Here is a 55,662-nt window from a genome sequence, read left to right as displayed (position 1 = left end):
CCGGGGTCGGCTACGCAGCCTCCTGCTGGACTCCCTCCAGCCGGGGACGGTGCGGTGGGGCCACGCCCTCACCGCGATCAGCGGGCCGGCCGGCGGCCCCCGGCTGCTGCACTTCGCCGACGGCGGCACCGTCGAGACGGACCTGGTCATCGGGGCCGACGGCGCCTTCTCCCGGGTCCGCCCCGCCGTGTCACCCGCCGTCCCCCGGTACAGCGGGGTGAGCTTCCTGGAGGCGTGGTTCTCCGACGTCGACGACCGCCACCCCGGCATCTCCGACCTCGTCGGCCAGGGCGGCGCCGCCGCGGCCGACGGCGAACGCGGCCTGTTCGCCCAGCGCAACAGCGGCGGCCACATCCGCGTCTACATCATCCGGCGCGCCCCCGCCGACTGGATCGACCGGAACGGGCTGACCACCGGCGACACCGAGGCCATCCGCGCCCTGCTCCTCCAGGAGTACGCGCACTGGTCCCCCGGCCTGCGCCGCCTGATCACCGACAACGACGGACCCTACGTCGACCGCCCCATCTACGCCCTGCCCGCGCCCCACACCTGGGCCCACGACCCGGGTGTCACCCTCCTCGGCGACGCCGCCCACCTCATGCCCCCGCTCGGCGTCGGCGTCAACCTCGCCATGCTCGACGCGAGCGAACTCGCCCTCGCCCTCGCCGGCGCCCCCACCGTCGGCGACGCCCTCCGCGCCTACGAGCGGACCATGCTCCCCCGCTCCACCGAGACGGCCAAGCTCCTGGAAGGCGCCGCCGAGCACCTGCTGTCCACCGAGCTCCCCGACTTCGCCCGCGACGACACCCCCCAGCCCTGACACCTCCCGGAGGTGGAAGCGGGATCAGCACACCGCGAGGTGATCATGCCGCCCAAGCCGCGCCGCCGCGCGAAGCCTTCGTGGCGGCCGTCGCGCGGGGTCGGCCCGCCACGGGCGGCCGCGTCGGTGGAGACCGGCGCGGCCGGGGCGGCTCCGGGTCAGTGCCGGCCGAGGACGCAGAACTCGTTGCCCTCCGGGTCGGCGAGGACGATCCAGGGGACGTCGCCCTGGCCGACGTCGGCGGGGGTCGCGCCGAGGGTCTTCAAGCGGGCCACCTGCGCGGCCTGCTCGTCGAAGGGCTCCGGCAGCAGGTCGAGGTGGACTCGGGTGCGGATGGGCTTCGCGCCGGGCGCCGGGCGGTGGAACTCCAGGTGCGGCCCCGTGCCCTTGGGCGAACGCAGCGCGACCCGGTCGTCGGTCTCCTCGTACGCGGCCCAGCCGATCGCCTCGCCCCAGAACCGGGCCAAGGCCCGCGGGTCCTCGCTCTCGACCACGATCCTGGCGATGGGCCCGGCGTCCCGGTAGACCTCCGAGGGCTCCAGCACGCCGAACACGTTGCCCTCCGGGTCGGCCAGGGGCGTCCACGGCACGTCGCCCCGGCCCGCGTCGGCGGGAGTCGCGCCGAGCTCCGTCAGGCGCGCGACCAGCTCCGCGTGATGGGCGGCGGAGGTGGTGGCGAGGTCGACGCGCACCCGGTACTGAACCGTCTCGGGGTCCGGGACGATGACGAAATCGATGTAGAAGGCGGCCGGGTCAGGCCAGGAGAACCCCTTGGGTTCGAGGTTGGTCACACCGGGCGCCTCGCTGGAGACATCCCAGCCGAGCGCCTCCGCCCAGAACCGGCCGAGGGCCGAGTCGTCCCCGGCCTTGACATTCACCTGAACAGGTCGCAATGACATGCCGCATACCTTAAGCCCATCGGACGAACCGGCATGAACCGCGCGCCGGACGCCCGGCCGCAGGCCGTATCGGCCGGTCAGCGCCCCCGCGACCTCCGTTCCGCCCCGGCCCGGCACGCCCCCGCCCGCCCCGGCCCGGGCCGTCCCAGCCCTGCCCGGCCCAGGCCGGCCCGTCCCGCCCCTGCCCCACCCGGCCTGTCGTGACCGTGGTGATCGCCGCCGCACGCGGGCAGGAGCCGTACGACGAGGCCGGCCGAGCGGCGTCGCCCGGAGACCGAAGATGCATGCGCTTGCATCTAGTACGCGCGAGTGCTTATAGTTGGTTTTGTCCAACCAACCTTTCGGGAGTGGTGTGAGGATGGAAGAGGTGCCGGACGGCGAGGACGGACCGCCTCGCCAGCATCGTGCGGCCGTCGACGACGTGGCGGCGGCGTTGGCCACGGTGGGCAACTGGATGTTCGCCCCGGCCACGCGGCGCAAGATCATGGCGTCCTCGGGGCTGGAGCTCTCCCTGGGGGACTACACCCTGCTGGCCCAGGTGTCGCTGCACGCGCCGGTGCGGCTGTCGGTCCTGGCGGAGCTGATGGAGGTGGACAAGTCCACCCTGTCGCCGCCGGCCAAACGCCTGGAAGCGCGCGGCTTCATCGAACGCCGGCCCGATCCGGCCGACGCCCGGGCCCAGTTGGTCAGCGTCACCCGGGACGGGAAGCTGGCCATCAGGAAGCTCTGGAAGGCGCGCGCGGCCGCCGTCGCCGCCCTGATGGCCGACTGGGAGACGGCCGACATCGAGCGGCTGGCCACGAGCCTCGGCGCGCTCAGCGAATCGATCAAGAAAGGACGATGAGGCGCTCCCTGTTCCAACATCCGTCCGCGCCGGGGCATAGCACCCCGGCCGCCTAGGACTCCGCCGCTCCGCACCACCCCCGGCCCGCGGCGTGCCCCGGCGCGCCGCCCGCCATCCCCGAACACGCCGCCGCGCCTCCATCCGCGGCGCCGATCCCCCGGCACAGGCCCGGGCTGCCGTAGCCCCGCCGAGCCCGTTTCCCGCGCGCCCTGACGCGGCGCCGCCGTCCGCGCGTCCGCATCGTCCCGTCCGCGTCGTCGCGCGCGTCCAAACCCTGTTTCTCCGTCTGGAGTGATGTCATATGCGTGCCGTACTGCTGCACGAGTTCGGGCCACCGGCCCACCTGCGCGTCGAGGACGTGCCCGCGCCGAGACCGGCGGTCGGCGAGGTCGCCGTACGGGTGGCCGCGGCCGGCGTCCAGTTCCTGGAGACGCAGATCCGCGCGGGGACGATGCGCGGGGCGCTCGGCGGCGCGCCTCTGCCGGTGATCCTCGGCAAGGAGGTCGCCGGAGTCGTCACCGAGGTCGGTCCCGGCGGCGACGCCTCCCTGATCGGCACGCGGGTCCTGGGCAGCACCACCGGCCTGGGCGGGTACGCCGAGACCGCCGTGGTCCCCGCCGGAGCCCTCCTCCCGGTCGCCGACGGGATGGGCCTGCCCGAGGCCGTCGCCCTCCACCGGTACGGCGCCACCGCCCAGGGCCTGGTCAGGGCGGCCCGCGTGACGGCGGGTGAGCGGGTGCTGGTGATGGCGGCCGCGGGCGCCGTCGGCACGATCCTGGTGCAGTTGCTCAAGCGGGCCGGGGCGACGGTCGTCGCGGCGGCGCGCGGGGAGCACAAGCTCGCCCTGCTCTCCGAGCTGGGGGCCGACCACGTGGTGGACTACTCGCTCGCCCGCTGGACCGGCCGCGCCCGGGACGCCGCGGGCGGGCCGATGGACGTGGTCTTCGACCATGTCGGCGGCGCGCTCGGACGCGAGGCCCTGGAGCTGCTCACCCCGGGCGCCGGACGCCAGATCGTGTTCGGGTTCTCCAGCGGCACGCCGCTGGAGGTGCGGCCGATGGAACTGCTCGGCCGGGGCCTGACCCTGACCGGGTTCAGCGCCGGTCACATCTGGAGCAGGCCCGCCCTCGCCCGCGAGCTGGTGACCGAGGTCCTGGACCTGGCCGCCGCCGGGCTGATCACACCGGTGATCGGCCAGCGCTTCCCACTGGAGCGGGCCGCCGACGCGCACGCCGCCATCGAGGCGCGCGGCACCGTCGGCAAGACCCTGCTCATCCCCTGACCGATTCCCGAGCGAAATCCCCGAACGGGCTCCCCGAACGGGCTCCCCGAACGGGCTCTCCGAACCAATCCCTGAACGCCCCCGCCGGCTCCATCAGCGCGGGGTGAACGTCGAACAAGTCACCAAGGAGTAAGACACCATGTCCTCTTCCCCCAAGGTCTTCGTGGCCGGCGCCACCGGGCTGCTCGGCGGCCAGATCGTCCGGGCCCTCCTCGACCAGGGCGCCCACGTGCGGGCCCTGGTCCGGCCCGGCGCCCCCGAGGAGAAGAAGAACGCCCTGACCGGCCTGCGGGCCGACGGCCTGGAACTGGTCGAGGGCGACATCACCGACCCGGCCGAGCGGCTGGCCGAGGCCGTCGGCGACGCCACGACCGTGATCTCGGCCGTCCAGGGCGGCCCCGAGGTCATCGTGGAGGGGCAGGTCAACCTCGTGCGCGCCGCGGAGAAGGCGGGCGCGAAGCGGTTCATCCCCTCCGACTTCGCCTTCGACCTGACCAAGCTGGACGACGGCGACAACTTCATGATCGACTGGCGCCGCCAGGCGGCCGCCGCGCTGACCGGCGCGGGCGTCGAGGTGGTCTCCGTGCTCAACGGGGCCTTCTACGAGGTGATGATCGGCTTCATGGGGCTCGTCGACTGGGAGCAGGGCACCCTGTCCCACTGGGGCGACCCCGACCAGCCGCTCGACATGACCTCGGTGCCCGACACCGCCGCCTTCGCCGCCGCCGTCGCCCTCGACCCGGCCGCCACCGGCACGCTGCGCTTCGCCGGTGAGGTCATGTCGATGCGCGAGTTCCACGACGCGGTCCAGCGCGGCTCCGGCCGTACCCTGCGACTGCGGCACCTCGGCACCGCCGACGACCTGCGCGCGGAGATCGAGCGCCGGGCGGCGGCCTCCCAGAACCCGTTCGAGTACGTGGCGCTGCAGTACCAGTGGTGCATGGTGACCGGCAAGGCCAAGTTCGACAGCCTGGACAACGCCAGGTACCCGCAGGTCACGCCCCAGCCGCTGGCCGACTTCGTCCGCGCCGGCGCGCCCGCCGCCTGACAGGCGGGCCGGCAGCCGGGGCCGGGGCGCGGCCACGACCGGACCGTGCCCCGGCCCCGGCTCACCCGGCCACTTCGCCCTGGTGCGCGCCATCGAGGCCGAGGCGGCCCACATCCCGCCGCCGATCCTCAAGGCGTGGGCCGCCGCCGGTCGTCCTCGCCGCCGGGCCCGGCCCCGCGCCGTGCTCACCGCGAGGCCCCGGCCGTACGGCTGCCGCCCCCGGCCGGGGCCTCCTCGTCGAAACGTCATCGCCTGCGGCGCGCTCCGCGGTGATTCGTGGGTGATCGCCGGGTTGTGCTTGAATCACGGTCGGCCGACTGGAGGGGGGCGCGGTGGCGGTCGAGGCCGAGGGGCTGTTCGAGTTGCCCGATGCTCCGCCGTCCGCGACCCCGTCGTCCGGCTCCCGGGCGTCCGGCTCCAAGTCGTCCGGCTCCAAGTCGTCCGGCTCCGCGGCATCGGGCTCCAAGTCGTCCGGCTCCGCAGCGTCCGGTTCCCGGGCGCCGGGTGCCGCGGCGTCCGGTGCCTCGCCGGCGGAGCGGGCGGGGGCCGGGGCGCCGCTGGCGGTGCGGATGCGGCCGCGCACGCTCGACGAGGTCGTCGGCCAGGACCACCTGCTGCGTCCCGGCGCGCCGCTGCGGCGGCTGGTCGAGGGCGGGGCCGCGGCGTCGGTGCTGCTGTACGGCCCGCCGGGCACCGGTAAGACCACGATCGCGCGCCTGCTCGCCACCGCGGGCACCCGGCACTTCGCCGCCCTGTCGGCGCTGACCAGCGGGGTGCGGGAACTACGCGAGGTGATCGGCGACGCGCGCCGCCGCGCCCGGCCGACCGTGCTGTTCATCGACGAGGTGCACCGCTTCTCCAAGACCCAGCAGGACGCGCTGCTCGGGGCCGTCGAGGACCGCGTCGTGGTGCTCGTGGCGGCCACCACGGAGAACCCGTCGTTCTCGGTGGTGTCGCCGCTGCTGTCGCGGCTGCTCGTGCTGCAGCTCCGGTCGCTGACCGAGGACGACGTGCGCGAACTGCTGCGCCGCGCGGTGAAGGACCCGCGCGGCCTCGGCGGCTCGGTCTCGCTGACGGCCGAGGCCGAGGAAGCCCTGGCGCGCCTCGCCGCGGGCGACGCCCGCAGCGCGCTGACCGCGCTGGAGGCGTGCGCCGACGGGCTGGCCGGCACGGGCGGCTCGGTGATCGACGTGCCGGCCGTGGAGCTGGCCGTCACCGAGGTCACCGTGCGCTACGACCGGCAGGGCGACCAGCACCACGACGTCATCAGCGCGTTCATCAAGTCGATCCGCGGCTCGGACCCCGACGCCGCGCTGCACTACCTGGCCCGCATGCTCGTGGCCGGGGAGGACCCGCGGTTCATCGCCCGGCGGCTGATCGTGCACGCGAGCGAGGACGTCGGGCTGGCCGACCCCACCGCGCTGCAGGCGGCCGTCGCCGCCGCCCAGACCGTCCAGTTGATCGGGATGCCCGAGGCCCGCCTCGCCCTGGCGCAGGCCACCGTGCACCTGGCCATGGCGCCGAAGTCGAACGCGGTGATCGCCGGCATCGACGAGGCCATGTCCGACGTCCGCGCGGGCGCGGTCGGCGAGGTGCCCGCCCACCTGCGGTACAGCCGCTACGCGGGCGCCGGGGAGCTGGGCAACGGCATCGGCTACCGCTACCCCCACGCCGGCCCTGAAGGGGTCCTGGCGCAGCAGTACCCGCCGGACGAGCTGGTGGGGAGGGACTACTACCGCCCCACGGAGCACGGCGGGGAGCGTGCCCTGCGCGAGCGCCTAGCGTGGCTCCGCCGCGCCGTCCGCGGCGGACGGGGCCGCCCCGATCACGCCGGTGAGCCGGACGCGCCGTAGCGGGCGGCGATCGCGGCGGCGCGGTCGCGCAGGGAGGCGCGCAACCACTCCGGGGCCAGGGCCTCCGCGTCCGCGCTGAGCTGCCACAGCGCCCACACGGCGTGCCGCGAGTCCTGGAAGGTCACCTCCATCCGGAGCAGGCCGTCCGCGTCCGTCTCCTCGGTGAGAACGGCCAGCGCGGTGCCCACCAGTTCCTCCCGCCGCGCCGGGCGCAGCCGTACCAGCACGGTGACCTGGTCGCCGCCGGTGCGGAACCGCCGGCCGCGTTCCCGCCAGGCCCGGTCCAGGTCGACCCGGTCCGGCCGCTCGGCGGGCTCGGGGAGCTCCTCGGCGGCCGCGATCCGGGACAGCCGGTAGGTGCGGTCCTCGCCGGATCTGGAGGCCAGCAGGTAGCCCTGGTCGCGCACGGTGACCAGGCCGATCGGGTCCACCGTGCGCCACCGCGGGGCCTGGCCCACGGCGGCGTAGTGGATGCGCAGCTTGTGCCCCGCGAGCACCGCGCGGCGGACCTCGGCCATGACGGCGTCCGGCACCTCCTCGGCGGCCAGCCGGCGCGAGAGGAGGTCGGTCTCGGGGTCGATCAGCAGTCGCTCGGCCGCCCCGGCGGCGATGGCCCGGTAGCTCTCGGGCAGCGCGTCGACGACCTTGAGCATCGCCGAGGCGAGCGCCGAGCCGAGGCCGAACGCCTGCGCGCCGCGCCGCGACCCGGCGATCAGCAGGGCGAGGGCCTCCTCGTGGGTCAGCCCGGTGAGCTCGGTGTGGAAACCGGGCAGCAGCGCGAACCCGCCGTGCCGCCCGCGTTCGGCGTAGACCGGGACGCCCGCCGCCGACAGCGCCTCGATGTCGCGGAGCACGGTGCGGGTGGACACCTCCAGCTCGCGGGCGAGCGCGGCCGCGGTCATCCGGCCGTGCTGCCGCAGCAGCAGCACCAGCGAGACCAGCCGGTCGGCGCGCATGCGGAAACTCTACAGAAATACACGACACAGGATGTCGTGATTCGCTGGGAGGCTTTTCAGCGCGACGCCGGGCGGCGGGGCCCCTGGCGTACGCGATCCCGACGCAATCGAATGGAGCTGATATGGCTATGGATCGAACCGCTGTCAACCCGTGGGCGTGGTCGGTCGAGCTGGGGTACAACCAGGGGGAGGTCGTCTCCGGGCAGACCCGGACCCTGTACTGCTCGGGGCAGACCGCGATGAGCGGCGAGGGCAAGCCCCGGCATGACGGCGACATGGCGGCGCAACTGGCGCTGAGCCTGGACAACCTGGAGGCCGTGCTCGCCGAGGGCGGGATGTCCCTGGCGAACCTCGTCCGGCTCAACGTCTACACCACCGACGTGGACCTGCTCTTCCAGCACTACGGCGTGCTGGCCGCGCGGCTGGGCGCCGCCGGGGTCGCGCCCGCGACCACGATGCTCGGCGTGACGCGGCTGGCGATCCCCACCCTGATGGTCGAACTCGAGGGAACCGCCGTCGCGTGACGCGACCCCGCCGCCTCCGGCAGGTGCGCCGGAGGCGGCACGGGCGGCGGACAGGAGGTGATCCCGATGCTCGAAATGGTGACGATCGGCGTGTACGGCTTCGACGGCGAGTCCTTCCTGGACCGGCTGCGGCAGGCGGACGTGCGCCTGCTCCTCGACGTACGCCAGCGGCGCGGTGTGCGCGGGCCGGAGTACGCCTGGGCGAACTCGCTCCGGCTGCAGGCGGCCCTCGCCCGGGCCGGGATCGGCTACGAGCACCACCTCGGCCTGGCCCCGACCACCGAACTGCGCCGACTCCAGTACGCCGAGGACGCCCGTCAGGGGGTCGGCAAGCGCTCGCGCGGGGAGCTGGCCCCCGAGTACGTCCGCCGCTACACGAGCGAGATCCTCGACGCCGCCGACCTCACCCCGATCGTCTCGGCACTGGCCGCCGGCGGGAGAACGGCCCTGCTCTGCGTCGAGCGCGACCCGGAGGCCTGCCACCGCTCGCTGATCGCCCGGCGCCTCGGCGAACGGCACCGCGTCACGATCGAACACCTGCGCCCCCTGTGACGCGCGCGGGTCCACGCGGATTCCCGCACCGGCCGGGGCGCGGCCGCAAGGCATCCGGCCGCCGCGCAGGTGCGCCGCGGGCCCGGAGTCACGGGCAGGCGGGGTGGTCAGGTGGGGGGTGCCAGGGCGAGGGTGCGTTCGGCGGCCCGGACTATGGCGATGTCGACGAAGCGGCCGTCGGGGAGGGCGAGCGCGCCGGTGCCGGTCTCTTCGGCCCGGGCGGCGGCCTCGACGATCTCGCGGGCGCGGGCGATCTCCTCCGGGGTCGGGCGGTATGCCTCGGCGATCACCGGGAGCTGGGCGGGGTGGATGGCGGTACGGCCGAGGAAGCCCAGCCTGCGGCCTTCCAGGCAGGAGTCGCGCAGGCCGTCCAGGTCGCGCACCCTCGGGTACACGGACTGGGCGGGGGCGGGCAGGCCGGCGGCGCGGGCGGCCACGACGATCCGGGAGCGGGCGTAGAGCAGCCCGGCGTCGTCGCTCACCCCCAGCTCGGCCGACAGGTCGGCCTCCCCCAGGGCGATGCTCGCGACCGCAGGGGAGGCCGAGGCGATCTCGTAGGCCCGCTCGATGCCGATCGCCGACTCCAGCAGCGGGTGCAGGCGCACCCCGGGCAGCCGGTCGGCCACCTCCTGGACCTGCGCGGCGCTCTCGACCTTCGGCAGGCGCACCTCGAACCACGGCCGCCCACCGTCCCCCGCCTCCCCGCCGGCCGCCTCACCCTCAACGGGCTCACCCGGCGCGCCACCCCCGGCGGCGGCCTCCTCGCGCGCCCGGCGCGCGGCCTCGGCGCAGGCGGCCAGCACCGCCAGGTCCGTCCGGCCCGTCTCCCCGCGCACGTCGTTGACGCGGACCTGCACGGCCCGCCGTACGCCGCCCGCGGTCAGCCGGTGCAGCAGGGTGAACACCTCCGCGCGGGCCTGGTCCTTGTGGGCCGGGCTGACCGCGTCCTCCAGGTCGAGGATCACGACGTCGGCGGCCGAGTCCAGGGCCTTGCGCATCCGGTCGGGACGGTCCGCCGGGACGTACAGCAGGGTGAGCGGAGGCACTCAGATCACCCCCTTCTCCCGCAGCGCCGCCAGCTCGGCCTCCGGCACGCCGAGCGCGCCCAGCACCTCGCCGGTGTCCGCGCCGTGGGGACGGCCGGCCCAGCGGATGCCGCCGGGGGTCTCCGACAGGCGGAACAGCACGTTCTGCATGCGGACCGAGCCTAGCTCGGGGTCGGGCACCGAGGTGAGCGTGTCCAGCGCCGCGAACTGCGGATCGGCCATGACGTCGCGCACGTCGTAGATCGGCGCGACCGCGGCCTCGGCGGCCTCGAAGGCGGCGAGCACCTCCTCGCGGGTGTGCCGCGCCACCCAGGCGGCCACCGCCGCGTCCAGCTCCTCGCCGTGCTCCACGCGGCCCGCCCCGGTGGCGAACCACGGCTCGTCCACCACGTCGGGCCGTCCGACCAGGCGCATCACCCGCTCGGCGATGTTCTGGGAGGAGGTGGAGACCGCCACCCAGGACCCGTCGGAGCAGCGGTAGGTGTTACGCGGCGCGTTGTTCACCGACCGGTTGCCGGTGCGCGGCGGGACGATCCCGAGCTGGTCGTACGCCGTGGGCTGCGCGCCCAGCACGGTCAGGATCGGCTCGATGATCGCCAGGTCCACGACCTGGCCGGTCCCGGTGGCGTCGCGGGAGCGCAGCGCGGTCATGACGGCGTACGCCGTGGCGAGCGCGGCGATGCCGTCGGCCAGCCCGAACGGCGGCAGCGTCGGCGGGCCGTCGGGCTCCCCCGTCATCGCGGCGAAACCGCTCATCGCCTCGGCGAGCGTGCCGAACCCGGGCCGCCGGGCGTACGGGCCGTACTGGCCGAACCCGGTCACCCGGGCCAGGACGAGGCCGGGGTTGGCCTCGCGCAGCCGGTCGTAGCCGAGGTTCCAGCGCTCCAGCGTCCCGGGGCGGAAGTTCTCGATGATGACGTCCGCGGAGCGGGCCAGCTCGACCAGCAGGTCCTGGCCCTCCGGCGTGGACAGGTTGAGCGTGATCGCGCGCTTGTTGCGGCCCAGCACCTTCCACCACAGGCCGACCCCGTCCTTGACCGCGCCGTGTCCCCGCGAGGGGTCCGGGCGGGACGGATGCTCGACCTTGATCACCTCGGCCCCGAAGTCGCCGAGGAACATCGCCGCCATCGGCCCGGCGAACAGCGTCGCCAGGTCGAGGACGCGCACGCCCTCCAGCGGTCCGGCCATGATCAGCTCCTCTCCCCCGGACGCGGCGACAGCGCCGCGTCGATCTCCGCGCGGGACGGCATCGAGGTGCTCGCACCGTGCCGCTGGACCGACAGCGCGGCGGCGGCCGTGGCGAAACGCAGCGCCTCGGCCGGCGCACGCCCCTCGGCGCGGGCCACCGCGAGCGCGCCCGCGAACGTGTCCCCCGCCGCCGTCGTGTCCACCGCCCGCACGGGTACGGCGGGCACGTGCAGCGGCTCGGCCCCGCGCGAGCCGTACAGCACGCCGCGCTCCCCCATCGTGAGGGCCACCTCGGGCACCCGCTCCAGCAGCGCCGCCAGCGCGGCCCGGGGCTCGCCGGCCCCGGTGATCGCGGCGGCCTCGTGCTCGTTGGGGATGAGCAGGTCCACGTCGGCGAGCAGGTCGGCGGGCAGTTCCCGGGCGGGCGCGGGCGTGAGCACGACGGGCACGCCGGCCGCCCGCCCGGCCCGGGCCCCGGCCAGGACGGCCTCCATCGGCAGTTCGAGCTGGAGCAGCAGGGCGTCGCAGCCGCGCAGGGCCGCGACATCGGCGTCGTCCAGGCCGGTGACGGACCCGTTCGCGCCCGGGATCACGATGATCCGGTTGCCGCCGTTGTCGTCCACGACGATGTGGGCGACCCCCGAGGCCCCCGGCACGGTGCGCAGCCGCCGCACGTCCACCCCGGCGTGGTCCAGCGTCTCGCGCAGGCGCGGCCCGAACTCGTCGTCGCCGACCGCGCCGAGGAACACCACCGACGCCCCGGCGCGGGCGGCTGCCACCGCCTGGTTGGCCCCCTTGCCGCCCGGGATCGTGCGGAACTCCCGCCCGGTCACGGTCTCGCCGCTCCGGGGCGCGGCGGGGACGTAGGCGACCAGGTCCATGTTCGCGCTGCCGAACACCGCGATCGCGGTCATGACGCACCTCCCGCGGCCAGCGCCGCCGTGCGCGCGGCCAGCTCCTCGAAGCCGATCCCGTCGAATCCGGTGAGGCTGCTCGCCAGCCGGTGGCGCAGCGGCGCCGTCCAGGCCGCCGGGATCTCCCGCGCCCCGATCAGCGCGCCGGCGACCGAGCCCACGGTCGCGCCGTCGGAGTCGGTGTCCCAGCCCCCGGCGACGGCGTTCGCGATCGAGGCCGTGAAGTCGCCGCGGGCGTGCACGAGCGCGGCGGCCACCAGCGCGGCGTTGTTGATCGTGTGGACCCAGTGCAGGTCCCCGTGGCGGGCGTGGAGCCCGTCCACGACCTTCTCGAAGTCCGGCTCCGACCGCGCGTGCTCCACGGCCCGCCGTACGGCGACCGCCAGGCGCGACCGGGGCGGCACGACCGACAGGCCGGCCTCGACGACCTCGTCCACCGAGGCCGCGACCAGCGCGGAGGCGCACATCGCGGCGGCGAACATGGCGCCGTAGATCCCGTTGGCGGTGTGGCTGAGGCGGGCGTCGCGGTGGGCGAGGCGGGCCGCCGCCACCGGGTCGCCGGGGTTGGCCCAGCCGTACACGTCGGTCCTGATCTGCGCGCCGATCCACTCGCGGAACGGGTTGCGCCAGGTGGCGGTGTCGGGCGGGGTCAGCCCGAGCAGCAGGTTGCGGTAGGCCACCCGCTCGGCGGTGAACACCCGCCCGCCGGGCAGCTCGTCGAGCCACATCTGCGCCACGTCGCCGGTGGTGAAGCCGGCGCCGTGCCGTTCCAGGAGCGCGAGCGCGAGCAGCGGGAAGTTCAGGTCGTCGTCCTCGGGGGTGCCGTCGATGTTCTCGGCGAGCGAGTTGACGGCGCTGCGCCGGTTCCACGGCCACCGCTCCGCGATGTCGGCGGGCAGGCCGCGGGCGGTGAACCAGGTCCTGATCGGCCAGTTCCCGGTCGCCTCGGCGATCTCGCGGATGCCCTCGCGCGGGATCTTCTCCACCGGCTTGCCCAGCACGCAGCCGGCGGCCCGGCCCAGCCACGCGCCGAGCACCCGGTCGGCCCGCGGAACCTCCCCCTCTGTCAGGTTCCGCGGGCCGGGGAGCCCGCCGTCCGCGCCGGCCGGCGCGAGGGCCAGGATCGCGTCGAGGTCGTCGGGCTCGTCGGCGGCGTACGCCGAGGGCAGGGCGGCCAGCTCGTCGAGCAGGTCCTCGGCGAGCCGCCGCAGGCGCGCGTTGCGCTCCCGCTCCTCGGGCGTGCGGGGCTCGGGCGAGGCCCCCGCGCGCGGCGGGGCGCCGTGCCCCCCGGCCGCGCTCCACCGGGCGGCGATAGCGGCGACCGCGTCCGGGTCGCGCCCGTCCTGCCCGGCCTGCCGCAGCTCGTGCCCGACGAGGTCCTCGGGCTGCACCCAGGTCAGCCGCATCAGCGGTCCCCGGACAGCGGCTCGGACAGCGGCTCGGCCAGCAGTTCGGCGAAGGCCTTCTCCCTGGCCGTGTGCCGGGCCAGGTCCTCGGCCCGGACGCGCTCGGCCACGGCGGCGATGGCCAGGCCCGGGGCGGTCAGGTCCAGCCGGCTGGCGCGGGCCACGTCCTCGCGCCAGTCCGCGGGCACCGCGTCCGCGCCGCCCAGGGCGCCGGCGATGGCCCCGCCCATGCTCGCGATGGAGTCGGCGTCGCGGCCGTAGTTGACGCCGCCGAGGATGGTCTCGCGCACGTCGCCGCCCGCGATCAGCAGGAACGCCAGCGCCAGGGGCAGTTCCTCGATGCTGTGCAGCCGGCTCGGGCGGCGCGCCCCCAGGCCCTGGTCGCGGTAGTCCTCGCCCACGGTGTCGTACGGCTTCATCGCCGCGCGCAGCCCTTCGAACGAGCCCTCCCAGTGGGAGTACTCCCGCGCCTTGTCGCACACGGCCTCGATCGCGGCCCTCGTCCCGTCGCGCGCCAGCCGTACGCAGGCGGCGACCACGCTGTCGGCGGTGGCGCCGGGGCGCATCGCCTCGGCCACGGCGGCGGCCAGCACGCCGGCGGCCTCCCGGCCGTAGCTGGACTGGTGCGCGCCCGCCAGGTCGATCGCCTCGGCGTACGCCCCGTCGGGGTCGGCGGCGTTGACCACGCCGACCGGCGCCATGTACATCGCGGCGCCGCAGTTGACGATGTTGCCGACCCCGGCCTCACGCGGGTCCACGTGGCCGTAGTGGACGCGCAGCGCGATCCACTTCTCGGCGAGGAAGACCCGCTGGAGCGGCAGCGCCTCGGCCTCCAGTTCCGGGATCCACCGCTTCTCGCCCATCATCTCGCGCACGAGGTGCTCGGCGGCGTAGGCGTCGAGATGCCCGCCCACCCGCTCGTACACCCGGACCAGCGCGTGGGTCATCAGGGTGTCGTCGGTGACGTGCCCGTCGCCCTTGTGGTACGGCGCGATGGGGCGCGCGTTGCGCCAGTCCTCGAAGTACGGCGGCACGATCCCGGTGACGCGCCCGCCGTACCGCCGCTGGATCTGCTCCGGCGTCCATCCCTCCGTCGCTCCCCCGAGCGCGTCCCCGACCGCGGCGGCCGTCAGGCACCCCACGGCCTTGTCCTGCAGCGGCGTCAGCATGAGCGTTCTCCTCCAATGAGTCGGTCCGCGATGGCGAGCAGGTCCGCGCCGGCCAGGTCGGGCAGGCCGCACCCGAGCAGCGGGCGGGCCGTCTCCCGCCAGCCCTCGGGCAGCGCGGCGTATCCGGTGGCGGCCCCGGTGAGCGCCCCGGTCAGGGCGGGGGCGGAGTCGGCGAAGGCGGGCAGGCACGCGGCGGCCGGCACCGCCTCGGCCAGCCGGCCCCGCGAGGCGTCGGTGAGCGCGAGCGCGACGGCCACGGTCTGGGCCGCGCTCACGCCGTAGCTGTAGACGTGGTCGTCGAGGGCGGCGTCGAGCGCGGGCACCGCGGCGAACGCGCCGCCCGCCGCGCGGGCCGCGTCGAGCGCGGTGAGCACGGCGTGCCTGATCACACCGCCCTCGGGCAGCTCGGCGACCGCCGCGTCCACGGCCTCCCCCACCGTCGCGCCGCCCGCGAGCAGCGCGACGGCGGCGGCGATCGCGGCGGCGCCGTGCACGCCGTCCTCCGCGTTGGTGATCACGGCGTCGGCGCGGGCGGCGGCCACCGGGTCGGTGTGCCCGGCGCCGAACGCCACGGCGCGCACGGCCGCCGCGTCGTCGAAGAAGTGCGGGTTGTCGTGCCCGCTCGCCGGGGGCTCCACGCCGCGCCCCAGGTTGTCCAGCGCGTTGCGCACCGAGATGCGCACCCGCAGGTCGTCCCGCCCGGCCAGGTCCCGGTAGCCCGCGAGCCACCGCTCGCCGCCGATCCCGGGCATCCGGTACGGCGCAGGGGAGCCGCCGTCGTCGGCCTCGCGGCCGGGCGCGGCCCCGTCGCGGGCCTCGGCGAGGCGGAGGGCCGTCCAGGCGAGCCATTCGGCGTCGTCGGAGGGGCCGACCGCCAGCGGCTCGACCGGGAGGTTGAGCGCGAACGGCACCGGCAACGTGGTGACCTGGTGTTCCTCGGCGAAGACGTCGAGCTCGCGGCGCAGGCGGCGGCTCCACGGCGCCATGACCAGCGAGCGGTGCCGTACGGCGGGCCAGCCCGCCGCGTCGCCGATCGCCAGGCCGATGAAGGCGCCGCGGACTCTATCCGCCCTGTCCCCCGATGGCACCGTCTATCCCCTTTCTCTGGAAGCGGCCTGGACGAGCTCGTCGGCCACGTCGCGCACGTGTCTCCCGGCGACCGCGGGCAGGCACTTCCCGGAGGCCGGGCCGATCTCGGCCCGCCAGCGCTCGGGCACGCCCTCCTCCCCGCGGCCGGCCCCCGCGAGCGCGCCCGCGATGGCGGCGGTCGTGTCGGCGTCCCGGCCCAGGTTGGCGGCGGTGGTGACGCTCTCGAACACCTCGCCGCCGCCCGCCAGGTAGGCGTGGAAGGCCAGCGCGACGGCCTCCGGGGCGAGGTCGGTCCACGGGTAGTGGACGGCGATCACGCCCGCGGGGTCGCCGCCGTCCGCGACGGCCCGCAGGTTCCGCCCGGTCCAGGAGTCGGCGGGCACCGCGTCGATCCCCGCCGCGACCACCTCGTCCACGGGGGCGCCGGTCATGGCCACGGCCACCGCCGCGGCGACGGCCGCGCCCCCGTGGACGCCCTCGCCGGCGTTGCTCACCGACCCGTCCACGGCGACCAGGCGCGCCGCCTCGGCCGGGTTCCCCGTCGCGAAGATCCCGTACGGCGCGGCCCGCATGGCCAGGCCGTCGGACCAGCCGTGCGGGTGCCACCGGCCGGTCAGCGGCGGGGCGAACCCGCGCCGCATCGCCTGCACGGCGCCGCGCTCGGAGAATCCGGCCCCCTTCATCGGGCCGCCGGCGTACGGCAGGATCTGCTCGCGGTAGGCCGCCACGACGTCCTCGGGCGTCAGCGCCCCGCCGTGCCGGGTCAGGAGCGACGCGGCGAAGATGGTGTACTCGGTGTCGTCGGTCCCGCCGCCCGGCTCGATCTCCGTCAGCCGGCCCCAGCGGGCCTCGATCTGCCCGGGGGTGAGGTTCTCGGCCGGGCGCCCGAGCGCGTCCCCGACCGCCAGGCCGAGGAGGCACCCGCGCGCGCGGCTCCGTGAGGGGGTCACCGCTGGTACCGCTCCAGCACCTTGTTGCCCTCGTCCACCAGCTTCTTCGCCGCCTCGTCGAGGCTGATCTTGTTGGCGAAGTACTGCTGGAGGGTGGGGGTGGCCACCTTGCTCTTCCACTCGTCGAAGCCGTTGACCTTCAGGTACGGCGCGACGACGAGGTTCTTGGCCGACGCGGCGGCGACCGCCCAGCCGTTCTCCTCGGTGGTCAGCGAGGGGTCCTTGGCGGCGGACTGGCTGGTGGGCACGAGCCAGTCGCCCTTGGCCAGCTTGGCCTGGTTCGGGCCGTTCAGGAAGAAGGAGATGAACTTCATCGCCTCCTCCTGGTGCTTGCTGTCAGCGGCGACCGAGAGGGTCTGCGAGACCGCGCCCTGCTGGGCGGTCTGGCCCTTGAGCGGCGGGATGGTGATCCACTCGAAGCCCTCGGGGGCCTGCTCGACGACCTGCTGGCGCATGAAGACGCCGGCCGGGAGCAGGGCGTACTTGCCCGCGAAGAACGCCGGCAGCGGGTCGGCGCCGCCCATGCCGAGCGCGGACGGGTCGGCGGACTTGTCCTTGTGGAGCTGGTCGTGGATGCGCTGAAGCACCTCCTTCTCCTCTGGGCCGACCTTGACGGTCGTCTTGCCGCCGTTGTCCTGGAAGAAGGTGCCGCCGAAGTTCAGCGACAGGTTGAGCACCCGGTTGACCGGCGACTTCAGCGCCCACGCGGCGCCGAAGGTCTTGCCGGGCTTGGTGAGCTTCTTGGCGATCTCGGAGAACTCGTCCCAGGTCCAGGGCTCCTCGGTGGTCGGGATGCGGACCTTGGCCTCCTCCAGCAGCTTCTTGTTGGCCAGGATGACCTGCGACTCCTGCAGGAACGGCACGCCGTACACGCCCTGGCCGCCCTTGCCGTCGGAGAACGTCACGGTGTCCCAGGCGGCCTGCGGGATGTCGCTCTTCAGCTCGGCCGGGAGCGTCTTGGACAGGTCGCTCAGGTACCCGCGGCCGGCGAACCCGGCCAGGGCGGGCGAGTCGTTGTGGATGACGTCCGGCGGGTCCCCGGCCTCGAAGGCGGTGACGAGCTGGTCGTTGACGTTGTCCCAGCTCCCCTGGACGTACTCCACCTGGATCTTGGGGTTGGCCTTGTTCCACTCCTCGACGAGCGCCTTGTTGGCGGCGAGGGACTCCTTCTGCCAGGCCAGGCTGAGGAACCGCAGCTTCACGGACTCCCCGGAGCCGGACCCGGCCGCGCCTCCGCCGCCCTCGCTGCCGCAACCGGCGGACAGGCCGAGGACCGCGGCGACGGCGACCGCCATGGCGGTCTTGACGCTGCGACGCATGGACACCTCCTGAACGGGCGGCTTACGCCTAGCCCTTGACTGCGCCGGCCATGAGGCCGGACTTGAGACGGCGCTGGATGAACGCGAAGAACAGCAGGCTCGGGATCGTCGCCAGCAACGACGCGGCGGCGAGCGGCCCGAGCCGGACGACGCCCTCCGCGCCCGTGAACTTCACGAGCGTCAGCGGCAGGGTCGCCACGTCGGGGTCCTTCAGCACGACCAGGGCGAAGAGGAACTCGTTCCAGGACGAGATGAAGGCGAAGAGGAGCGTCGCGACGACGCCGGGCGCGAGCAGCGGGGCGACCACGGACAGGAGCGCGCGCAGCCGGCCCGCCCCGTCCACGGCCGCGGCCTCCTCCAGCTCGCGCGGCACCGCGCGGACATACCCCTGGAGCATCCACAGCGCGAACGGCAGCACGAACGTGACGTGCACGACCGTGAGCCCGGCCAGCGTGTTGGCCAGCTCCAGCCGCCGCAGCACCATGAACAGCGGGATGATGATCAGGATGAACGGGAACACCTGGCTCACCAGCACCCACCCGATGGCGATCTTGTTGATCGTCGAGCGGTAGCGGGCCAGCGCGTACGCCGCGGGCAGCGCGAGCACGACCGTCAGCAGCGCCGTGAACACCGCCACGACCAGGCTGCGCACGGCGGAGCCGGCGATGTCCTGCTCGCTGAACGCCTCGGCGAAGTTCGCCAGCGTCGGGCTGTCCGGGATCCACTCCGGGTGCAGCGAGACCATCTCGCGCGGCGGCTTGAGCGAGGTGGACAGCAGCCACACGAGCGGGAACGCCAGGAAGACCAGGTACGCGATCAGCGCGGCGTACCGCCCGACCAGCGACACGGCTTTCATCAGTCCGCCTCCCTCATCTGCCGCCACAGGTAGACGCCGAGCACCGCGAGCACGACGATGACGATCGCGACGCCGAGCGCGGCGGCGTAGCCGAAGAAGCCGTAGCGGAACGCCTCCTCGTAGGCGAACAGCATCGGCAGCCGGGTACGGCCCCCGGGCCCGCCCTGCGTCAGCACGTACACCAGGCCGAACTGGTTGATGTTCCACACGAAGTCGAGCGAGGTGATCGCCACGATCACCGGGCGGAGCTGCGGCAGGGTGATGTTCCAGAACCGCCGCCAGGTCCCCGCGCCGTCCACGTGCACGGCCTCGTACAGCTCCTTCGGCACGCCCTGCAGCGCGGCCAGCAGCACGACCGTGGTCTGCGGCATGCCGGTCCAGACACCGACGACGATCACCGCCGGGAGCGCGATGCTGAAGTCGTTGAGCCAGTCGACGTTGTGCGAGATCAGGCCCAGGTCCTGGAGCGTGGCGTTCAGGATGCCGGCGTTGGGGTGGTAGACGAGCCGCCACATCAGGCCGATCACGACCGGCGGCATCGCCCACGGGACCAGCGCGAGCACCCGGGCCAGGCCGCGCAGCCGCAGGTTCTGGTTGAGCAGCAGCGCCAGCCCGAGCGAGGCGAGGAACTGCAGCACCGTCACCGAGACGGCCCAGATCAGGCCGATGCGGAACGAGGACCAGAAGTCTCCGTCGCCGAGCAGGTCGCCGAAGTTCTCCAGCCCGGTGAACGACACCTCGGCGTTGCGGCCGGAGCGGGCGTCGGTGAACGCCAGGTAGATGCCGTACAGCAGCGGCCCCACGCTGAACACCAGCACCGGCACCAGGGCCGGCAGCATCAGCAGCAGGATCTCCCGCCGCCCGCGCCCGCCGCCCGTCCCGCGGGAACGGGCCCGCGGGGCCTTGCGGGGCGGGGCCTCCAACGTGGTCGTCACCTCGTCCCTCCCTTCGTCGAGGCGCGGATCACCAGTTCGGGCCGGACGGAGACGACCTTTCGGGGCGCCTTCGCCGACGCGTCGTCGGCGAGCCGCGCGAGCAGCAGCTCGGCGGCCCGCCGGCCGCGCTCGGCCGATCCCAGCGACACGCTCGTGATGGGCGGCCAGGCCCCGGCCGCCAGGTCCGTGTCGTCCATCCCGGCCACGGCGACGTCCTCGGGCACCCGCAGCCCGGCCTCGCGCAGCACGTCGAGCGCGCCGAGCGCGATCAGGTCGTTGGCGCACATGATCGCGTCCACGTCCGGGCCCTTGGCCAGCAGCCGCCGTACGGCCGCCGCGCCCTCGGCCCGGTAGAAGTCGCCGACCTCGACGAGCTTCTCGTCGTACGGCAGGCCGAGCGCGGCCAGCGCGTCACGGTAGGCCGCGGCGCGGGCGGCGCCGGGCACCGTGTCGAGCGGGCCGTTGACGAACGCGATGCGCCGCCGTCCCAGGGCGTACAGGTGGTCGAGGGCGAGCCGCACGCCGAGGCGCGAGTCGGTGCGGACGTTGTCCACCCCGGCTTCCTCGGGCACGGAGCCGATGACCACGACCGGGGCGCGGGCGGCGGAGATGGCGGCGGCCAGCTCGGCGGTCAGGCGCAGCGGGATCAGGATGAGCCCGTCCGCGTACCGTCCGCCGAGGCTGCGCAGCACCTCGATCTCCTCGGCCACGTCGGCGCCGGTCGAGTGCAGCACCAGGCGGTAGCCCGCGGCCTTCAGCACCGGCTGGATCTCCCGGACCATCTCCAGGTAGACCGGGTTGCCGATGTCGGCCATGGCGAACGCCACCTGGTGGCTGCGCCGCGACTTGAGCGACCGGGCCGCCGAGTTGGGGACGTACCCCAGCTCGTCGGCCGCGGCCAGCACCTTGCGCACGGTCTCGGGCCGCGTGGGCAGGCCGTTGAGGACCCGCGACACGGAGGCGGTCGAGACGCCGGCCCGCTCGGCGATCGTCCCGATCGTCGGCCCTTCGCCCATCGCCGGCTCACCTCCACCACAGCCGTAAACGTTTACAGTCCGTTCCTCCGCAACCGCTGTAAACGTTTACGGAGTGGTCGCCACTGTACTCCCGGCGAAACACCCCAGGTCAAGTCACAAGCGGATAACTCCGGCACCCCGGGTGCGCAATGGCGCCCGGGGTGCCGGAGTCGCGTGGTGGGCGGCCTCAGGCCACCTCGCTCCGGTCCAGGCCGAGGGTGGCGATGAGGTCCTCGTGGAGCTCGAACCAGACGCGGTGGCAGGAGTCGACGTCGCTGCTGTCGACCCAGGCGGCCTCCCCCGCCCGGGCCCGGGCCAGGGCCGCGGCGAACCGGTCGTCGTAGCCGCGGAACCGGGGCAGGACGCTCTCCAGCCGGGCCGCGAGCGGCGCGAGCGCGCGGTCGACGCCGTCGAGTTCCCGCAGGACCCGGGCGTCCCAGGCCGGGTCGGAGTGGTCGTTGGGGGCGAGCCGGTCGCCGGCGGCGGGCCGGAGCTGCCAGTCGGTGCAGGCCCGCAGCACGAGGGCGTTGAGCGGCAGGAACTCGCGGTGGACGGCGTGGACCTCGTCGGCGCCGCCGGTGTTCGCGAGCTCGGCCGCGAGCAGGCGCTCGTTCTCGGCCCGGCCCCGCTCGGTCAGCGACCAGCCGGCGGTGCCGGCGAAGGCGGTGCGCTCGACCCAGCCGAACGCCTCGGCGTCGAGCAGCGCCTCCTCGGTCTCGGCCGCGCCCAGGTCATATCGCCGCGCGATCACCGGGGTGTCCGCGAACCCGGACAGGCGCACGGCGTGCAGCACCAGCAGCGCGGGCGGGGAGCCGGCCGTCACGAGCCCGCGTCCTGTCGCGCCGTCAGGCGGGCGAAGTGCTGCTGGCACGCCTGCGGCGAGTTGAAGCCCATCGCCTGCGCGATCTGGGCCCAGGTCAGGCCCCCGCTCCTGGCGATGAACAGCAGGGCGGACTCCAGTCCCTCGACCTCGGCGCGCGCGGCGGGCAGGAGGGCGAGCGCGCTCAGGACGTCCTCCGGGTCCAGGTCGGCGTTGCGCCAGACGGCGAACTGCACGAGGTCCACCGCCGACGGGGGCGCGGGCGGGGGCCGCCAGGGGCGCGGGTCGAGCGAGTCCGCGCCCCGGCTCTGCAGGCGCTTGCGCGCGTCCTGCTCGCGCCGGGCCTGGGCGTGGTCGGCCTCGGCGCCGCCGCTGATGTCCTGCTTGCGTATCACGCCGTCCATGCTGCACACTCAACGAATTGTTGTCAACGACTCGTTGAAAGTCGAGGGTGGATGATCGTACCCCTCTCCGAGGCCGAGGCCGCCACCTGCGGCGGCAAGGCGGCGGCGCTCGGCGCGCTGCTCCGCGCGGGCCTGCCGGTCCCCGGTGGCTTCGTCCTCCCGTTCGCCGCCTACCGCGCCGCCGCCGGCGACCTGGACCCCGGCCGGCTCACGGGCGAGCCGGGCGACCCCGCGCGGGTACGGCAGGCGATCGCGGCCCGCCCGCTCCCCGGCGCGCTCATCGGCGCGCTGGAACGCGCGCTCGCCGAAATCGGCGACGTGCCGGTGGCCGTGCGGTCGTCGGCCTCGGGCGAGGACACGGGCCGGGCGTCGGCGGCCGGTCAGCACGAGAGCTTCCTCGCCGTGCGCGGGGCGGACGAGGTGGCCGGGGCCGTGCGCGCCTGCTGGGCCTCGCTGGTGTCGCCCCGCGCCGTCGCCTACCGCAACGCGCCCGGGCACGACGGGGGGCCGGGCGGCGATCCGCTGATGGCCGTCATCGTGCAGCGCCACCTGGACGCCGAGGTGTCCGGCGTCATGTTCACGCCCTCCGCCCCGGGCGGGGAGACCGAGATCGAGGCGTCCTGGGGTCTCGGGCCCAGCGTCGTCGGCGGCACGGTCACCCCCGACTCCTACCGCGTGGCCGGGGACGGGACGGTCGCGCGCACCGTCGCGGACAAGCGGACCCGGCTCGACCGGCGCGGCGGGCGGCTCGCCGTCCTGGACGTCCCCGCCCCCGACCGGGAACGGCCGGCGCTCGACGACGCGGCCGCCGTACGGCTCGCCCGGCTGGGCGGCGAGGTGGCAGCCGCGCTCGGGGGGCCGCAGGACGTCGAGTGGGCGATCGCCGGGGGCCGTATCTGGCTCCTGCAGGCACGGCCGATCACGGCCGCGCTCCCGCGCAGGCCCGCACGCGACGCCGCCCCGGGCGCTTCCGCCACCGCCTCGGACACTCCCGCCACCGCCACCGGGGTCGCGAACACGGCCCCGGGCGTCTCGTCCACCGCCCCGGACGCCCCGGCCGTCGCGCTCAGCGGGACGCCGGGCAGCCACGGGACCGCGACCGGGGCCGCGCGGATCGTCCGGGGGCCGCGCGACTTCGGGCGCGTGCGGCCCGGCGACATCCTCGTCTGCCCCTTCACCGACCCCGCCTGGACGCCGCTGCTGCGCATCGCCGCCGGCGTCGTCACCGAGACCGGCGGCGTGCTGTCCCACGCCGCGATCGTCGCGCGCGAGCGCGCCATCCCCGCCGTGCTCGGCGTCCCTGACGCGACCGGCAGGCTCCGCGACGGCGCCCTCATCACGATCGACGGAACCACCGGCACGGTCACGGCCGCCACCCCCTGACCGCCCCCGGACCCGTCACCTGACCGCCACCGAAGCCATCACCTGACCGCCACCGAAGCCACCAGCGAACCCTTCCCACCGAACGAAAGGAGAGGGAAGGCGGCCCCCGCCAGGGCGCCGCGCTCCCGCCCCTGATGACGACGCGACACCTCTACCTGGCCCGCCACGGCGCGGCCGACGCGTTCGGAGAGCTCACCGACCTCGGCCGCCGCCAGTCGGACCTGCTGGGCGAACGGCTCGCCGGAGTGCCGGTCGACGCCGTGTGGCACTCCCCCCTCCCGCGCGCCGCCGCCAGCGCCCGCGAACTCGCCCGGCACCTGCCGGGCGTCCCGGTGGCCGAGGCCGCCGAGCTCATCGACCACGTGCCCTACGTCCCCGGCCCGGCCGAGACGCCGCCGTCCTGGCGCGGCTTCTTCGACGGATACGACGAGGCCGAGGCCGCCTCGGGCCGGCGCCTCGCCGACGCCCTGGTCGACCGGTTCGCGAAGGTCCCCGAGGCGAGCCCGGTCGACACCCACGAGGTCCTGGTGACGCACGCGTACCCGATCGCGTGGCTCCTGCGGCACGCGATGGACGCGCCGCCGTCCCGGTGGCTCGGGCTCGACAGCGCCAACACCGCGCTGACCGTCATCGAGTACCGGACCGGCCTGCCGCCGACGATCGTGATGTTCAACGACATGAGCCACCTCCCGCCGGATCTCCGCTGGACCGGATTCCGCCGGACCGTACGGCCGTGAGGCGGCGGCCCGCGCGCGGCCGGGTTTGGCGGGCGGGCGAATGGAAACCACCGTAAGGGCGACGGGGGTTACGCCTGTTCGGGGGGGCGGGAATCCGGCGCGGGGGCCGGGGTCCGTCAGCGGCGTCCCGTTCCAGGACAGCGGGCCGTTCCCAGGAATCAAGGAGACCGTGAGATGCGGACGATCGACAAGCCACGCCATCGCAGCCTCGACGTCAACGGGATCGAGGTCTTCTACCGCGAGGCCGGATCGGCGGACAAGCCCTGCGTGCTGCTGCTGCACGGCTTCCCGAGCTCCTCGCACACCTTCCGGCACGTCCTGTCGCCGCTGGCCCGGGTGAGCCGGGTCATCGCCCCGGACCTGCCGGGCTTCGGGTTCTCCGCCGCGCCCGCCCCCGGCGAGTACGACTACACGTTCGCCGGTCTGGCCGACACCATCGAGGCGTTCCTCGACCGGGCCGGCGTCGAGGAGTTCTTCGTCTACCTGCACGACTTCGGGGCGCCGGTCGGCTACCACCTCGCCACCCGGCGTCCCGAGCGGATCCTCGGGCTCATCGTGCAGAACGGCAACGCGCACGAGGACGGCCTGGGGAGCCAGTGGGACACGGCCCGGGCCTACTGGGCCGACCCCTCGGAGGCCAACCGCGCCCGGCTGCCCGAATGGCTGAACTTCGAGGGCACGCGTGAGCAGTACCTGGGCGGGCTCCCCGAGCGGTTGCGTCCCCTCCAGCCCCCGGAGCCCTGGCACCTCGACTGGGAGCGCATGTCGCGGCCGGGCAACATCGAGATCCAGTTCCGGCTCTTCCGCGACTACGCCGCGCACGTCGCCAGGTTCGGCGAACTCGCCGACTACCACCGGGCCCACCAGCCGCCGTGCCTGCTGCTCTGGGGCCGCCACGACCCGTTCTTCGACCTGGCCGAGATCATGGCTTACGCGCGGGCCCTCGACCGGCTGGAGATGCACGTCTACGACGCGGGCCACTTCCTGCTCGAGACCCACTCCCCCGAGTGCGCCGAGCGGATCGCGGCCTTCGTCGCCGACGTCACCGCCGAGCGCGCCGTGGCGTACGGCGCCGACGGCCACCGCCGCGGGACCGCGCTCGCCCGCTGACGTGCTCGTCCACTGACGTGCTCGCCCGCTACGCGCTCGCCCGGTGACCCGTTCGCCCGCCCACGCGCGCGGACGCGTCTCCGGCGAAGGCGCGGGCGAGCCGGCCAGGATCCCGCGGGGGCGCGGCCGGTCCGCGTGCGGGCGCGCCCCCGCCCGCACCCGGGCCACGGAGCGCCGGCGGCCCGCCGTACCCGCACGGCGATCAGGCCGGCCGGCGCACCGACGTCGTGCCGCTGGTCAGGGGCGATCCGTCCGCCGAGACCGGCAGCAGTTCGGGCACGCGGACGCCGTCGCCGTCGACCAGGACCGAGTGCGCCTCCCCCGGCTCGAAGGCGTGCCGCTCGCCCCACTGCCGCAGCGTGACGATCACGGGGAAGAGGTCCTCGCCCGCCCGCGTGAGGGCGTACGGCCTGCGCCTGCCCGAGGGGGCGTCGACCTGGGTGAGCAGGCCGTGGTCGACGAGCCTGCGGAGCCGGTCGGTGAGGATGTTGCGGGCGATCCCGGTGCGCCGCTGGAAGTCGGTGAACGAGCGGGCGCCGTCCATCGCGTCGCGGATGATGAGCAGGCTCCACCGGTCGCCGACCAGGTCGGCCGCGCGGGCGACCGGGCAGGTCGGATCCGTCCACGCCGGGACCCGCTCCCCGGGGTCGTCGCGTGTCATCACCCCTCCAATGAGTTGCGGAATGAAACCAGTCTGCCTTAGGGTCCAGATCAGTTGCAAATCGAAACTGATCGGGGGCATCGCTCGTGAACTGGAGGACGAGACTGCTGCTGGCGGTCGTGTGCGGGGTCGCGGTGGCGAGCGTCTACGCCGGGCAGCCCGTGCTGGGCCCGATGGGCCGTGACCTGGGCGTTCCGGCCGACGCGCTCGGCCGGCTGGTGGCGGTGGGCCAGCTCGGCTACCTGGCGGGACTGGTGCTGCTGGTGCCGCTGGGCGACGTGCTCGACCGCAGGCGCCTGATCGCCGCTCACCTCGCGCTGGTGGCCGCGGGGACGGCGATCACGGCGGCCGCCCCGGCCGCCTGGGCCGCGTTCGCCGGGCTGGCGACGGCGGGCGTGTTCGCGGTGGTGGTGCAGACCGCCGTCGCGTACACGGCGTCGCTCTCCCGGCCCGCCGAGCGCGGACGCGACCTCGGGATCGTGACGTCGGGCGTGGTGATCGGCATCCTCGGCGCCCGCGTCGTCGCGGGCGCCCTCGCCGACCTGTGGGGGTGGCGGAGCGTCTACCTGGCCCTGGCGGTCCTCGCCGCCGTCCTCGCCCTGCTCGCCCTCGCCCTGCTGCCCGCGGACGCCCGTCAGGCCACGGCGGGCTACGGGCGGGTCCTGCGGTCCCTCGCCGGGCTGTTCACCCGGCCGGTGTTCCTCAGCCGGGGGCTGATCGCGTTCTTCCTGTTCGCCTCGTTCGGCGCGCTGTGGAGCGGGATGGCCCTGCCGCTGGCCGGCGAGCCGTGGCACCTCGGCGAGACGCAGATCGGGCTCTTCGGCGTCGCCGGGCTCGCCGGGGCGCTCGGCGCGGCCCGGTCCGGGCGCTGGGGCGACGCCGGGCACGCGCGCCGGGTCAGCGGCCTCGCGCTCGCGCTCCTGCTCGCCTCCTGGGCCGCGATCGGGCAGCTCGCCTGGTCGCTGCCCCTGCTGATCCTCGGCGTGATCCTGCTCGACTTCGCCGTCCAGGCCGTGCACGTGAGCAACCAGCACACCCTCACCAGCGCCTACCCCGACCGCACCAGCACCGCCGTGGGCGGCTACATGGTCTTCTACTCCCTCGGCTCGGCGCTGGGGGCGGCCGCGACCACGGCCCTGTTCGACGCAGCCGGCTGGCTCGGCTCCACCCTCCTCGGCGCCGCGCTCGCCCTCTGCGCCCTGGTCACCTGGGCCGTCAGCCCCGGTACGGCGGGCCGCGCCGCGTCCTCCACGACCCGGCCCGCCGGGGAACGCCCCGCGCCCGCCCGGGCCCGCTGAGGCCGCACGGCCCGCCCCGCCGGAGCCGCACGGCCGCCCCGCCGGAGCCGCACGGCCGGGCCCGGATCAGCCGGGCGGGGTGCGGGACGTCATGTCGACGCCGGCCGCGCGCATCCGCTCCTCGAACAGCGCCGTCAGCCGGGTCCAGGCCGGTCTCCCCTCCTGCCCGTGCCGGCTGAGCAGGTCGTACCGGATCGCGGCGTCGGCGCGGCCGGACAGCCCGGCCGGGACGGGCAGCAGGTCGGGGTGGGCGAGGAAGTAGCCGGCCAGTTCCCCGGCGAGCTCGCCGACCCGGGGGTCGTCCGGCTCCCACCCGGCGGCGCTCCACAGGCGCTTGACCAGCGAGAAGTAGTACGGGTCGTCCAGAGCGCGCGCGACCCTGCCGAGATAGTCGTCGAAGCCCTCCGGGACCAGGGCCCGGACCAGCACCAGGGCCTCGCGGGCCATCACCACGTCCTCCGGGGTGAAGTCCAGCTCGGCGGCCACCTCGTCCAGCTTCTCCAGGACGTGGTCCGGCAGCAGGGCCCGGTCTCCGGTGGCCAGCCTGCGCAGCATCTCCCGCCGCGCGACCAGGTCGTCGATGCGGTCGGTGAGCCGCCGTTCGGCGTCGGCGAGCGCGGCGGCGAACCGGTCGGGGCCGGCGTCGAGGATCTCCCGGATCTCGGCCAGCGCCACACCGGCGGCGGCCAGCGTCCGGATCTGGACCAGCCGCAGCAGGTCGGCGGGCCCGTAGCGGCGGTAGCCGGAGGCGTCGCGGGAGGGTTCCGCGATCAGGCCGTGCCTGTGGTAGTGCCGGATGGCCTTCACCGTGACGCCGGCGAACGCCGCCGCCCGGCCGATCGTGACGCCGCCCGTCTCGTTCACCCGTTCAGCGTCCACCCTGACCCGAGGTCAAGGTCAACCCCCCGGACGGCCCTCCGGGAGAAGTACCTAAGCACGACTGATTCCCCGCCGCGCGCGGCTCCCTAGCTTTGTGGTCAAGACGAAGACGACCTTGAGGGAGCGAACACGATGAGCGACATCAACGAGCTGGTCCGGCGTTACCTGGCCGCCTGGAACGAGACCGACGCCACGGCCCGGCGTACGGCTCTCGCGGAGGTCTTCGCCGCGGACGCCGCCTACACCGACCCGCTGGTGTCGGTGCGGGGCCTGGACGGCCTGGACGCGACGATCGCCGCCGTCCAGGGGCAGTTCGGCGGGCTGGTGTTCAGCCTCGCCGGGGACGTGGACGCGCACCACGACATCGCCCGGTTCACCTGGCACCTGGGCCCGGAGGGCGGGGAGCCGATCGCCGTCGGGTTCGACGTGGCGAGCGTGGGCGGCGACGGCCGCATCACCCAGGTGCTGGGCTTCCTCGACAAGGTGCCGGCGGCCGCCTGACCCTCCCGGGGCGGACCCGGACGCCCGGTCCGCCCCGCCCCACCCCCGATCACCGAACGAACGACTCCGGAGGAACGATGACCGCCTATCTGCTCGCGCACCTCGGCAAGCCCGAGGCGATCCACCCCGACGTGCTGGAGTACAAGGAGAAGGTCGAGAAGGTCCTGGCCTCCCACGGCGGCCGCTTCCTGGTGCGCGGAGGCGCGGTGGAGGTCCGGGAGGGGACCTGGCCCGGTGACGTCATCCTGGTGGAGTTCCCGTCCATGAGGCACGCGCGCGACTTCTACGACTCGGCCGCCTACCAGGAGATCCTGGCGCTGCGCACCGACCACCTGGACGGCGACCTGATCCTGGTGGAGGGCGTCGAGCCCGCCGGGCGCGAGGGGTGAGGCGGGCGTCAGACGTCGTAGTTGAAGCCGAAGGCGCGCACGCCGGTCTCAGAGCGGGGCCGGTGGCTCGTCTTCGGCCCGAAGGCCACGTAGGTCCCCGGGCCGTGGACGCGATCCCCTTCGATGATCTCCCCCTCGACCACGAAGTACGCCTCGCCGTACGTCTCGTGGACGTCGAGCTCCGGCCACTCGGCGCCCGGCGCGAGGTCGATGACCCAGGTCCGGATGCCGTCCATGCCGGGGAGCATCCGGACGCGGACCCCCGGGGCCAGTTCGGTGGCGGGCACGGACTCGACGTCAACCGAGAGCATTTGTCCGGGTATCACGTGTTCTGGGGCGATCATCCGGTCAACGTACTCACAGCCCCAGCGTGTCGGCAAGCTCTTTGAGCTCTCCCCGGGAGGCGACGCCGAGCTTGGGATAGGCCTTGTACAGGTGGTAGCCGACGGTGCGGTGGCTCAGGAAGAGCTGCGCGGCGATGTCCCGGTTGGACAGGCCCTGCGCGGCGAGCCGGGCGATCTGCAGTTCCTGCGGGGTGAGCGAGGCCGCCGCTCCCTCACCGCCGCGCGATCCGCCGTCCGGGGCGCCGGTCGCGGTGAGCTCGCCGCGGGCGCGCTCCGCCCACGGCGCCATCCCGAGCCGGTCGAAGACCTCCAGCGCGCCGTTCAGCAGGCCCCGCGCCTCGGCCTTGCGCCGCGCCCGGCGCAGCCATTCGCCGTACAGCAGGGCGGTCCTGGCGTACTCCAGCGGGCGGGTGTCGGGATCGTGCAGCTTGAGCGCCGCCTCGAACGCCCGCTCGGCCTCGTCGTGGGCGCCCATCAGGCCCCGGCAGCGCAGGACGAGCGCGTCCGCCCAGGGCTGCCGGACCGACTCCGCCCAGCGTTCGAAGCGCGCCAGCGGCTCGGCGGCGCGTTCGGGCGCGCCGACCCGGACCGCCGCCTCCACGAGGTCGGGCGTGGACCGGGTGGCGCAGATGTGGTGCCGCATCGGCTCCCGGGCCAGGCGCTCAAACCGCGTGAGGGCCGCCTCGGCGCGCCCCAGCCCCAGCTCCAGCAGGCCGAGCGACCAGTACGCCCAGGGCGCGCCCGGTGAGACGACCCCGGCGGAGGCCGCCTCCAGCCCCGCCTCGGCGTGGGCCCGGCAGGACTCCTCCTCGCCCCTGGCCGCGTCGAGGTAGGCCAGCACGCTGCTGAACTGGCTGACCCACTGCCGCTGCCCGGTGTCGCGGGCCAGGCCGAGCGCCTCGGTCGCCGTGGTGAGCGCGTCCCGGTGGTGTCCGGTGAACACCTCGCCCTCGGCCATGAAGAACAGGACCGTGGGAAGGCGCCCCGCCCCGCCCCGTTCCCGGTGCCCGGCCGCGAGCGCGCTCGCGAGCTGGTAGGCGTCGGCGTCCTGGCCCCGCGCGAGCGCCGCCCCGCACAGGATCATCAGGGCCTCGTACGGCGCCTCGCCGCGTCGCCGTACCGCCTCCAGGGTCTCGGCCAGCGGCGGCGGGGACTCCGATCCGCCCGCGGCGAGCAGGCGCACGAGGAAGCGGGCGACCGGCGCCAGCGGGTCGGAGTCCGGGAGCGGCAGCGCCGACAGCCGCTCCAGGGTCGCCGCGAGCTGCCGTTCGTCGAGGTACCACGCGGTGTGCACGGCCTGGATCAGCATCCGCGCGGCCTGCGCTGGGCCCGCCTCGCCGATGAGCGCGGCGCCGTCGAGCAGCCGCCGGTGGGCGGCGGGATAGGACCCCTTCCAGAAGTCGGCGAGCGCCTGGACGTGCGCCAGCCGCGCGCGTACGGCGAGGTCGCCGCAGGGGCGCGCGGACGCGCGGCGGGCGAGGTCGCCGGCCCGGTCCAGATCGCCGGCGTCCAGGGCGGCCTCGGCGGCCTTCGCCTCCCGGCGGGCCCGCGCCCCGGGCTCGGCGCTCAGGCCGGCCGCCCGTTCGTACGCGGCCGCGGCGGCCTCGTGACCGCTGCGCTCGCGGGCCCGGGCGGCGGCGTGCTCCAGCGCGGCGGCGGCCTCCTCGTCGGGCCCGGTGGCCCCGGCCGCCAGGTGCCAGGCGCGGCGGTCCGCGCGCTCGGGGCCGTCGAGCGCCGCGGCGAGCGCGCGGTGGACGGCCAGGCGGTGCCCGAGCGGCGCGCGCTGGTAGACGGCGGCGCGGATCAGCGGGTGGCGGAAGCGGAGGCTGTCGCCAGCCCCGCGGGCGACGAGACCGGCCTCCTCCGCGGGCGGCAGGTCCTCGACGCTCACCCCCAGGGCCTCGGCGGCGCGCAGGATCACCGGCAGCTCACCGGCCTCGTCCGCGGCGGCGGCCAGGAGCAGGGTCTGCGACGCCGCGGGCAGGCGGCTGACGCGGCCGTGGAAGGCCAGCCGCAGCCGGCCGGTCAGGGGCAGCGCGCCGGGGGCGAACGTCCCGGCCGGCTCGGCGCCCAGCGCGACGGGCAGCTCCAGCAGGGCCAGCGGGTTGCCCCGCGCCTCGGCCAGCAGGCGGAAGCGCAGCGCGGGCGGCAGCGGGTGGCGGTCCAGCAGGGCCGCGGCCGCCTCGGGACGGAGCCCGGACAGGCGCAGCTCCGGGAGGCCGGGCGCGGCGAAGGAGCCCTCGCCGTCCCGCGCGGCGAAGATCATGACCACGCCCTCGGCGCGGAGCCGCCGGGCGGCGAACAGCAGCGCGTCCCGCGACGCCCGGTCCAGCCAGTGCGCGTCGTCGATCAGGCAGAGCACCCCGTCCGGGTCGGCGTGCTCGGTGAGGAGGGACAGCGTCGCGAGCCCCACCAGCATCGGGTCGGCGCCGGAGCCCGAGGCGAGCCCGAACGCCGACTCCAGCGCCGCGCGCTGCGGGACGGGCAGCGCCGGCAGGCGGCCGAGCGCGGGGCGCAGCATCGACTGCAGCCCCGAGAACGCCAGCTCCGCCTCCGACTCGACCCCCGCGCCGCGGATCAGCCGCGGCCCACCGGCCACCGCCTCGGCGTGGTCCAGCAACGCCGTCTTGCCGATGCCGGGCTCCCCGCGCAGCACCAGCGCGCCGCTCTCGCCGCGGCGCGCTCCCGCGAGCAACGCCGCGATCGCGTCCGCCTCCGGCTCTCTCCCGTACAATTCCCCCGGTCCAGACATGGTCCCCATCCTGGCATTCGTCCGGTTCGTCCGCGTTCCGGCCGTCGTGCCCACCGTCTTCCGGGCGTGTCAGCGGCCGTGTCAGCGCCGCGTCGGTCCCGTGTCAGCGCCGTCGGCGACGGTCGAGGCATGGAACACACCGTCACCACGCTGCCGGCCGCCCGTCAGCCGGGCTGCCCCTTCGACCCGCCGGCCGAGCTGATCGAGGTGCGGCGGCGCAGCCCCATCAGCCGGTACCTCTTCCCTGACGGCCACGAGGGCTGGCTGGTCACCGGGTACGACCTGGTCCGGGCGATCCTGGCCGACTCGCGCTTCAGCTCGCGCAAGGAGCTCATGCGCCACCACCCGACCATCGACTACGGCGACATCGAGGTCCCCCCGGCGCCGCCCGGCGAGTTCCTCCTCATGGACGAGCCGCAGCACAGCCGCTACCGCAAGCCGCTCGTGGGCAGGTTCACCGTACGGCGGATGCGTCAGCTCACCGAGCGGATCGAGCAGGTCACCGCCGAGCACCTGGACGCCATGGAGAAGGCCGGGCCGCCCGCGGACCTGGTGACCGCGTTCGCCAAGCCCATCCCGGCCGTCATCATCTGCGAGCTGCTGGGCGTGCCGTACGAGGACCGGGGCCGGTTCCAGCAGCAGATCGACATGTTCCTCGGCGGGGAGGCGAGCGACGAGGAGCTGATCGCGGCCTACACCGCGACCCAGGAGTACCTCGCGGAGCTGGTCGCGGCCAAGCGCGCGAACCCCACCGACGACATCCTCAGCGAGCTGACCGGCGGCGACCTGACGGATGAGGAACTGAAGGGGATGGCCCTGATCCTGCTGTCGGCCGGGTTCGACACGACCGCGAACATGATCGGGCTGGGCGCCTTCGCGCTGCTGCGGCACCCGGACCAGCTCGCCGCGCTGCGCGCCGAGCCCGCGCTCGCCGACGGCGCGGTGGAGGAGCTGCTGCGATACCTGAGCGTCGCCAAGACGTTCATGCGGACGGCGCTGGAGGACGTCGAGCTGGGCGGCCACACGATCAAGGCGGGCAGCACGGTCCTGATGTCGCTGAACACCGCCAACCGCGACCCCGAGCGCTTCCCCGACCCGCACCGGCTCGACATCCGCCGGCAGGACGGCGGGCACCTGGCCTTCAGCCACGGCATCCACCAGTGCCTGGGGCAGCAGCTCGCCCGCGTCGAGCTGCGGGTCGCGCTCCCCGCGCTGTTCGGCCGCTTCCCCACCCTGCGCCTGGCCGTACCGGCCGAGGAGGTCGCCCTGCGCCCGGAGAGCGCCGACATCCACGGGGTCAAGAGCCTGCCCGTCACCTGGGACGTGTGACCCATGCGGGTCACCGCCGACGCCGAGCGCTGCATCGGCTCCGGGATGTGCGTCCTGACGGCCGGCGAGGTCTTCGACCAGAGTGAGGACGACGGCACCGTCATCGTCCTGCGCCCCGAACCCCCCGAGCACTCCCGGGACGCGGTGCGCCGAGCCGCCGGCAACTGCCCCGCCGCGGCGATCACCCTGTCCCCCTGACGGGGTGCCCGCGAGCCTCGCCCACGCCACCCACCGCCCACGCCACCCACCGCCCACGGCGGCCGGCCCTCGCCGGCCGCCGTTTCCCATGCCCGCCGCCCTGGAACGACTTGATTTGACTAGCCACTAAATTCAATATAATTATGACTCCATGGAAAATGAGGCCAGGCGGCCGTACCGGATGGGCGCCCGGGCCGCGGCCATGGAGGCCACGCGCGTCCGCGTGATGGAGGCGGCGGCGACGCTGTGGGCGCGGCGGTGGTACGACGACGTCACGTTGCAGGACGTCGCCGAGGAGGCGGGCGTGTCGGTGCAGACGGTCGTCAACCGCTTCGGCGGCAAGGAGGGGCTGGCCGACGCCGTCTTCGACTGGGTGGCCTCGCGGGCGGAGGTCACCCGGCAGGCCCCGACCGGCGACGTCGCGGCGATCGTCGCGGTGCTCTTCGCGGACTACGAGGCGCAAGGCGACGCCAACGTGCTCTGGACGGCGCAGATGGAACGCGTCCCGGCTATCGCCAGGGCCGCCGCGCAGGCCCGCGCGCAGCACCGCGCGTGGCTGGAGAGGGTCTTCGCCGACCGCCTCCCCGCCTCCGGCCCCGATCGGGAGCACGCGCTGAACCTGCACTTCGCCGCCACGGACGTCTACCTGTGGAAGCTGTGGCGGCGGGATCTCGGCCTGTCCCGCGGCGACGCCGAACGCGCCATGCGCGACCTGTTGACCTCGATCGACCCGCGAAGGGGACACGATGCCTAAGAACTTCCTGTTCGCCACCTGGGCCGGCGGCGGAGCGGTGCCGCCCGTCCTGTCGGTCGCGCGCGCCCTGCGCGAGCGCGGGCACGGCGTCCGGGTGCTGGCCGACGAGTCCCTCCACGACGAGGTCGCCGGCAGCGGGCTGGAGGCGGTCGCCTGGACGACGGCGCCGCAGGGCGACGCCTCCGATCCGGCCAAGGACGTCATCAAGGACTTCGAGGCGCGCACTCCCCTGGGCCAGTTCGCCCGCCTGCGGGACCGCATCGTCTGCGGCCCGGCCGCCGACTACGCCCGCGACACCCTGGCCGAACTGCGCGCCCGCCCGGCCGACGCGCTCGTCGCCGAGCACATGCTCCTCGGCGCGTTCACCGGCGGGGAGGCCGCCGGCATCCCCCTGGCCTCGTTGGTGACGACCCTCTACCCGTTCCCCACCCCGGGAGCGCCGCCGCCCGGCCCGGGCCTCGCCCCCGCGACCGGCGCGCTGGGGCGCCTGCGCGACCGGCTGATGACGCGGCTGATGCTCAAACCCTGGGAGAAGGGGGGCTGCCGGCGCTCAACGCCGCCCGCGCCGCGAACGGCCTGACGCCCGTGGCCTCGGTGGGTGAGGCGTTCGACCGCGTGGACCGGCTGCTCGTGCTGTCCCCGCGCGCGCTCGACTACCCCGGGCGGCGCTTCCCCGAGTACCTGCGGCACGTCGGCCCGCGGCTCGACGACCCGGCCTGGGCCGGGGACCTGGAGCTGCCGCCCGGAGACGCGCCGCTGGTGCTGGCCGGGCTGAGCTCCTCGTTCATGAACCAGGGCCCGGTGCTCCAGCGCATCGCCGACGCCCTCGGCGCCCTGCCGGTGCGCGGGCTGCTGACCACCGGCCTGGCCGTGGACCCGGCGACGATCCGCGCGCCCGGCAACGTCCTGGTCACCAGGGCCGCCCCGCACAACGCCGCCCTGCGGCACGCCGCGGCGACCGTCACCCACGCCGGCCACGGGACCGCCGTCAAATCGCTGGCCGCCGGGGTCCCCCTGGTCTGCGTGCCCCTCGGCCGCGACCAGACCGAGGTGGCGCGACACATCGAGGTCGCCGGGGCGGGAGTCACCGTGGGCAGGAACAGCGACGCCCGCGCCATCGCCCGCGCCGTCAGCCGGGTGCTCGGCGACCCGTCGTACACCCGGCACGCCCGGCGGCTGGCGGCCGAGATCGCCGCCGAGACCGCCACCGACCAGGCGGTCATCGAACTCGAGGCCCTGGCCGACCGCGCGGCCCCCAGGAACACCGCCGCCGGCGCGGCCTGACCGTCAACCTACAGAGCGTGCCGGGGCTTGCGGCAAGCCCCGGCACGCGGCGCACAATCTCCGACTGAGGCCAGAGCGCCGGGCCGGACACCCGGGCGAAGGGGGATGCCATGATCGACGTGATCGTCGTCGGCGGCGGGCCGACGGGGATGATGCTGGCGGGGGAACTGCGGCTGCACGGCGTGCGCGTGATCGTGCTGGAGAAGGAGCCCGCGCCGCCGCCGTACGTCCGCTCGCTCGGCCTGCACGTCCGCAGCATCGAGGTGCTCGACCAGCGCGGGATGCTGGAGCCGTTCCTCGAACACGCTCAGCGCTATCCGCTGCGCAACCTGTTCGCCGGGCTCGACAGGCCCGCGCCCGACCGGATGGACACCGCGCACGCCTACATCCTGGGCATCCCGCAGACCGTCACCGACCGGCTGCTGGCCGAGCACGCCGCGCGGGCGGGCGCCGAGATCCGGCGGGGGCACGAGCTGACCGGGCTGAGCCAGGACGAGGACGGCGTGACCGCCGAGCTGGCCGACGGCTCCCGCCTGCGCTCGCGCTACCTCGTCGGCTGCGACGGCGGCCGCAGCACCGTGCGGAGGCTGCTCGGCGTCGGCTTCCCCGGCGAGCCCGGCAGGACCGAGACGCTGCTGGGCGAGATGGAGGCGACCGAGGACCCGGCGAAGATCGCCGCCGTGGTCGCCGAGGTCCGCAGGACCCAGCTGCGGTTCGGCCTCATGCCGCTCGGGGACGGGGTCTACCGCGTCGTCGCCCCCGCCGAGGGGGTGACCGGGGACCGCGCGGTCCCGCCGACCTTCGAGGAGTTCCGGCGGCAGCTCATCGCGACCGCGGGCACCGACTTCGGGGTGCGCGCGCCGCGCTGGCTGTCCCGGTTCGGCGACGCCACCCGGCTGGCCGAGCGGTACCGGGTCGGCCGGGTGCTGCTGGCCGGGGACGCCGCGCACATCCACCCGCCGGCCGGCGGGCAGGGGCTCAACCTGGGCATCCAGGACGCCTTCAACCTCGGCTGGAAACTGGCCGCCGAGGTGGCCGGCTGGGCCCCGGACGGGCTGCTGGACAGCTACCACGCCGAACGCCACCCGGTGGCCGCCGACGTGCTCGACAACACCCGCGCCCAGATGGAGCTGATGTCGCTCGACCCGGGGGCTCAGGCCGTACGGCGGCTGCTGGCCGAGCTGATGGACGTCGAGGAGGTGAACCGCCGACTGATCGAGAAGATCACCGCGATCGGCGTCCGCTACGACCTCGGCGAGGGCCACCCGCTCCTGGGCAGGCGCCTGCGCGACATCCCCCTCCGGCGCGGCCGCCTCTACGAGCTGACGCGCGGCGGGCGCGGCCTCCTGCTCGACCGGACCGGCCGGCTCTCGGCCGCGGGCTGGGCGGACCGCGTCGACCACGTGGTGGACGGCGACGCGGCGCTGGACGCGCCCGCCGTGCTGCTGCGCCCCGACGGCCACGTGGCCTGGGCGGGAGACGACCAGCGGGACCTGCTCACCCGGCTCCCCCGGTGGTTCGGCGCCCCCGCCGCCGCCTGAGACGTCCCGCCGCGGGCCGACAACGTTGACCCGTCCGCCATAGCCGGGAATGCGGGCATCTGGTTTCGTCTAGCCCTAGGGGACCGATTCCTTCCGGGGGAGGGCTTCGTGGGACTGGTGAACACCGTGAGCCTGGCCGGCCTGCCGGCCTCCGAGCGGTTCGACTTCTGGTGGGAGACCGTGGCCCAGAGCCTGGTCTCCGTGGACGCCTCCAGCGAGCAGGCCGGGGACTTCTGGGCGGAGCTGAGGTCGGTTGACCTCGGCCTGGTCCAGGTGCTCCGGGTGCGGTGCGCCTCGTTCGAGGCCCGCCGCACCCCGAGGCGCATCCGGCAGTCGGACGCGGGCGGCTACCAGCTCTGCCTGCTGATCGGCGGCGGCGCCGGGATGCGGCAGGGAGGCCGGGAGGCCGTCCTGACGCCGGCCGACCTGATGCTGTACGACACCTCGCGCACGTTCCACGCCTGGAGCGTCGCCGGCGCCCCGGGGAGCCGGCCCCCGGTCGTGGCCGACAGCCTGACCGTGCTGTTCCCCCACACCGCCCTGCCGGTGCCCGCCTCCGCCGCCGAACGCCTCCTGGTGACGCGCCTGCCCGGCCGGGAGGGCGTGGGGGCGCTCCTCGCGGCGTTCCTGCACCGGCTGATGCGCCACGCCGACCAGTACACCCCCGCCGACGCCATCCGGCTCTCCACGGTCCTCCTCGACCTGCTCGCCGCGCTGCTGTCCCACGAGCTGGACGTGCCGCCCGACCCGGGCGCGCACGACCCGCACCGGGTGCTGCTGCTCCGCGTCCAGGCGTTCATCGAGGAACACCTCGGCCACGCGGACCTCTCCCCGGCGACGGTCGCCGCCGCCCACCACATCTCCGTACGGCACCTGCAGAAGATCTTCGAGGAGCACGGGCTCGGCGTGGCCGACTGGATCCGGTCGCGCAGGCTGGAGCGCTGCCGCCGCGACCTCGCCGACCCCGCGCAGGACCCGGTGCCGGTCCGCACGATCGGCGCCCGGTGGGGCTTCCCCAGCCCCGCGCACTTCACCAGGGCCTTCCACCGCGCCTACGGCGTGCCGCCCGCGAGATACCGGCGCCGCCGCCGGGCCCCGGGCGGGGACTGACCCCGCCACCGATCCGCCCGTGCGCGAACGGGCAACAATCCTGCGCCGCGGGTCAACATCACGGCGCGCGGAGTGGGTTGCATGGGCGGTGGGCGACGACGGGGGACCACGCACCGCTCCTCCGCCGCCGCATGTCCGAGGCGACGAGGCGACGAGCCTCAGGCGACGGAGGGAGGGTGCGCGATGCCGCAGGAATCGATTCGCGGATGGGACTGGGGCCGGGCCTGACGCCGCCCCGGCCGGGCTCGGGTGAGAGGCCGCGGGAAGCGGGGGCGCCCGGGCCCGCATCCGGTGTCAGCCAAGCCGATCACCCCTGGAGAGGAGGTCACGATGTCGCACCGCACGCAGTGGGAATGGGGCTGACAGGCCCTGAGCAGCCAATCGCGGCGCGCCCGCGAGTTCCACGCGGAGAGGAGGGGCCGGGATGCGCACCTGGGAGTGGTGATCGCCGCGCCCCGCGCGAGGCGGGGCCGGTGACCGGACGGCGAGCGCGGCCACCACGGACGCCTTCGCCCCGGCAGGACCGATCCCGACGGAGAGCTCGACGGAGAGGAGGGCGCATGCGGAAGCGCACCTGGGACTGGTGATCGCCGCGCCCGCGCCCGGCGCGGGGTGAGCGATCGGCGAGGTGGCGGCACGCGGCGGAGCGTCCCGCCACCTCACGTACGGAGGGGCGAGGATGCCGAGGACGAATCCGGGGGCCGGCCTGCGCGCCTTCGCGGTCGCCGAGTTCCGGGGGCTGTGGGCCGGGGCCCTGCTGTCGAGGGCGGGCGACCAGCTCGCCCGGGTGGCGCTGACGGTGCTCGTCTACCAGCGCACCGGTTCGGCCGCGCTGACCGCCGCCGTCTACGCCCTCACCCTCGTCCCGGCCCTGCTCGGCGGGCCGCTGCTGGGCTGGCTGGCCGACCGTCACCCCCGGCGCGAACTGATGATCGCGTGCGACGTGACCAGGACCGTCCTGGTCGCCCTCATGGTCGTCCCGGGGATGCCGCTGCCGGTGATCGGCGTCCTGGTCTTCGCCTCCCACCTCCTGGAGTCCCCGTCCAAGGCCGCCCGCGTCGCGCTCCTGCCGGAGGTCCTGCCCGCCCCCGTCTACCCGGCGGGCGTCGCGATCAACTTCTTCACGAGCCAGCTCATGACCCTGGCCGGCTTCGCCGCCGGGGGCGTGGTCGTCGCCCTGACCGGGCCGCTCACCTCACTGGCCGTCGACGCGGCCACGTTCGCCGCCGCCGCCGCGCTCACCGCCCTGACCGTACGGCGGCGCCCGGCGGCCGGGCGGGACGGCCCCGGGCGGTCCTGGTGGTCGTCCACCACGGCGGGCCTGCGGCTGATCGCCGGCACTCCGTCGCTCCGCAGCCTGCTGGGGCTGGCCACGCTCGCCGCCTTCCACGTGATCCCCGAGGCGATCGCGGTGCCGTACGCCCACGCGCTCGGCCTGGGCACCGCCGAGGCCGGGGTCATGATGGCGGCGGTCCCGGTCGGCACCCTGCTCGGGGTGGTCCTGCTGACGACGTTCGTGCCGGAGCGCCTTCGGCCGCGACTCATGGGGCCGCTGGCGCTGGCCGCCTGCCTGCCGCTGGTGGCGAGCCTCCTCCGGCCCGGCTTCGCCGTCGTGCTCGTGCTGTGGGCGCTGATGGGCGTGTGCACGGCCTACCAGGTCTCCGCGAACGCCGAGTTCGTCCGCCTCGCCCCGAACGAGCAGCGCGGCCAGGCGGTGGGCCTGGCCTCCTCCGCCCTGGTCGCGGTCCAGGGCCTGGGCGTCCTGCTGGGCGGCGCCCTCGTGGAGTGGGCGGGGCCCGCGGGCGGCCTGGCGATCGCGGGGCTGCTCGGCGTCGCGGCGAGCGTTCCCCCCGCCATCGGCTGGTCCCGCGCCCGCCCGCCCGACCACCCCTGACGGAGCGGGCGAGGGCGGCCCGGTCGCAGGCCGCGACGTGACGTGCGCCACAGGACGCCCGGCACCGAGGGGAACGGTCGCCCCCTCGGCGAGGATGTGCTGATATCTCAGCAATCATTGGAACATGCCGGGAGATGCCCACCGCGACGCCGGAGGGGGGCGGACCCCGCGGCCTGAGGTGGTGGCATGGCGTTCGAGCGGCACCGGGACCTGCTGTTCGGGGTGGCCTACCGGATCCTGGGGCGGGTGGCCGACGCCGAGGACGTGCTCCAGGAGGCGTGGCTGCGGTGGTCCAAGGTCGCGGACGAGGAGATCGGGGACCCCGAGGCGTACCTCGTCACGGTGACGACCCGGCTGGCGGTCGACAGGCTGCGGCGGATCCGGGCGCGGCGGGAGACCTACCCCGGGCCGTGGCTGCCCGAGCCGGTGCTCACCGGCGACCTCGCCGACGACGTCGTACGGGCCGAGTCGGTGTCGATGGCGCTCCTGGTGGTGCTGGAGACGCTGTCGCCGGTGGAGCGGGCCGTGTTCGTGCTCCACGACGTCTTCGAGGTGCCGTACGGCGAGGTCGCCGCGGTCCTCGGCAAGAGCGAGCCCGCGGTGCGGAAGCTGGCGTCGCGGGCACGCGCGCACGTGCGGGAGCGGCGGCGGCGCTTCGACGCCGACGCGGCGACCTGGCGCGCGGTCACCGACCGGTTCATCGACGCCTGCCTGCACGGCGGCATCGAGGGCCTGATGGAGCTGCTGGCGCCGGACGTCGAGCTGATCGCCGACGGCGGCGGCAGGGCGCTGGCGCCGCGCAGGGCCGTGGCGGGCGCGGAGAAGGTGGCGCGCTTCGTGCTCAAGGTGATGGCGGTGCAGCCCGCGTTCCGCCGGTCGGCCGGCCTGGCTCCGGCCACGAAGATCGGCTTCGCCCTGGTCACGGCCAACGGCGGCCCGGCGATCGTGCTGTCGGCCGAGCGTCGTCCGATCGCGTTGTTCCAGGTCACCGCGCGCGACGGCAAGATCGGCACGTGCTACATGCTGGTGAACCCGGACAAGTTCGCCGGTCTCGTGTCACAGGAAGCGGGGGTGCCGCGTCCTTGACGGCATGACTGCCATCACCGTGATCGGCGGCGGCCTCGCGGGGCTGTCCGCCGCGATCACCGCCGCGGAGCAGGGCGCGCACGTGGTCCTGCGGGAAGCTCACGCCACACTCGGCGGCCGGGCCCGTTCCACGCCCCCGCCGTACATCGCCAACGACGGGCCGCACGCCTTCTTCACCGGCCCGGCCTGGGACTGGCTCACCCGGCGCCGGCTGGCGCGGCCCGCGAGCATGCTCACGCCGCGTCACCTGGCCCGCCTGCGGTTCCGGCACGGGAGGCGGCGCCGCGTCGCTCCCCCGGCCGCCTTCGTCTCCATGATCAGCGTACGGCGGTGGCGCACCGCGCCGGTCGACGAGGACTTCCGCGCCTGGGCCACGAGGGAGTTCGGCCCAGTGGCCTGCGAGGCGGCCATCGGCGCCCTCGGGCCCGTCACCTACTGCGGCGACGCCGGCGGCCTTTCGGCCCGGTTCGCCTACGAGCGGCTGCTGCGCACCTTCCGGATGGGATACCCGGCCACCCGGTACCCGCACGGCGGCTGGGGCGCGGTGGTCGAGCGCATGGCGGCCCGCGCGCGGAGCCTGGGCGTGCGCGTCGAGGTGTCCTCGCGGGTGACGGAGCTGCCGGAGGACGGGCCGGTCATCGTCGCCACCTCCCTCGACGCGGCGCGCAACCTGCTCGGCGACGACTCCCTCACCTGGCCGGGCGGACGGGCCGTGCTGCTGGACCTCGCGGTCCCCAGGGTGCGGTCGGATCCGGCGATCGTCTTCGACCTGGACCGGGGCGGGTTCATCGCGCAGCCCACGTCGCTGTTCGCCGCCGCCCCCGAGGGGCAGGCCCTCTACCAGGCCGAGATGCCCGTGCGCGAGGGCGAGTCCAGGGCGGAGGCCGCCGCCCGCCTGGAGGAGTTCGTCGACGTCGCCCTCCCGGGCCGGCGCGACCGGGTGATCTGGCGGCGGTCCCAGATGTCGCACGGCCGGACGGGCGCCCTCGATCCGCCGGGCCGGACCTGGCGCGACCGCCCGGGCATCGACCGCGGCGACGGCCGCTACCTCGCCGGTGACATGGTCGCCGCCCCCGGCCTGCTCTCCGAGGTCTCCGTCCTCAGCGGAATCCGCGCCGCCTGCCTGGCCGTACGCTCCCTCCCGGACCGCCCCGCGGTCAGCGGATGCCGGGCAGGTCCCTGAGCTGCCTGCGTGAGGTGAGGCCGAGCTTGCGGAAGATGTTGCGCAGGTGCGCGTCGACCGTGCGCGGGCTGAGGAACAGCTTGGCCGCCACCTCCTTGGAGCTGGCCCCGCCCGCGACCAGCCGGGCGATGTGCAGTTCCTGGAGCGTGAGCTGATCCGCCGCCTGCGCGGAACGGCTCCGGGCGCGCTCGCCGGTGGCGCGCAGCTCGGCGGCCGCGCGGTCGGCGAACGCCCGCGCTCCGAGGCCGGACAGCAGCTCGTGCGCCGTGCGCAGCCGCTCGCGGGCCTCGCGCCGCCGGCCCCTCCGCCGCAGCCACTCCCCGTAGAGCAGGTGGGCGCGGGCCCGGTAGATCGCCATCGGGGTGCCGTCGAGGTGTTCGACGGCCTCCCGGTAGGCGTCCTCGTCGTCGGTGACCAGGGCGCGCGCGTAGGCCCCGACCCCCAGTCCCCACGCCCGCGCCCCGGCCCGGGTGCGCTCGGTCAGCGTGCGCAGCGCCGAGGCGGCGAGCTCCGTCTCGCCGCAGCGGACGGCCGCCTCGACCAGCTCGGGCAGCGCCAGCCCGGACAGGCCGAGGTCGCCGTGCTCGACGGCCCGCCGGGCGGCCTCCAGCGCCGCCGGGTAGTCGGCCAGGCCGTTGCCGAGCACGGCCGTCGCCCACTGGACGCTCAGGCTCATCCGGCCGCCGGCCGCGAGCACGTTCTCGAACAGCTCGGCGGCCTCCTCGCGGCGCCCGCGCATGGCGGCCAGGTGGATCCGCGGGTAGACCAGCGGCGCCGCGCCGGTGGCCTCGGCGATGGCCTCCTCCTCGGAGATCATCTCCGCCGCCGCGCCGAGGTCGCCCGCGTGGACGGCGGCCGTGGCGAGCATGGCCAGCCCGATCGGCAGCATGTGGAACGAGCCGGACTCGCGGCCCGCCGCGACGATGCGGGCCGCGATGCCGTGCAGGGCGTCGTGGTCCCACAACTCCACGGCCAGCATGAATCCCATGGACGGCCACCTGGCCCACACCTCGTCGGCCGCCTTGCCGACGATCGGCCGCAGGACGGCGGACGCGGCCCGGTGCCCTTCGGTGGCCAGGCCGACCAGCCCGTCCAGGACGGCGTCGGCGCTGGACGGCGGGTCCGCGGCGGGCGGGGCCAGCCGGGCGGCCTCCACGACCGGGCCCAGCCCGCCGATCAGGATGCCCGTCTCCATGGCGTCCAGGTAGCAGGCCCGGGACCAGGCGGGATCGGTGCCGGCCAGCCGGGCGGCGGCGCGCAGCAGGTAGGTCGTGGGCCGCTCGTCGCCCCGGCGGCGGACGAACGAGAGCCTGCCCCGCAGCAGGTCGATCCTGGCCTGCTGCCGCTGGTCGAGCGGGGCGGTCTCGGCGGCGGCGAGGAGCTCGGCCGCCACGTCGAACTCGCCGACGGAGAGTTTGGCCTGCGCCGCGGCGAGCAGGCGTTCGGCCCGGGGCCCGGGTGTGAGGGTGAGCGCCGCCGAGCGTTCGAGGAAGGCCGCGGCGGCGGCCAGCCCGCCCCTGGCCTGGGCGCGGGCGGCGGACCGTTCGAGCTCGGCGGCGACCTCCTCGTCGGGGCCCGCGCTGGCCTCCGCGCGGTGCCAGGCCAGCCGGTCGGGGTCGGTGACGGGATCGGTCACCGCGGCCAGCGCCTCATGCGCCCGCCGCCGATCCTCCGGGGAGGCGGCGCGGTAGGCGGCCGACCGGGCCAGGGGGTGGCTGAAGCGGATCCGGGCGCCGAACTCGGCCAGCGCGGCGGCCTCGGTGGCGGCGGCCCGCTCGACGCCCAGCAGCCCGGCCGCCCGCCACAGCGATCCCGGGTCGCCCACCGGGTCGGCCGCCGCGACGGTGAGCAGCAGCCGGGCCTGCGGCGACAGCAGTTCCAGCCGGGCGCGGAAGCTCTGCTCGATCACGCTCGGAGTGGACGGGGGCAGGGCGAAGCCGCCGGCCATCCCGGCCAGGCCCGCGCTCCGGGGCAGCTCCAGCAGCGCCAGCGGGTTGCCGCGGGCCTCGGCCAGGATGCGGTCGCGTACGCGCTCGTCCAGCGGGGCGCGGATCGCGGCGGCCAGCAGCGCGCGGGCGTCGGTCTCCCCCAGCCCCCTGAGCGCCAGGCCCGGCAGCTCGTCGAGCTCGGGCGACCGGTACGGCTCGCGCACGGCGAACACCAGGGCCACGCGTTCGGCGGCGACCCTGCGGGCGAGGAAGGCCAGGGCGCGGGCGGAGGCGTGGTCGAGCCACTGCGCGTCGTCGACCAGGCACAGCAGCGGCCGTTCCCGGACCGTCTCCACCAGCAGGCCCAGGGTCGCGGCGCCGACCAGGAAGGGATCGGGCGTTCCGGCGTCCAGGCCGAAGGCGATCTCCAGCGCCTTGCGATGCGGGGGCGGCAGCGCCGTCAGGCCGGCCAGGATCGGCCCGCACAACTGGTGCAGGACGGCGAACGGCAGCTCCATCTCGAACTCCGCCCCGGAGACCCGCATGACCAGGAAGTCGCCGGCCGCCCCGGCCGCGTCGTCCAGCAGCGCGGTCTTGCCGATCCCCGGCTCCCCGCGCAGGACCAGGGCGCCGCCTCTCCCCTGCCGCGCCGCGTCGATCAGGGCGCGCACACGCCCGATCTCCTCGTCTCGGCCTACCAGCGATATGTCCATATATGAACGATTATTCCGTATTTGCGGGGGTCCTACGTAGCCGCGGCGGCCACGGCGGATAGGTAAGAACCACCGACGCGAGCGACGGCGGCCCGCTGCGAGTGTGAGGGCCATGAGCAGCGCCTCCCTCTCCCCTCCCCCCACCAGGGCCTGGACACCGCTGGCCGTTCTGGCCACGGCCCAGTTCCTCGTGGTGCTGAGCACCTCGATCGTGAACGTCGCACTGCCGCGGATCCGCGCCGGGCTCGGGCTCGACCCCGCCGGGCTGTCGTGGGCGGTCAACGCCTACGTTCTCGCCTTCGGCGCCCTGCTGCTGCTCGGTGGCCGCTCCGGAGACGTGTACGGCCCGCGCCGCGTCTTCCTGCTCGGCGCCGCCCTGTTCGCCGCCTCCTCGCTCGGCGCGGCCCTGGCGAACGGCCTCCTCACGCTCGTCGTGGCCAGGGCGGCCCAGGGCGTCGGCGCGGCGCTGCTGGCGCCCACCGCGCTGGCCATGACGCTGACCCTGTTCCCCGACGGGCCACGGCGCGGCACCGCGCTCGGCGTGTGGGGGGCGGTCTCCGGCGTGGGCGGCGCGGCGGGGGTGCTGCTCGGCGGCCTGCTCAGCGACGCGTACGGCTGGCGCTCGGTGTTCGCGGTCATGGTCCCCGCCGCCGTGGCCGTACTGGTGGCGACCTGGCGGCTGCTGCCCGCCGACCGGCCGCGCGGCGGGCGGCTCGACCTGCCGGGCGCGCTCACCGTCACCCTGGGCCTGACGGCGCTCACCTACGGGCTGTCCGGCGACTCGTGGCCGGCCCTCGCCGCGGGCGTACTGCTGCTCGGCCTCTTCGTCCGCCTGCAGCGCCGGTCGGCCCACCCGCTGGTGCCCGCGCGGATCTTCCGCGTCGGCTCGGTGACGGCGGCCAACGTGCTGATGGCGTCGCTCGGCGCGGTCTGGCTCGGGCTGTTCTTCTTCCTGCCGCTCTACCAGCAGCGCGTCCTCGGTTTCACGCCGGTGGAGGCGGGCCTGACCCAGCTCCCGCTCGCGCTGACGATCACCCTGGCCTCCTGGGCGGCCCCCCGGCTGACCCGGCGGCTGTCCGGCCGGGCCGTGCTGACCTGCGGGCTGCTGCTGCTCACCGCCGGGCTCGCCTGGCTGGCCCGGGCTCCCGCCGACGGCGCCTTCCTGACCGACCTGCTCGGCCCCTCGCTGCTGATCGGCGCGGGGCTGGGAGCGGCGTTCGTCCAGCTCACCACCCTGTCGGCGGCGGGCGTGCCGGCCGCCGACATCGGCCTGGCCGGAGGGCTCATCAACGCCACCCGCCAGATCGGCGGCGCTATCGGCCTCGCCGCCCTGACCGCCCTGTCCCTCACCGGCGGCTACCGCGGAACGTTCGTGGCCGCCGCCCTCATCGCCCTGTCGACCGCATTGATCGCCCTGATGACGATCCGAAAGGACGCGCTCCGATGACCGAACTGCCCAAGCCCTACCTCACCGGCCATTTCACCCCGGTGACCGATGAGATCACCGCTCGCGAGCTGACCGTGCACGGCACGCTGCCGCCGGAGCTGAACGGCCGCTACTTCCGCAACGGCCACAACCCCAAGCCGGGCGTCACCCCCAGCCACTGGTTCAAGGGCGAGGGCATGATCCACGGCGTGCGGCTGTCCGGCGGCCGCGCCGAGTGGTACCGCAACCGCTGGGTGCGCACCCCGTACCTGGACGGCGTGCCGTTCACCGGCACCGAACTGGAGGTCAGCGCCGCCGCCACCAATGTCATCTTCCACGGCGGCCGCTATCTGGCCCTCCAGGAGGCGAACCTGCCCTGGGAGATCACCGCCGAGCTCGACACCGTCGGCGTGTACGACTTCGGCGGGAAGCTCACCAGCGCGATGACCGCCCACCCGAGGGAGGACCCGGTCACCGGCGAGCTGCACTTCTTCGGCTACAGCCCGTTCCCGCCCTACCTGACCTACCACGTCGCCTCCGCCTCCGGGGAGATCGTCCGCTCGGAGGTCATCGACGGGTCGGGCCCGTCGCTCATGCACGACTTCGCCATCACCCGCGATCACGTCGTGTTCCTCAACTCCTCCGTGGTCTTCGACCACGCCGAGCACTCGGGCATCCCGTACCGGTGGCACGACGACGTGCCGTTCAGGATCGGCGTCATGCCGCGGACCGGGCCGTCCCGGATCACCTGGTTCGAGGCCGGGCAGGCCGCGCTGCTGCACGTCACCAACGCCTACGTGGACCCGGACGGGCGCGTCGTCGTCGAAGGCCCCCGCTACGACCGGGCGTCCTGGGAGAGCTCCTGGAAGTGGTGGATCGGCGCCCCCGGCCACGGCACCAGCCCCGACGCCGGATCGACCCTCCACCGCTGGATCCTGGACCCCGCCACCGGCAAGGCCACCGACGAACCCCTGGACGACCTGGCCACCGAGTTCCCCTCGATCAACGACGCGAGCACCGGCGCGGCCAACCGCTACAGCTACGCCATCGCCTTCCCCGGCGCCGGTCTGTCCGGCTACCACACCGTCAAGTTCGACACCTCGACGGGCCGCCGCCAACTGCTGTCCCACGGCGAGCACCGGATGCCGGGCGAGGCCGTGTTCGTCCCCGCCGAGGGCGGCACCGGCGAGGACGACGGCTACCTGCTCACCATCGTCAGCGACCTCAGGGCGGACGCCTCCCAACTGCTCGTCCTCGACGCCGCCGACCTCGGGAAAGACCCCATCGCCACCGTTGAACTCCCCCGCAGGGTGCCCGCCGGCATCCACGGCCACTGGATCGAGGACGACAAGTGATCACCGGAATCGACAGCGACGCCCCCGTCGTCGCCCGTCACTCCATCACCATCGACGCGCCCCTGCGGCGGGTGTGGGACCTGCACGCAGACGTGTCCGGCTGGCCCTCCTGGCAGAGCGACATCACCGCCGCCTCCGCCACGGGCCCGCTGGTCCCCGGCTCGGTCTTCCACTGGACCACCTTCGGGATGGAGATCACCTCCACGGTGTACGCGGTCGAGGAGCCGTACCGCGTCCTGTGGGGCGGGCCCGCGCACGGCGTCGACGGCATCCACGAGTGGACGTTCACCGAGGAGGACGGCGTGGTCCACGTGCGCACCGAGGAGTCCTGGGACGGCGAGCCGATCCGGGCCGACGCCGCCGGGATGGGCGCCGCGCTCGACGCCTCGCTGACGGCCTGGCTGGACCGCCTGAAGCGGGCGGCCGAAGCGGCCTGACCCGCCCCGGCGCCGCGCCGGCCCCCGAACGGCGCGGCGCCCCGCCGGCCGGGGCCGCGGGAGAGGGATCTCCCGCGGCCCTCCCGATCGCTCAAGGCCCCCGGTACGGCCCGCCCGGCCGGGCTCCCCGGGGCGTGCTACAGGACCTTCAGCAGGCCGCCGTCGATGACGTAGTCGCTGCCCGTGACGTAGGCGGCGGCCGGGGAGGACAGGAAGACGATGACGTTGGCGACCTCCTGCGGGGTGCCCCAGCGGCCCAGGGTCACGTTGATCTGGTCGGGCAGGTCGCTCATGAGCCGCTGGAAGTCCCCGCCGCGGGCCTGGCTGACGCGCGGGCCGTACTCGTCCCACAACGGGGTGCGGATGAGCGCCGGCGAGACGGTGTTCACCCGGATGCCCCGGGGGCCGAGCTCGTCGGCGAGGCCCTTGCCGAAGGCGGTCAGGGCGGCCTTGGACGCCCCGTACCAGTGGGGGCCGGACGCCGGCCAGTGCGCCACGCTGGTGGAGACGTTCACCACCGACTCCCGCAGCAGGGGCAGCAGGGCGCGCGTGATGCGCACGCCGCTGAAGAAGTTCAGCTCGAAGGCCCGCCGCCAGGTCTCGTCGGCGAGGTCGGGCAGCCCGCCCAGGTCGAGGCCCGCCAGCCCGCCGACACCGTTGACGAGCAGGTCGACGTGGCCGAACTCGCTCTCGGCGGCCCACCGCAGACCATCGACGCCATCGTCGGTCAGCAGGTCGGCCTCCACGGTGACGGCGCCGCTCCGCTTCAGCTCATCGGACACCACACGGTCGGCGCCGAGCACCCTGGCCCCTTCCGCGATCAGGGTGCGCACGACGGCTCCGCCGATCCCGCCACTGGCGGCCGTGACGACGGCGGTCTTCCCGGCGAGGTTCAAGTCCATGATCTCTCCTCAATGTCGATCAGTGGGTCAGTAAGTCAGTCGGGTGAATCAGTCAGTCGTTCGTCGTGAATCCGCCGGCCGGGGGCGGGGATCCGTCCCGCGGATCGGCGCCCCGGCGTACGACCTCGTGGTCGTACGGCTCTCGCCGGCACGTCAGGCAGGGGCGCCCGTCACTCCACTTCCAGCCGGACGAGCATCTTGCCGATGTTGGCCCCGCGCAGGACGCCCAGGAGCGCGGCCGGCGCCTGCTCCAGCCCGTCCACCACGGTGTGCTCCTCGCGCAGCGATCCGTCGGCGAGCCAGCCCGCGGCCTGCCCGATCCACTCGGGGAACAGCGGGAAGTAGGAGTTGACCAGCAGGCCGCGCAGCGTCAGCTCCTTGCCGTAGGCGGTGTAGAGGTTGCGCGGGGCGCAGACCGGCCCGGTGGCGTTGTACTGGGCGATCGCGCCCACGAGCGCGAACCGCGCGCCCACCCGGGCCGCGTCGATGGCCGCCTCCAGGTGGTCGCCCCCGACGTTGTCCAGGTAGACGTCGATCCCCTCGGGCGCGGCCTCGGCGAGCCGCGCGCCGATGGAGCCCTGACGGCGGTCGAGGCCGACGTCGAAGCCGAAGTCCTCCACCAGGCGGGCGGCCTTGTCCGGCCCGCCCGCCGAGCCGATCACCTTGACGGCCCCGAGCCTGCGGGCGAGCTGCCCCGCGATGCTGCCGACGGCCCCCGCCGCGGCCGAGACGAACACCGTGTCGCCCCGCCGTACGGGCGCGACCCGGGTGAACGCGGCGTAGGCGGTCAGCCCGGTGGTGCCCAGCGCCCCCAGGTACGCCACGGGCGGGGCGAGCGCGGTGTCGACGACCGTGGCGTCGGCGGCGTCCAGGACCGCGTAGTCGCGCCAGCCCAGGAAGTGCGAGACCGTCGCCCCCACGGGGATCGCGGGTGCGCGGGAGGCGATCACCTCCCCGACCGCGCTGCCCTCCAGGGGCGCGCCGAGCCGGAACGGCGGGATGTAGGACGGGGCGTCGTTCATCCGGCCGCGCATGTACGGATCGACCGACATCCACCGGTTGCGCACCAGGACCTGGCCGTCCGCGGGCTCGGGGATCTCGGTGTGGACCAGGGCGAACTGGTCCAGGCGGGGCTCCCCGTGGGGGCGGGCGGCGAGCCGGATCTCGCGCCCCTTCAGTCCGGTGGCGCTCACGCGCGGTCCTCCAGCGTGGGGTAGTCGGTGTAGCCGCGGTGGTCGCCGCCGTAGAAGGTGGCGGGGTCGGCCTCGTTGTACGGCCCGCCCGCGCGGATCCTGGCGGGCAGGTCGGGGTTGGCCACCCACATCGTGGCCAGCGCGATCGCGTCGGCCACGCCGTCGCGCAGCGCCGCCGCGCCGGTCTCGGGGGTGGCGGGGAAGGAGTCGGGCGTGGGGTGGGGGCAGAGGATCAGCCCGCCGGGCCACTCCTGGCGGATGAGCTCGGTCATGTCCCGGCTGACGGCCTCGAACAGGTGCAGGTACGCCAGCGGCGTCGGCGCCAGCGCCCGCACGAGCGCGCGGTAGAGATCGGCGGTGTCGCTCTCGGTGATCCCGTTGTAGGCCAGCCCCGGGGACAGCCGCAGCCCGACCCGCTCCGGGCCGATCGCGGTGGAGACGGCCTCGACCACCTCCAGCGTGAAGCGGATGCGGCCGGCGATCGAGCCGCCGTAACCGTCGGTGCGCCGGTTGGAGCCGTCGGCCAGGAACTGGTGGAGCAGGAAGCCGTTCGCGCCGTGCAGCTCGACCCCGTCGAAGCCGGCCTCGACGGCGTTCCTGGCCGCGGCGGTGAAGTCGGCGACGGTACGGGCGATGTCCTCGGTGGTCATCTCGCGGGGCACCGGGTGCTCCAGGAGCCCCTCGGGGGTGTAGAGCGACTCGCCGGACGCGATGGCCGAGGGCCCCACCGGGGTGGCCCCGTCGGCGTACAGCACCGGGTGGCCGATGCGGCCGCAGTGCACGAGCTGGGCGACGATCCTGCCGCCGGCGGCGTGCACCGCGTCGGTGACCTTCCGCCAGCCCTGGATCTGCTCGTCGCCGTGCAGGCCGGGTGTCTGTATGTAGCCCTGGCCGATCTCGCTCACCTGGGTCGCCTCGGTGATGATCAGGCCGGCCGAGGCGCGCTGCGCGTAGTACCGCGCGGTCAGGTCGCCGGTCAGCCCGCCGTACGCCCTGCTGCGCGTCATCGGGGCCATCACCAGGCGGTTGGGCAGCTCCAGCTTGCCCAGGGTGATCGGCCGGAAGTACTCGTCGAGTGGGTTGGCCACGTCGTCCCTTTCTCGGTGGGTCGGGGTACGGCCCCAGCCTGGGCGACCACGCCATCCCCACCAAGGACCCGCTTCTGGCTACCCACGCCGTGACCAGCCAGGGCCTGACCGCGATTCGAAATCGCCGGTTTTTGCCCGAACATGTACTGTCCGTCCCGTGGATGTCCGGACCGAGCTCAGCCAGTTCCTGAAGTCCCGTCGCGCCCGGCTGCGGCCGGAGGAGGTCGGGCTGACCAGCTACGGCAGGCAGCGGCGGGTGCCGGGGCTGCGCCGCGAGGAACTGGCCCTGCTCGCCGGGGTCAGCGTCACCCACTACACCCGCCTCGAACAGGGCCAGCACCACAACGTCTCCCCCGAGATCCTGGACGCCGTGGCCGGCGCGCTGCGCCTGACGGCCGACGAGCGGGCGCATCTGCACCGCCTGGCCCGGCCGGCCCCGCCGGGGGAACCCGGGGCGGCCGACGGGGCGGGCGGGTTCGCCGACGTCAGCCCGAGCGTGCTCGGGCTGCTGGACTCCCTGGTGCTCACCGGCGCGGCGCTGATCGGCCGCCGCACCGAGTTTCTGGCCTGGAATCCGCTGATCGACGAGATGCTCGGCGGCCTCGACGCGCCGCCGAGCCGGCGCACCGTCTCGCACTGGATGTTCCTCAACGAGAACGCCCGGCGGCGGTGGGGCGGCTGCTGGGAGCGCAAGGCGCGCGCGAACGTGGCGATGCTGCGCGCGGGCCTGGCCCGCTATCCGCACGACGAACGTCTCCGGGGGCACATCGCGGTGATGCGCGTGCAGAGCCCCGAGTTCGAGGCGATGTGGCAGGCGTACGAGGTGGAGGAGTGGTCCGCGGGCAGCGAGGACATCGTCCTGCGTCATCCGGTCGTCGGCTCCGTGGAGCTCGACTACCAGCGCGTGCTCCTTCCCGACGTCCCCGAGGTGCGCGGCCTCCTGCTCTACTCGGCCCGGCCGGGCACGCCCTCGCACGAGCGGATGCGCCACCTGGCCTCCATCGTCACACCCGGCCTCAGGTTCCCCGGATGACCTGACCGGGCCGGGCGACGGGACGCGCTACGCCTCGCCACCACCGCCCGGCCCGCCGCCGCGGATCAGGGTCTCGATCCCGTCGAGCATGCGGTGGATGCCGAACTCGAAGATGTTCTCCGGCTCCGAGGCCTCGAACGCCTCGTCCCCGAACTCCGACACCATGGGCAGCCGCGCCGCGCCGATGGTGCGCTCGAACGTCTCCCTGCGCGCCCGCGCCCACTCCTCGCGGGTGTGCCGGGTGGTGCGCGCCGCCCGTGCCTCGTACGCCAGCGGCACCGCGGCGCTCTGCACGTACGTGCCGATCATGATGGCGACCTGGACCAGGGTGGCGAAGTCCAGGCCCTGACCGGCCAGCGCGCGCATGCGCCAGTCGGTGTAGGCCATCAGCCCGGGGGCGGCCGGCGGCCGGGTGGTGATCGCGACCAGGTGCGCCATCCAGGGGTGGCTCCGGTAGAGGTCCCACTCCTCGCGGGCGGACAGCTCCAGCTTGGCGCGCCAGCCGTCGGGTCCCGGCTCGGGCAGCGGCCGGTCGCCGAAGACGGCGTCGACCATCAGGTCGTTGAGCTCCTCCCGGCTGGAGACGTAGCGGTAGAGCGACATGACCCCCACGTCCAGCTCCGTGGCGATGCGCCGCATCGACACCACGGCCACGCTCTCGCGGTCGGCCAGCGCGATGGCGGTCCGCACGATGAGGCCCCGGTCCAGGACGGCCTCCGGGCTCTCCGCCCCCTGCCGCGGCGGCCTGGCCGGTCCCCGGGTCTCGGGGGCCGGGCGGTCGGCGAGCCGCGCGCGGTAGGCCCTCGTACGGCAGGCGCGCGAGCAGTACCGCCGGGGACGCCCCCGCTCGGCGGGACGCAGCGCCCGCCCGCACATCTCGCACGTCGCCAACTCGGTGCCCCCATTTCCGTCACATCTGAATTCTGTGACGAAATTATAGATGACCGAGCTGAGTCGCGCTAATCGAGAGTTGATGTACGGTGTATTTATGACTCGTGCAGCGTACGACAACCCTGTGACGATAAATGCCGCCCTGGAGCTCCACCGCGTGACCAAGCGCCACGGGCACGGCGAGACCTCCGTGACCGCGCTCGACGACGTGTCGATGGCGATCCCGCGCGGCACGTTCACCGCCGTGATGGGCCCCTCGGGATCGGGCAAGAGCACCTTGCTGAACTGCGCGGCGGGCCTCGACCGGCCCGACTCCGGCGCCGTGGTCCTCGACGGGCACGACCTGGGCGGCCTGGACGAGACCGCGCTGACCCGGTTGCGGCGCGAGCGGATGGGATTCGTCTTCCAGTCGTTCAACCTGGTGCAGACCCTGACGGTGGCGCAGAACGTGGCCCTGCCCCTGGAGTTCGCGGGCCGGCGCGCGGACGGCCGGCGGGTCCGGGCCCTGCTCGGGAGGCTGGGGCTGGGCGACAGAACGGGCCACCGGCCGGCCCAGCTCTCCGGGGGCCAGCAGCAGCGGGTGGCGATCGCCCGGGCCATCCTGTCCGAGCCCGCCATCATCTTCGCCGACGAGCCGACCGGCGCCCTCGACACGCAGTCCGCGCGCGAGGTGCTCGGCATCCTGCGCCACGCCGTCAGCCAGGAGGGCCAGACGATCGTGATGGTCACGCACGACCCGGTGGCGGCCTCGTACGCCGACCTGGTGGTGTTCTTCGCCGACGGGCGGATCGTGGACCGGCTGCCGCGGCCCGACGCGGCAGCCGTGGCGGACCGGATGGCCCGGCTGTCGGCGCCCGCCCACGCCGGAGGCGCGCGATGAGGTGGCGGCTGGCCCTCGGCACGATCCGCGCCCACCGGGCGTCCTACCTGGCCTCGGCCGCCGTGATGGCGGCCGGCACGGCGCTGCTCACCGCGTTCGCGAGCCTGCTGGAGACCGGGCTGGCGACGGGCCGCGACTCCGGATTCCTCGTCATGCTGCCGGCCATCCTGGGCGGCTGGACCGTGGCGATCGTGGCCTTCGGCGTCGTGTCCACCGTGTCGCTCACCATCGGGCACCGGGAGCGGGAGCTGGCGCTGCTGCGCTCCATCGCCGCCACGCCGCGCCAGATCCGGCAGAACGTCGTGCTGGAGACGGTCATCGTGGCGGCGCCCGCGATCGCCGCCGGGCTGCCACCGGGCGCCTGGCTCGGCTCGGTCGTCCTCGGCCGCCTGGTGGAGGGCGGGCTCGTCGGGGCCGGAACCGAGCCGGCCACGGGCTGGCTCAGCGTCGCGATCGGCGCGGGCACGTCCCTGTGCGCCGCCCTCGCCGCCGCGCTGATCTCCAGCCGGCGCGCCGCCTCCATCCCCCCGGTGCGGGCGCTCGCCGCCGCCGCGCCCGCCCGCGCGCTCACGCGGGGGCGGGTCGCCGCCGGCGTCGCGCTGCTCGTGGTGGGCCTGAGCCTGTCGGCCACGACGCTGTTCATGGACGACGGCCCGCTGCTGTCCAGTACGGCGGGGCCGGCCGGGGTCGCGGTCGCCGTCGGCCTCGCCCTGCTCAGCCCGGCGGCGGCCCGGCCGATCGGGTGGCTGTCGGAGGCCCGGCTCGGCGCGGTCGGCCGGATGGCCGCCCGCAACCTGCACGCGCAGGCCCGGCACACCGCGGGCGTGGCCTCGCCGCTGATCCTCCTGGTCGGCATCGCCGGCGGGACGCTCTACATGCAGAGCACCGAGGACAGCGTCCACCACGGCGCGGGCGACGTCAGCGTCCAGCTCGCCCCGGTGAACTACCTGGTCGTCGCCATGATCATCACGTTCACGGCGATCGTCGTGGTCAACACGCTGATCGCCGCCACCCGGCGGCGCAGCCGGGAGTTCGGCCTGCTGCGGCTGTCGGCCGCCACGCGCGGCCAGGTCCTGGGCGTGGTGGCCGCCGAGGGCGTGGTCACCGCCCTCCTCGCCATCGTGCTCGGCACGGTCGCCGCCGCTGCCACCACGGTGCCGTACGCCCTGGTCAAGACCGGCTCACCGGTCGCGTCCGGCCCCGCCTGGATGTACGCGGCCATCGCGGGCGGCGCGCTGCTGCTGGTCATGCTCGCCTCGGTGCCCACGGCGGTCGGCGCCCTGCGCACCAGGCCGGTGGACGCCCTCTCCGCGCCCTGATCCCCCGAGCGCGCCGACGGCCCCGCCGCCCCGCGGCCCCCGGGTCTTCCGGGGAGCCGCGCGGGCGGCGGGGCCGTTCGTCAGACCTCTTCGACGCTGCTGGGCTCGCGGCGGGACAGGTCGATGCCGAGCTCCTCCGCCGCGCGGAAGACGTCCTCGTCGGTGTCGCGCATC

53 protein-coding genes (1 of these 53 only partly in view) are annotated in these 55,662 nt (G+C 75.0%); 29 read left to right on the top strand and 24 right to left on the bottom strand.

The window, feature by feature from the left end; translation table 11 throughout:
* On the top strand, positions 1-820 hold the 3' portion of the coding sequence (locus D5H75_RS33880; RefSeq protein WP_119930675.1) for an FAD-dependent oxidoreductase. Its footprint begins 326 nt before the window's first position; 820 of the gene's 1,146 nt are visible here — the last part of the coding sequence; the start codon falls outside the window, past its left edge; the stop codon is at positions 818-820.
* 158 nt (positions 821-978) lie between these two features.
* Here the strand turns inward: D5H75_RS33880 and D5H75_RS33875 are convergent, their stop codons facing one another.
* On the bottom strand, positions 979-1,719 hold the full coding sequence (locus D5H75_RS33875) for a VOC family protein (RefSeq protein WP_119930674.1): 741 nt from the start codon (positions 1,717-1,719) through the stop codon (positions 979-981).
* A 358-nt stretch (positions 1,720-2,077) separates the two neighbouring features.
* Between D5H75_RS33875 and D5H75_RS33865 the strand changes: the two genes are divergently transcribed.
* The 4 genes from D5H75_RS33865 (at position 2,078) to D5H75_RS33850 (ending at position 6,746) form a co-directional block, all read left to right on the top strand.
* Positions 2,078-2,563, top strand: coding sequence for a MarR family winged helix-turn-helix transcriptional regulator (locus D5H75_RS33865; RefSeq protein ID WP_119930672.1), 486 nt, complete (start codon positions 2,078-2,080; stop codon positions 2,561-2,563).
* Between the two features lie 301 nt (positions 2,564-2,864).
* Complete coding sequence (locus tag D5H75_RS33860) at positions 2,865-3,845, top strand: zinc-binding dehydrogenase (RefSeq protein ID WP_119930671.1); 981 nt, start codon at positions 2,865-2,867, stop codon at positions 3,843-3,845.
* Positions 3,846-3,984: 139 nt separating this feature from the next.
* The gene (locus tag D5H75_RS33855) at positions 3,985-4,893 is read left to right on the top strand and encodes an NmrA family NAD(P)-binding protein (RefSeq protein ID WP_119930670.1); all 909 of its coding nucleotides are present in this window, start codon (positions 3,985-3,987) and stop codon (positions 4,891-4,893) included.
* Between the two features lie 569 nt (positions 4,894-5,462).
* Positions 5,463-6,746 (top strand): replication-associated recombination protein A, encoded by a 1,284-nt coding sequence (locus D5H75_RS33850; RefSeq protein WP_119930777.1) that lies wholly within the window; start codon positions 5,463-5,465, stop codon positions 6,744-6,746.
* On the opposite strand, the gene D5H75_RS33845 is transcribed toward D5H75_RS33850, so the two are convergent.
* A complete protein-coding gene (locus D5H75_RS33845; RefSeq protein WP_119930669.1) occupies positions 6,719-7,702 on the bottom strand; it encodes a helix-turn-helix transcriptional regulator in 984 nt (327 codons plus the stop codon). The genes D5H75_RS33850 and D5H75_RS33845 overlap by 28 nt on opposite strands.
* A gap of 128 nt (positions 7,703-7,830) precedes the next feature.
* On the opposite strand from D5H75_RS33845, the gene D5H75_RS33840 reads away from it, so the two are divergent.
* Together D5H75_RS33840 and D5H75_RS33835 are read left to right on the top strand one after the other, a co-directional pair.
* Entirely contained in the window at positions 7,831-8,226 is a 396-nt protein-coding gene (locus D5H75_RS33840; protein ID WP_119930668.1) for a RidA family protein, read from the top strand.
* Positions 8,227-8,292: 66 nt separating this feature from the next.
* The gene (locus D5H75_RS33835) at positions 8,293-8,778 is read left to right on the top strand and encodes a DUF488 domain-containing protein (protein ID WP_119930667.1); all 486 of its coding nucleotides are present in this window, start codon (positions 8,293-8,295) and stop codon (positions 8,776-8,778) included.
* A 107-nt stretch (positions 8,779-8,885) separates the two neighbouring features.
* Here D5H75_RS33835 and D5H75_RS33830 read toward each other — a convergent pair whose 3' ends face one another.
* From D5H75_RS33830 to D5H75_RS33770, 13 genes are all read right to left on the bottom strand, one after another.
* The gene (locus D5H75_RS33830; protein WP_202638770.1) at positions 8,886-9,824 is read right to left on the bottom strand and encodes an HpcH/HpaI aldolase/citrate lyase family protein; all 939 of its coding nucleotides are present in this window, start codon (positions 9,822-9,824) and stop codon (positions 8,886-8,888) included.
* Entirely contained in the window at positions 9,825-11,012 is a 1,188-nt protein-coding gene (locus D5H75_RS33825; protein WP_119930666.1) for a CaiB/BaiF CoA transferase family protein, read from the bottom strand.
* Positions 11,013-11,014: 2 nt separating this feature from the next.
* On the bottom strand, positions 11,015-11,926 hold the full coding sequence (rbsK, locus tag D5H75_RS33820) for a ribokinase (RefSeq protein WP_119930665.1): 912 nt from the start codon (positions 11,924-11,926) through the stop codon (positions 11,015-11,017).
* Positions 11,923-13,332 (bottom strand): ADP-ribosylglycohydrolase family protein, encoded by a 1,410-nt coding sequence (locus tag D5H75_RS33815; protein WP_119930664.1) that lies wholly within the window; start codon positions 13,330-13,332, stop codon positions 11,923-11,925. Before D5H75_RS33815 ends, rbsK begins: the two co-directional genes overlap by 4 nt.
* Complete coding sequence (locus D5H75_RS33810; RefSeq protein WP_119930663.1) at positions 13,332-14,501, bottom strand: ADP-ribosylglycohydrolase family protein; 1,170 nt, start codon at positions 14,499-14,501, stop codon at positions 13,332-13,334. Before D5H75_RS33810 ends, D5H75_RS33815 begins: the two co-directional genes overlap by 1 nt.
* Positions 14,495-15,589: an ADP-ribosylglycohydrolase family protein gene (locus D5H75_RS33805; RefSeq protein WP_119930662.1), complete on the bottom strand. Its 1,095-nt coding sequence runs from the start codon at positions 15,587-15,589 to the stop codon at positions 14,495-14,497. The genes D5H75_RS33810 and D5H75_RS33805 overlap by 7 nt, the downstream gene beginning before the upstream one ends.
* A 3-nt stretch (positions 15,590-15,592) precedes the next feature.
* Positions 15,593-16,540, bottom strand: coding sequence for an ADP-ribosylglycohydrolase family protein (locus D5H75_RS33800; RefSeq protein ID WP_119930661.1), 948 nt, complete (start codon positions 16,538-16,540; stop codon positions 15,593-15,595).
* Complete coding sequence (locus D5H75_RS33795; protein WP_119930660.1) at positions 16,537-17,859, bottom strand: ABC transporter substrate-binding protein; 1,323 nt, start codon at positions 17,857-17,859, stop codon at positions 16,537-16,539. The genes D5H75_RS33800 and D5H75_RS33795 overlap by 4 nt, the downstream gene beginning before the upstream one ends.
* Before the next feature lie 28 nt (positions 17,860-17,887).
* Entirely contained in the window at positions 17,888-18,715 is an 828-nt protein-coding gene (locus D5H75_RS33790) for a carbohydrate ABC transporter permease (protein ID WP_119930659.1), read from the bottom strand.
* A complete protein-coding gene (locus tag D5H75_RS33785) occupies positions 18,715-19,650 on the bottom strand; it encodes a carbohydrate ABC transporter permease (protein ID WP_242454667.1) in 936 nt (311 codons plus the stop codon). Before D5H75_RS33785 ends, D5H75_RS33790 begins: the two co-directional genes overlap by 1 nt.
* A complete protein-coding gene (locus D5H75_RS33780; protein WP_119930658.1) occupies positions 19,647-20,666 on the bottom strand; it encodes a LacI family DNA-binding transcriptional regulator in 1,020 nt (339 codons plus the stop codon). The genes D5H75_RS33785 and D5H75_RS33780 overlap by 4 nt, the downstream gene beginning before the upstream one ends.
* A 187-nt stretch (positions 20,667-20,853) precedes the next feature.
* Positions 20,854-21,489, bottom strand: coding sequence for a transcriptional regulator (locus D5H75_RS33775; protein ID WP_119930657.1), 636 nt, complete (start codon positions 21,487-21,489; stop codon positions 20,854-20,856).
* Positions 21,486-21,890, bottom strand: coding sequence for a DNA-binding protein (locus D5H75_RS33770; protein ID WP_119930656.1), 405 nt, complete (start codon positions 21,888-21,890; stop codon positions 21,486-21,488). Before D5H75_RS33770 ends, D5H75_RS33775 begins: the two co-directional genes overlap by 4 nt.
* Positions 21,891-21,941: 51 nt before the next feature.
* On the opposite strand from D5H75_RS33770, the gene D5H75_RS33765 reads away from it, so the two are divergent.
* The 3 genes from D5H75_RS33765 to D5H75_RS33755 all read left to right on the top strand — a co-directional run bounded on the left by D5H75_RS33765 (position 21,942) and on the right by D5H75_RS33755 (position 25,120).
* Positions 21,942-23,273 carry a PEP/pyruvate-binding domain-containing protein gene (locus D5H75_RS33765; RefSeq protein WP_119930655.1) on the top strand — a complete coding sequence of 444 codons (1,332 nt, stop codon included), beginning with the start codon at positions 21,942-21,944 and terminating at the stop codon, positions 23,271-23,273.
* A gap of 134 nt (positions 23,274-23,407) precedes the next feature.
* Positions 23,408-24,010: a histidine phosphatase family protein gene (locus D5H75_RS33760; protein ID WP_119930654.1), complete on the top strand. Its 603-nt coding sequence runs from the start codon at positions 23,408-23,410 to the stop codon at positions 24,008-24,010.
* 174 nt (positions 24,011-24,184) lie between these two features.
* The gene (locus D5H75_RS33755; protein ID WP_119930653.1) at positions 24,185-25,120 is read left to right on the top strand and encodes an alpha/beta fold hydrolase; all 936 of its coding nucleotides are present in this window, start codon (positions 24,185-24,187) and stop codon (positions 25,118-25,120) included.
* Positions 25,121-25,322: 202 nt separating this feature from the next.
* Here D5H75_RS33755 and D5H75_RS33750 read toward each other — a convergent pair whose 3' ends face one another.
* Entirely contained in the window at positions 25,323-25,781 is a 459-nt protein-coding gene (locus tag D5H75_RS33750; RefSeq protein WP_119930652.1) for a winged helix-turn-helix transcriptional regulator, read from the bottom strand.
* 86 nt (positions 25,782-25,867) lie between these two features.
* On the opposite strand from D5H75_RS33750, the gene D5H75_RS33745 reads away from it, so the two are divergent.
* The gene (locus tag D5H75_RS33745; RefSeq protein WP_119930651.1) at positions 25,868-27,079 is read left to right on the top strand and encodes an MFS transporter; all 1,212 of its coding nucleotides are present in this window, start codon (positions 25,868-25,870) and stop codon (positions 27,077-27,079) included.
* Between the two features lie 66 nt (positions 27,080-27,145).
* Here the strand turns inward: D5H75_RS33745 and D5H75_RS33740 are convergent, their stop codons facing one another.
* Entirely contained in the window at positions 27,146-27,943 is a 798-nt protein-coding gene (locus D5H75_RS33740; protein ID WP_119930650.1) for a MerR family transcriptional regulator, read from the bottom strand.
* Positions 27,944-28,090: 147 nt separating this feature from the next.
* Between D5H75_RS33740 and D5H75_RS33735 the strand changes: the two genes are divergently transcribed.
* Both D5H75_RS33735 and D5H75_RS33730 read left to right on the top strand, forming a co-directional pair.
* Complete coding sequence (locus tag D5H75_RS33735) at positions 28,091-28,459, top strand: nuclear transport factor 2 family protein (RefSeq protein ID WP_119930649.1); 369 nt, start codon at positions 28,091-28,093, stop codon at positions 28,457-28,459.
* A gap of 77 nt (positions 28,460-28,536) precedes the next feature.
* Entirely contained in the window at positions 28,537-28,848 is a 312-nt protein-coding gene (locus D5H75_RS33730; RefSeq protein WP_119930648.1) for a DUF1330 domain-containing protein, read from the top strand.
* Between the two features lie 8 nt (positions 28,849-28,856).
* On the opposite strand, the gene D5H75_RS33725 is transcribed toward D5H75_RS33730, so the two are convergent.
* Positions 28,857-29,159, bottom strand: a complete 303-nt coding sequence (locus D5H75_RS33725) for a cupin domain-containing protein (protein ID WP_202638769.1) — start codon at positions 29,157-29,159, stop codon at positions 28,857-28,859.
* Positions 29,160-29,205: 46 nt separating this feature from the next.
* The gene (locus tag D5H75_RS33720) at positions 29,206-31,926 is read right to left on the bottom strand and encodes a helix-turn-helix transcriptional regulator (RefSeq protein WP_242454666.1); all 2,721 of its coding nucleotides are present in this window, start codon (positions 31,924-31,926) and stop codon (positions 29,206-29,208) included.
* A 147-nt stretch (positions 31,927-32,073) separates the two neighbouring features.
* Between D5H75_RS33720 and D5H75_RS33715 the strand changes: the two genes are divergently transcribed.
* From D5H75_RS33715 to D5H75_RS33670, 10 genes are all read left to right on the top strand, one after another.
* Positions 32,074-33,273 (top strand): cytochrome P450, encoded by a 1,200-nt coding sequence (locus D5H75_RS33715; protein ID WP_119930645.1) that lies wholly within the window; start codon positions 32,074-32,076, stop codon positions 33,271-33,273.
* 3 nt (positions 33,274-33,276) lie between these two features.
* Positions 33,277-33,471, top strand: coding sequence for a ferredoxin (locus D5H75_RS33710; RefSeq protein WP_119930644.1), 195 nt, complete (start codon positions 33,277-33,279; stop codon positions 33,469-33,471).
* Positions 33,472-33,622: 151 nt separating this feature from the next.
* Positions 33,623-34,225 carry a TetR/AcrR family transcriptional regulator gene (locus D5H75_RS33705; protein WP_119930643.1) on the top strand — a complete coding sequence of 201 codons (603 nt, stop codon included), beginning with the start codon at positions 33,623-33,625 and terminating at the stop codon, positions 34,223-34,225.
* Positions 34,218-34,805, top strand: a complete 588-nt coding sequence (locus tag D5H75_RS33700) for a glycosyltransferase family protein (protein WP_119930642.1) — start codon at positions 34,218-34,220, stop codon at positions 34,803-34,805. Before D5H75_RS33705 ends, D5H75_RS33700 begins: the two co-directional genes overlap by 8 nt.
* 14 nt (positions 34,806-34,819) lie before the next feature.
* The gene (locus tag D5H75_RS33695) at positions 34,820-35,509 is read left to right on the top strand and encodes a glycosyltransferase (RefSeq protein ID WP_206781977.1); all 690 of its coding nucleotides are present in this window, start codon (positions 34,820-34,822) and stop codon (positions 35,507-35,509) included.
* Between the two features lie 110 nt (positions 35,510-35,619).
* Positions 35,620-37,050: a rifampin monooxygenase gene (rox, locus tag D5H75_RS33690; protein WP_119930640.1), complete on the top strand. Its 1,431-nt coding sequence runs from the start codon at positions 35,620-35,622 to the stop codon at positions 37,048-37,050.
* Between the two features lie 108 nt (positions 37,051-37,158).
* Positions 37,159-38,160 carry an AraC-like ligand-binding domain-containing protein gene (locus tag D5H75_RS33685; RefSeq protein ID WP_119930639.1) on the top strand — a complete coding sequence of 334 codons (1,002 nt, stop codon included), beginning with the start codon at positions 37,159-37,161 and terminating at the stop codon, positions 38,158-38,160.
* Between the two features lie 679 nt (positions 38,161-38,839).
* Positions 38,840-40,054: an MFS transporter gene (locus D5H75_RS33680; protein ID WP_119930638.1), complete on the top strand. Its 1,215-nt coding sequence runs from the start codon at positions 38,840-38,842 to the stop codon at positions 40,052-40,054.
* Between the two features lie 186 nt (positions 40,055-40,240).
* Positions 40,241-41,140, top strand: a complete 900-nt coding sequence (gene sigJ / locus D5H75_RS33675) for an RNA polymerase sigma factor SigJ (RefSeq protein ID WP_119930637.1) — start codon at positions 40,241-40,243, stop codon at positions 41,138-41,140.
* A gap of 4 nt (positions 41,141-41,144) precedes the next feature.
* Positions 41,145-42,323 carry an NAD(P)-binding protein gene (locus D5H75_RS33670; RefSeq protein WP_119930636.1) on the top strand — a complete coding sequence of 393 codons (1,179 nt, stop codon included), beginning with the start codon at positions 41,145-41,147 and terminating at the stop codon, positions 42,321-42,323.
* Here the strand turns inward: D5H75_RS33670 and D5H75_RS33665 are convergent.
* Positions 42,298-44,964 (bottom strand): AAA family ATPase, encoded by a 2,667-nt coding sequence (locus D5H75_RS33665; protein WP_119930635.1) that lies wholly within the window; start codon positions 44,962-44,964, stop codon positions 42,298-42,300. The two genes, D5H75_RS33670 and D5H75_RS33665, sit on opposite strands and share 26 nt — an antisense overlap.
* Positions 44,965-45,076: 112 nt before the next feature.
* Here D5H75_RS33665 and D5H75_RS33660 point away from each other — a divergent pair, with 112 nt between their 5' ends.
* Genes D5H75_RS33660 through D5H75_RS33650 form a run of 3 tightly spaced genes read left to right on the top strand, consistent with a single transcriptional unit; the run spans position 45,077 to position 48,182 of the window.
* Entirely contained in the window at positions 45,077-46,411 is a 1,335-nt protein-coding gene (locus D5H75_RS33660; protein ID WP_119930634.1) for an MFS transporter, read from the top strand.
* Complete coding sequence (locus tag D5H75_RS33655) at positions 46,408-47,745, top strand: carotenoid oxygenase family protein (protein ID WP_119930633.1); 1,338 nt, start codon at positions 46,408-46,410, stop codon at positions 47,743-47,745. Before D5H75_RS33660 ends, D5H75_RS33655 begins: the two co-directional genes overlap by 4 nt.
* Positions 47,742-48,182 (top strand): SRPBCC family protein, encoded by a 441-nt coding sequence (locus tag D5H75_RS33650; protein ID WP_119930632.1) that lies wholly within the window; start codon positions 47,742-47,744, stop codon positions 48,180-48,182. The genes D5H75_RS33655 and D5H75_RS33650 overlap by 4 nt, the downstream gene beginning before the upstream one ends.
* A 137-nt stretch (positions 48,183-48,319) precedes the next feature.
* Here the strand turns inward: D5H75_RS33650 and D5H75_RS33645 are convergent, their stop codons facing one another.
* From D5H75_RS33645 to D5H75_RS33635, 3 genes are all read right to left on the bottom strand, one after another.
* Positions 48,320-49,084: an SDR family NAD(P)-dependent oxidoreductase gene (locus D5H75_RS33645; protein ID WP_119930631.1), complete on the bottom strand. Its 765-nt coding sequence runs from the start codon at positions 49,082-49,084 to the stop codon at positions 48,320-48,322.
* Between the two features lie 170 nt (positions 49,085-49,254).
* Positions 49,255-50,277, bottom strand: a complete 1,023-nt coding sequence (locus D5H75_RS33640; RefSeq protein ID WP_119930630.1) for an NADP-dependent oxidoreductase — start codon at positions 50,275-50,277, stop codon at positions 49,255-49,257.
* Positions 50,274-51,365 (bottom strand): alkene reductase, encoded by a 1,092-nt coding sequence (locus tag D5H75_RS33635; RefSeq protein WP_119930629.1) that lies wholly within the window; start codon positions 51,363-51,365, stop codon positions 50,274-50,276. The genes D5H75_RS33640 and D5H75_RS33635 overlap by 4 nt, the downstream gene beginning before the upstream one ends.
* A 157-nt stretch (positions 51,366-51,522) precedes the next feature.
* Between D5H75_RS33635 and D5H75_RS33630 the strand changes: the two genes are divergently transcribed.
* The gene (locus D5H75_RS33630; RefSeq protein ID WP_202638767.1) at positions 51,523-52,398 is read left to right on the top strand and encodes a helix-turn-helix domain-containing protein; all 876 of its coding nucleotides are present in this window, start codon (positions 51,523-51,525) and stop codon (positions 52,396-52,398) included.
* Between the two features lie 27 nt (positions 52,399-52,425).
* Here D5H75_RS33630 and D5H75_RS33625 read toward each other — a convergent pair whose 3' ends face one another.
* A complete protein-coding gene (locus D5H75_RS33625; RefSeq protein ID WP_147425371.1) occupies positions 52,426-53,289 on the bottom strand; it encodes a TetR/AcrR family transcriptional regulator in 864 nt (287 codons plus the stop codon).
* A 97-nt stretch (positions 53,290-53,386) separates the two neighbouring features.
* Here D5H75_RS33625 and D5H75_RS33620 point away from each other — a divergent pair, with 97 nt between their 5' ends.
* Positions 53,387-54,169, top strand: coding sequence for an ABC transporter ATP-binding protein (locus D5H75_RS33620; RefSeq protein ID WP_119930627.1), 783 nt, complete (start codon positions 53,387-53,389; stop codon positions 54,167-54,169).
* A complete protein-coding gene (locus tag D5H75_RS33615; protein ID WP_119930626.1) occupies positions 54,166-55,488 on the top strand; it encodes an FtsX-like permease family protein in 1,323 nt (440 codons plus the stop codon). Before D5H75_RS33620 ends, D5H75_RS33615 begins: the two co-directional genes overlap by 4 nt.
* Positions 55,489-55,662 lie beyond the last annotated feature (174 nt).

The sequence above is a fragment of the Bailinhaonella thermotolerans genome, assembly GCF_003594875.1.
Taxonomy (GTDB): Bacteria; Actinomycetota; Actinomycetes; order Streptosporangiales; family Streptosporangiaceae; genus Bailinhaonella; species Bailinhaonella thermotolerans.
The sequence above is the reverse complement of the archived record's forward strand: the minus strand, read 5'-3'. Positions and strand labels throughout refer to the sequence as shown.

Coding starts and splice junctions, on each gene's coding strand:
- D5H75_RS33875 (WP_119930674.1), bottom strand. CDS start 1,719: ATGTCATTGCGACCTGTTCAGGTGAATGTCAAGGCCGGGGACGACTCG.
- D5H75_RS33865 (WP_119930672.1), top strand. CDS start 2,078: ATGGAAGAGGTGCCGGACGGCGAGGACGGACCGCCTCGCCAGCATCGT.
- D5H75_RS33860 (WP_119930671.1), top strand. CDS start 2,865: ATGCGTGCCGTACTGCTGCACGAGTTCGGGCCACCGGCCCACCTGCGC.
- D5H75_RS33855 (WP_119930670.1), top strand. CDS start 3,985: ATGTCCTCTTCCCCCAAGGTCTTCGTGGCCGGCGCCACCGGGCTGCTC.
- D5H75_RS33850 (WP_119930777.1), top strand. CDS start 5,463: ATGCGGCCGCGCACGCTCGACGAGGTCGTCGGCCAGGACCACCTGCTG.
- D5H75_RS33845 (WP_119930669.1), bottom strand. CDS start 7,702: ATGCGCGCCGACCGGCTGGTCTCGCTGGTGCTGCTGCTGCGGCAGCAC.
- D5H75_RS33840 (WP_119930668.1), top strand. CDS start 7,831: ATGGATCGAACCGCTGTCAACCCGTGGGCGTGGTCGGTCGAGCTGGGG.
- D5H75_RS33835 (WP_119930667.1), top strand. CDS start 8,293: ATGCTCGAAATGGTGACGATCGGCGTGTACGGCTTCGACGGCGAGTCC.
- D5H75_RS33825 (WP_119930666.1), bottom strand. CDS start 11,012: ATGGCCGGACCGCTGGAGGGCGTGCGCGTCCTCGACCTGGCGACGCTG.
- rbsK (WP_119930665.1), bottom strand. CDS start 11,926: ATGACCGCGATCGCGGTGTTCGGCAGCGCGAACATGGACCTGGTCGCC.
- D5H75_RS33815 (WP_119930664.1), bottom strand. CDS start 13,332: ATGCGGCTGACCTGGGTGCAGCCCGAGGACCTCGTCGGGCACGAGCTG.
- D5H75_RS33810 (WP_119930663.1), bottom strand. CDS start 14,501: ATGCTGACGCCGCTGCAGGACAAGGCCGTGGGGTGCCTGACGGCCGCC.
- D5H75_RS33795 (WP_119930660.1), bottom strand. CDS start 17,859: ATGCGTCGCAGCGTCAAGACCGCCATGGCGGTCGCCGTCGCCGCGGTC.
- D5H75_RS33790 (WP_119930659.1), bottom strand. CDS start 18,715: ATGAAAGCCGTGTCGCTGGTCGGGCGGTACGCCGCGCTGATCGCGTAC.
- D5H75_RS33780 (WP_119930658.1), bottom strand. CDS start 20,666: ATGGGCGAAGGGCCGACGATCGGGACGATCGCCGAGCGGGCCGGCGTC.
- D5H75_RS33770 (WP_119930656.1), bottom strand. CDS start 21,890: ATGGACGGCGTGATACGCAAGCAGGACATCAGCGGCGGCGCCGAGGCC.
- D5H75_RS33765 (WP_119930655.1), top strand. CDS start 21,942: ATGATCGTACCCCTCTCCGAGGCCGAGGCCGCCACCTGCGGCGGCAAG.
- D5H75_RS33760 (WP_119930654.1), top strand. CDS start 23,408: ATGACGACGCGACACCTCTACCTGGCCCGCCACGGCGCGGCCGACGCG.
- D5H75_RS33755 (WP_119930653.1), top strand. CDS start 24,185: ATGCGGACGATCGACAAGCCACGCCATCGCAGCCTCGACGTCAACGGG.
- D5H75_RS33750 (WP_119930652.1), bottom strand. CDS start 25,781: ATGACACGCGACGACCCCGGGGAGCGGGTCCCGGCGTGGACGGATCCG.
- D5H75_RS33735 (WP_119930649.1), top strand. CDS start 28,091: ATGAGCGACATCAACGAGCTGGTCCGGCGTTACCTGGCCGCCTGGAAC.
- D5H75_RS33730 (WP_119930648.1), top strand. CDS start 28,537: ATGACCGCCTATCTGCTCGCGCACCTCGGCAAGCCCGAGGCGATCCAC.
- D5H75_RS33725 (WP_202638769.1), bottom strand. CDS start 29,159: ATGCTCTCGGTTGACGTCGAGTCCGTGCCCGCCACCGAACTGGCCCCG.
- D5H75_RS33715 (WP_119930645.1), top strand. CDS start 32,074: ATGGAACACACCGTCACCACGCTGCCGGCCGCCCGTCAGCCGGGCTGC.
- D5H75_RS33710 (WP_119930644.1), top strand. CDS start 33,277: ATGCGGGTCACCGCCGACGCCGAGCGCTGCATCGGCTCCGGGATGTGC.
- D5H75_RS33705 (WP_119930643.1), top strand. CDS start 33,623: ATGGAAAATGAGGCCAGGCGGCCGTACCGGATGGGCGCCCGGGCCGCG.
- D5H75_RS33700 (WP_119930642.1), top strand. CDS start 34,218: ATGCCTAAGAACTTCCTGTTCGCCACCTGGGCCGGCGGCGGAGCGGTG.
- rox (WP_119930640.1), top strand. CDS start 35,620: ATGATCGACGTGATCGTCGTCGGCGGCGGGCCGACGGGGATGATGCTG.
- D5H75_RS33680 (WP_119930638.1), top strand. CDS start 38,840: ATGCCGAGGACGAATCCGGGGGCCGGCCTGCGCGCCTTCGCGGTCGCC.
- sigJ (WP_119930637.1), top strand. CDS start 40,241: ATGGCGTTCGAGCGGCACCGGGACCTGCTGTTCGGGGTGGCCTACCGG.
- D5H75_RS33670 (WP_119930636.1), top strand. CDS start 41,145: ATGACTGCCATCACCGTGATCGGCGGCGGCCTCGCGGGGCTGTCCGCC.
- D5H75_RS33665 (WP_119930635.1), bottom strand. CDS start 44,964: ATGGACATATCGCTGGTAGGCCGAGACGAGGAGATCGGGCGTGTGCGC.
- D5H75_RS33660 (WP_119930634.1), top strand. CDS start 45,077: ATGAGCAGCGCCTCCCTCTCCCCTCCCCCCACCAGGGCCTGGACACCG.
- D5H75_RS33655 (WP_119930633.1), top strand. CDS start 46,408: ATGACCGAACTGCCCAAGCCCTACCTCACCGGCCATTTCACCCCGGTG.
- D5H75_RS33645 (WP_119930631.1), bottom strand. CDS start 49,084: ATGGACTTGAACCTCGCCGGGAAGACCGCCGTCGTCACGGCCGCCAGT.
- D5H75_RS33620 (WP_119930627.1), top strand. CDS start 53,387: ATGACTCGTGCAGCGTACGACAACCCTGTGACGATAAATGCCGCCCTG.
- D5H75_RS33615 (WP_119930626.1), top strand. CDS start 54,166: ATGAGGTGGCGGCTGGCCCTCGGCACGATCCGCGCCCACCGGGCGTCC.